At 66.5% G+C, this 52,844-nt stretch carries 45 protein-coding genes and 1 pseudogene; 34 read left to right on the forward strand and 12 right to left on the reverse strand.

What is annotated here, in order from left to right; all coding sequences use genetic code 11:
* Positions 1–539: transposase (locus ACK4S9_RS18045; protein WP_409728501.1), on the reverse strand; the 539-nt coding region annotated here is incomplete at its 3' end.
* A gap of 174 nt (positions 540–713) precedes the next feature.
* On the opposite strand from ACK4S9_RS18045, the gene ACK4S9_RS18050 reads away from it, so the two are divergent.
* The 7 genes from ACK4S9_RS18050 (at position 714) to bamC (ending at position 6,000) form a co-directional block, all read left to right on the forward strand.
* A complete protein-coding gene (locus ACK4S9_RS18050) occupies positions 714–956 on the forward strand; it encodes a hypothetical protein (RefSeq protein WP_409728504.1) in 243 nt (80 codons plus the stop codon).
* An 84-nt stretch (positions 957–1,040) separates the two neighbouring features.
* Positions 1,041–1,916, forward strand: coding sequence for a protease HtpX (gene htpX / locus ACK4S9_RS18055; protein ID WP_409728507.1), 876 nt, complete (start codon positions 1,041–1,043; stop codon positions 1,914–1,916).
* A 38-nt stretch (positions 1,917–1,954) separates the two neighbouring features.
* On the forward strand, positions 1,955–2,578 hold the full coding sequence (locus ACK4S9_RS18060; protein WP_409728510.1) for an L-threonylcarbamoyladenylate synthase: 624 nt from the start codon (positions 1,955–1,957) through the stop codon (positions 2,576–2,578).
* Positions 2,579–2,644: 66 nt separating this feature from the next.
* Entirely contained in the window at positions 2,645–3,301 is a 657-nt protein-coding gene (locus ACK4S9_RS18065; RefSeq protein ID WP_409728512.1) for a site-2 protease family protein, read from the forward strand.
* A complete protein-coding gene (locus ACK4S9_RS18070) occupies positions 3,298–3,873 on the forward strand; it encodes a class I SAM-dependent methyltransferase (RefSeq protein ID WP_409728514.1) in 576 nt (191 codons plus the stop codon). The genes ACK4S9_RS18065 and ACK4S9_RS18070 overlap by 4 nt, the downstream gene beginning before the upstream one ends.
* Positions 3,874–3,930: 57 nt before the next feature.
* A complete protein-coding gene (gene dapA, locus ACK4S9_RS18075) occupies positions 3,931–4,812 on the forward strand; it encodes a 4-hydroxy-tetrahydrodipicolinate synthase (RefSeq protein ID WP_409728516.1) in 882 nt (293 codons plus the stop codon).
* A gap of 42 nt (positions 4,813–4,854) precedes the next feature.
* The gene (gene bamC, locus ACK4S9_RS18080) at positions 4,855–6,000 is read left to right on the forward strand and encodes an outer membrane protein assembly factor BamC (RefSeq protein WP_409728519.1); all 1,146 of its coding nucleotides are present in this window, start codon (positions 4,855–4,857) and stop codon (positions 5,998–6,000) included.
* Positions 6,001–6,186: 186 nt separating this feature from the next.
* On the opposite strand, the gene ACK4S9_RS18085 is transcribed toward bamC, so the two are convergent.
* From ACK4S9_RS18085 to ACK4S9_RS18095, 3 genes are all read right to left on the reverse strand, one after another.
* Complete coding sequence (locus ACK4S9_RS18085; protein WP_409728522.1) at positions 6,187–6,456, reverse strand: hypothetical protein; 270 nt, start codon at positions 6,454–6,456, stop codon at positions 6,187–6,189.
* A 268-nt stretch (positions 6,457–6,724) separates the two neighbouring features.
* Positions 6,725–7,213 carry a hypothetical protein gene (locus ACK4S9_RS18090; protein WP_409728525.1) on the reverse strand — a complete coding sequence of 163 codons (489 nt, stop codon included), beginning with the start codon at positions 7,211–7,213 and terminating at the stop codon, positions 6,725–6,727.
* Positions 7,214–7,225: 12 nt separating this feature from the next.
* Positions 7,226–8,347, reverse strand: a complete 1,122-nt coding sequence (locus ACK4S9_RS18095; RefSeq protein WP_409728527.1) for a JmjC domain-containing protein — start codon at positions 8,345–8,347, stop codon at positions 7,226–7,228.
* Positions 8,348–8,424: 77 nt separating this feature from the next.
* On the opposite strand from ACK4S9_RS18095, the gene ACK4S9_RS18100 reads away from it, so the two are divergent.
* A complete protein-coding gene (locus ACK4S9_RS18100; RefSeq protein WP_409728530.1) occupies positions 8,425–8,958 on the forward strand; it encodes a peptidylprolyl isomerase in 534 nt (177 codons plus the stop codon).
* A 161-nt stretch (positions 8,959–9,119) separates the two neighbouring features.
* Here the strand turns inward: ACK4S9_RS18100 and ACK4S9_RS18105 are convergent, their stop codons facing one another.
* On the reverse strand, positions 9,120–10,091 hold the full coding sequence (locus ACK4S9_RS18105; protein WP_409728532.1) for a hypothetical protein: 972 nt from the start codon (positions 10,089–10,091) through the stop codon (positions 9,120–9,122).
* On the reverse strand, positions 10,091–12,754 hold the full coding sequence (gene mutS / locus ACK4S9_RS18110) for a DNA mismatch repair protein MutS (RefSeq protein WP_409728535.1): 2,664 nt from the start codon (positions 12,752–12,754) through the stop codon (positions 10,091–10,093). The genes ACK4S9_RS18105 and mutS overlap by 1 nt, the downstream gene beginning before the upstream one ends.
* 256 nt (positions 12,755–13,010) lie before the next feature.
* Here mutS and ACK4S9_RS18115 point away from each other — a divergent pair, with 256 nt between their 5' ends.
* Entirely contained in the window at positions 13,011–13,724 is a 714-nt protein-coding gene (locus ACK4S9_RS18115; protein WP_409728537.1) for a hypothetical protein, read from the forward strand.
* Positions 13,725–13,742: 18 nt separating this feature from the next.
* On the opposite strand, the gene ACK4S9_RS18120 is transcribed toward ACK4S9_RS18115, so the two are convergent.
* From ACK4S9_RS18120 to cphA (ACK4S9_RS18130), 3 genes are read right to left on the reverse strand one after another with little or no spacing between them, the layout of a single operon-like run.
* Positions 13,743–14,597, reverse strand: coding sequence for a MaoC/PaaZ C-terminal domain-containing protein (locus ACK4S9_RS18120; protein WP_409728540.1), 855 nt, complete (start codon positions 14,595–14,597; stop codon positions 13,743–13,745).
* The gene (gene cphA / locus ACK4S9_RS18125; protein WP_409728543.1) at positions 14,597–17,167 is read right to left on the reverse strand and encodes a cyanophycin synthetase; all 2,571 of its coding nucleotides are present in this window, start codon (positions 17,165–17,167) and stop codon (positions 14,597–14,599) included. The genes ACK4S9_RS18120 and cphA (ACK4S9_RS18125) overlap by 1 nt, the downstream gene beginning before the upstream one ends.
* An 18-nt stretch (positions 17,168–17,185) precedes the next feature.
* On the reverse strand, positions 17,186–19,363 hold the full coding sequence (gene cphA / locus ACK4S9_RS18130; protein WP_409728546.1) for a cyanophycin synthetase: 2,178 nt from the start codon (positions 19,361–19,363) through the stop codon (positions 17,186–17,188).
* A gap of 309 nt (positions 19,364–19,672) precedes the next feature.
* Here cphA (ACK4S9_RS18130) and ACK4S9_RS18135 point away from each other — a divergent pair, with 309 nt between their 5' ends.
* The 24 genes from ACK4S9_RS18135 to ACK4S9_RS18250 all read left to right on the forward strand — a co-directional run bounded on the left by ACK4S9_RS18135 (position 19,673) and on the right by ACK4S9_RS18250 (position 49,701).
* Positions 19,673–21,952 carry an ABC transporter ATP-binding protein gene (locus ACK4S9_RS18135; RefSeq protein WP_409728550.1) on the forward strand — a complete coding sequence of 760 codons (2,280 nt, stop codon included), beginning with the start codon at positions 19,673–19,675 and terminating at the stop codon, positions 21,950–21,952.
* Positions 21,953–22,420, forward strand: a complete 468-nt coding sequence (locus ACK4S9_RS18140) for a DUF1854 domain-containing protein (RefSeq protein WP_409728552.1) — start codon at positions 21,953–21,955, stop codon at positions 22,418–22,420.
* 61 nt (positions 22,421–22,481) lie between these two features.
* The gene (locus tag ACK4S9_RS18145) at positions 22,482–23,549 is read left to right on the forward strand and encodes an SDR family oxidoreductase (protein ID WP_409728555.1); all 1,068 of its coding nucleotides are present in this window, start codon (positions 22,482–22,484) and stop codon (positions 23,547–23,549) included.
* 215 nt (positions 23,550–23,764) lie between these two features.
* A complete protein-coding gene (locus ACK4S9_RS18150) occupies positions 23,765–24,652 on the forward strand; it encodes an alpha/beta fold hydrolase (RefSeq protein WP_409728558.1) in 888 nt (295 codons plus the stop codon).
* Complete coding sequence (locus ACK4S9_RS18155; protein ID WP_409728561.1) at positions 24,639–25,079, forward strand: MarR family winged helix-turn-helix transcriptional regulator; 441 nt, start codon at positions 24,639–24,641, stop codon at positions 25,077–25,079. Before ACK4S9_RS18150 ends, ACK4S9_RS18155 begins: the two co-directional genes overlap by 14 nt.
* Before the next feature lie 96 nt (positions 25,080–25,175).
* Entirely contained in the window at positions 25,176–25,712 is a 537-nt protein-coding gene (locus tag ACK4S9_RS18160; protein WP_409728564.1) for a pyridoxamine 5'-phosphate oxidase family protein, read from the forward strand.
* Between the two features lie 16 nt (positions 25,713–25,728).
* Entirely contained in the window at positions 25,729–26,976 is a 1,248-nt protein-coding gene (locus tag ACK4S9_RS18165; RefSeq protein ID WP_409728566.1) for a glycosyltransferase, read from the forward strand.
* A gap of 76 nt (positions 26,977–27,052) precedes the next feature.
* Positions 27,053–29,638 (forward strand): excinuclease ABC subunit A, encoded by a 2,586-nt coding sequence (locus ACK4S9_RS18170; RefSeq protein ID WP_409728569.1) that lies wholly within the window; start codon positions 27,053–27,055, stop codon positions 29,636–29,638.
* 119 nt (positions 29,639–29,757) lie between these two features.
* On the forward strand, positions 29,758–33,225 hold the full coding sequence (locus ACK4S9_RS18175) for a response regulator (protein WP_409728572.1): 3,468 nt from the start codon (positions 29,758–29,760) through the stop codon (positions 33,223–33,225).
* An 8-nt stretch (positions 33,226–33,233) separates the two neighbouring features.
* Positions 33,234–34,076 carry a CheR family methyltransferase gene (locus ACK4S9_RS18180; protein WP_409728575.1) on the forward strand — a complete coding sequence of 281 codons (843 nt, stop codon included), beginning with the start codon at positions 33,234–33,236 and terminating at the stop codon, positions 34,074–34,076.
* A gap of 2 nt (positions 34,077–34,078) precedes the next feature.
* Positions 34,079–34,690 carry a chemotaxis protein CheB gene (locus ACK4S9_RS18185; RefSeq protein ID WP_409728623.1) on the forward strand — a complete coding sequence of 204 codons (612 nt, stop codon included), beginning with the start codon at positions 34,079–34,081 and terminating at the stop codon, positions 34,688–34,690.
* Entirely contained in the window at positions 34,687–35,901 is a 1,215-nt protein-coding gene (locus ACK4S9_RS18190) for an ATP-binding protein (protein WP_409728579.1), read from the forward strand. The genes ACK4S9_RS18185 and ACK4S9_RS18190 overlap by 4 nt, the downstream gene beginning before the upstream one ends.
* Positions 35,902–36,269: 368 nt before the next feature.
* Positions 36,270–36,833, forward strand: coding sequence for an alkyl hydroperoxide reductase subunit C (gene ahpC, locus ACK4S9_RS18195; protein ID WP_313030832.1), 564 nt, complete (start codon positions 36,270–36,272; stop codon positions 36,831–36,833).
* A gap of 121 nt (positions 36,834–36,954) precedes the next feature.
* A complete protein-coding gene (gene ahpF / locus ACK4S9_RS18200; RefSeq protein WP_409728583.1) occupies positions 36,955–38,538 on the forward strand; it encodes an alkyl hydroperoxide reductase subunit F in 1,584 nt (527 codons plus the stop codon).
* 109 nt (positions 38,539–38,647) lie between these two features.
* Positions 38,648–39,226, forward strand: a complete 579-nt coding sequence (locus ACK4S9_RS18205) for a helix-turn-helix domain-containing protein (protein WP_409728586.1) — start codon at positions 38,648–38,650, stop codon at positions 39,224–39,226.
* Entirely contained in the window at positions 39,223–39,750 is a 528-nt protein-coding gene (locus tag ACK4S9_RS18210) for a GNAT family N-acetyltransferase (protein WP_409728589.1), read from the forward strand. The genes ACK4S9_RS18205 and ACK4S9_RS18210 overlap by 4 nt, the downstream gene beginning before the upstream one ends.
* A gap of 93 nt (positions 39,751–39,843) precedes the next feature.
* Complete coding sequence (locus tag ACK4S9_RS18215; RefSeq protein WP_409728592.1) at positions 39,844–40,236, forward strand: energy transducer TonB; 393 nt, start codon at positions 39,844–39,846, stop codon at positions 40,234–40,236.
* Positions 40,237–40,638: a hypothetical protein gene (locus ACK4S9_RS18220; protein ID WP_409728595.1), complete on the forward strand. Its 402-nt coding sequence runs from the start codon at positions 40,237–40,239 to the stop codon at positions 40,636–40,638.
* Positions 40,639–40,997: 359 nt separating this feature from the next.
* Complete coding sequence (locus tag ACK4S9_RS18225; RefSeq protein WP_409728598.1) at positions 40,998–42,704, forward strand: RecQ family ATP-dependent DNA helicase; 1,707 nt, start codon at positions 40,998–41,000, stop codon at positions 42,702–42,704.
* 27 nt (positions 42,705–42,731) lie between these two features.
* Entirely contained in the window at positions 42,732–43,790 is a 1,059-nt protein-coding gene (locus tag ACK4S9_RS18230) for a ligase-associated DNA damage response exonuclease (RefSeq protein WP_409728601.1), read from the forward strand.
* Positions 43,783–45,417: an ATP-dependent DNA ligase gene (locus ACK4S9_RS18235; RefSeq protein WP_409728604.1), complete on the forward strand. Its 1,635-nt coding sequence runs from the start codon at positions 43,783–43,785 to the stop codon at positions 45,415–45,417. The genes ACK4S9_RS18230 and ACK4S9_RS18235 overlap by 8 nt, the downstream gene beginning before the upstream one ends.
* On the forward strand, positions 45,414–47,885 hold the full coding sequence (locus ACK4S9_RS18240; protein WP_409728607.1) for a ligase-associated DNA damage response DEXH box helicase: 2,472 nt from the start codon (positions 45,414–45,416) through the stop codon (positions 47,883–47,885). The genes ACK4S9_RS18235 and ACK4S9_RS18240 overlap by 4 nt, the downstream gene beginning before the upstream one ends.
* The gene (gene pdeM / locus ACK4S9_RS18245) at positions 47,882–48,532 is read left to right on the forward strand and encodes a ligase-associated DNA damage response endonuclease PdeM (protein ID WP_409728610.1); all 651 of its coding nucleotides are present in this window, start codon (positions 47,882–47,884) and stop codon (positions 48,530–48,532) included. The genes ACK4S9_RS18240 and pdeM overlap by 4 nt, the downstream gene beginning before the upstream one ends.
* Before the next feature lie 86 nt (positions 48,533–48,618).
* Complete coding sequence (locus ACK4S9_RS18250; protein ID WP_409728613.1) at positions 48,619–49,701, forward strand: glycine zipper 2TM domain-containing protein; 1,083 nt, start codon at positions 48,619–48,621, stop codon at positions 49,699–49,701.
* Between the two features lie 229 nt (positions 49,702–49,930).
* On the opposite strand, the gene ACK4S9_RS18255 is transcribed toward ACK4S9_RS18250, so the two are convergent.
* From ACK4S9_RS18255 to ACK4S9_RS18265, 3 genes are all read right to left on the reverse strand, one after another.
* A complete protein-coding gene (locus ACK4S9_RS18255; protein WP_409728626.1) occupies positions 49,931–50,725 on the reverse strand; it encodes a Crp/Fnr family transcriptional regulator in 795 nt (264 codons plus the stop codon).
* A 399-nt stretch (positions 50,726–51,124) separates the two neighbouring features.
* The gene (locus ACK4S9_RS18260; RefSeq protein ID WP_409728617.1) at positions 51,125–51,769 is read right to left on the reverse strand and encodes a response regulator; all 645 of its coding nucleotides are present in this window, start codon (positions 51,767–51,769) and stop codon (positions 51,125–51,127) included.
* 121 nt (positions 51,770–51,890) lie between these two features.
* Positions 51,891–52,358 (reverse strand): universal stress protein, encoded by a 468-nt coding sequence (locus ACK4S9_RS18265; RefSeq protein WP_409728620.1) that lies wholly within the window; start codon positions 52,356–52,358, stop codon positions 51,891–51,893.
* Between the two features lie 390 nt (positions 52,359–52,748).
* On the opposite strand from ACK4S9_RS18265, the pseudogene ACK4S9_RS18270 reads away from it, so the two are divergent.
* Positions 52,749–52,844, forward strand: a pseudogene (locus tag ACK4S9_RS18270) (protein phosphatase CheZ); the annotation flags it as partial.

Consider the following 52,844-nt stretch of genomic DNA (forward strand, 5'->3'; position numbering starts at 1 on the left):
GCCGGACGGTCCAGCTTGCGCGCGCCCTTTTGCGATTCCAGCATGAACATTTCGTCGGCCTCGGCAATGCCGCCCAGGCGTTGTGGCTGGTCCTGCCGGGGACCTTTCAGGAAGCGATGGCGCCAGCGAAAGGCGGTGTTACGGTGCACCCGGACTTTCTTGGCTGCAGCGCGTACCGACGTCGAGTCGAGCACGCTTGCCAGGTAATCGAGCCATTTTTCGCGCATCCGCAGCCGCGCCAGCGGTGTGCCGCTCAGGTCGTTATAGGTGCGACGGCAGGCGCGGCAGCGGTAGCGCTGCAGGCCGTTGGCTTGCCCATGCCGGTAGTAACGTTCGCATGCGCAACTGGGGCAGCGGCGCCGCGTTGCACCGATCTGGCCGATGAGGGCAATCACCTGGTCCAGCCCGGCAGCGGGATGCAGGGCGGCCAGCGTCTGCAGGCGCTGGGGCAGGTTCAGTGCAGATAGTTTGGCAAACCACTTCTTGAAATGCTGTGCGCGCATGGTCGTTCCCGTCTGTGGTGACAGGCGTTTGACCATGGAGCAGCTCAGCAGTTCGGCCCTCATCCATAGTTAAGGTTGACAGCGCCTTTTCTTTGGCGCCGTTAGCGCAAGGGATAGACTGCCGAAACCGGCCAGTGTGGATTTGCGTGACTTTATCGGCCGGATGAGGAGGTATGCTGCTTCCGTTTCGACTTGGCTTTTCCTGCTGATATGACCGATGTGCTTTGGTATGGGGTCTTGGCCCTTGCGCTGGTGGGCACCCTGGCGCTGTACCTGATTTTCCGCTTTCCCGGGCAGCGCTGGCCGCGGCCGCTGGCCGTGACGGCCGCGGGCGCGATCCTTGCGATCTTCCTGGGCGAAGCCGGCGCCGTTCCGGCGATCCTGATAACCGGGGTCGTCCTGACCGCTGGTGCGGCAAGCGAGGCAGCGGGCTCGGATTCCGACAAGACCTGAGGAATGCGCATTCCGTCTTGAATTTGCCGCAACATGTCCCAATCTTGGCAGCCTGACATCATTTTGTTGCCAGGAGGGCTGTCCATGAAACGCATCGTGTTGTTCCTTGCCACCAACCTTGCCGTCGTGCTGGTGGTGTCGCTCGTGCTCAACCTGCTCGGGGTGGGGCGCGCCGTCACGGGGCAGGGGATCGACATCGGCAACCTGGCGGTGTTCTCGCTGGTGGTCGGCTTTACCGGTTCCTTCATTTCGCTCCTGATGAGTAAACCGATGGCCAAGTGGTCGACCGGCGCGCGCGTCATCGAGACCCCCGCCAACGCCACCGAACGCTGGCTGGTCGACACCGTGCGCAGGCTGTCCGAGCGCGCCGGCATCGGCATGCCGGAAGTCGCCGTCTACGAGGGCGAACCGAACGCCTTCGCCACCGGCGCCTTCAAGAATTCCGCGCTGGTGGCCGTGTCCACCGGCCTCTTGGCCAGCATGAACCAGGACGAGGTCGAGGCGGTGCTCGGCCACGAGGTGGCCCACATCGCCAACGGCGACATGGTCACGCTCACCCTGATCCAGGGCGTGGTCAACACCTTCGTCGTGTTCCTGGCGCGCGTCGTCGGCTATTTCGTCGACAAGGTCTTGTTCCGCAGCGAAGACCGCGGCCCCGGCGTCGGCTACATGATCACCGTGTTCGTGTGCGAGATCGCGTTCGGCATCCTGGCCTCGATCATCGTGGCCTGGTTCTCGCGCAAGCGTGAATTCCGCGCCGACGCCGGTTCCGCCAAGCTGTTGGGCAGCCCGGTGCCGATGCAGCATGCGCTGGCCCGTTTGGGCGGCCTGGCGCCGGGCGCGCTGCCGTCGTCGATGGCCGCTTCCGGCATCTCGGGCAGCGGCGGCGGCCTGGGCGCGCTGTTCTCGACCCACCCGCCGATGGAGCAGCGCATCGCGGCGCTGCAGGCGCTGCGCTGACAGGATAAAGAAAGCAAAGAAACCAAAGAAAGGCGACCATGGCCCAGTACTTCCAGATCCACCCCGAGAATCCGCAGCCCCGGCTGCTCAAGCAGGCTGCCCAGATCATCAGCTCCGGCGGCATCGTGGCCGCGCCGACCGACTCTGCCTATGCGCTGGTGTGCCGCCTCGACGACAAGGCCGCGGTCGAGAAGCTGCGCCGCATCCGCGGCGTCGACGACAAGCACCACCTGACGCTCCTGGTGCGCGACCTGTCCGCGATCGCGCACTTCGCGCGCGTCGACAATACCCAGTACCGCCTGCTCAAGGCGACCATGCCGGGGCCGTATACCGTGATCCTGGAAGCGACGCGCGAAGTGCCGCGCCGCCTGTCGCACCCGTCGCGCAAGACCATCGGCGTGCGCGTGCCGGAAAACCACATCATGCTGGCCCTCATCGAGGAGCTGGGCGAGCCCCTGATCGGCACCACCCTGCAGTTGCCGGGCGACGACCACATGCTGTCCGATCCCGACGAAGTGCTCGAGCGGCTCGGCAAGCAGATCGAGCTGGTGATCGACGGCGGCGCCGGCACGCTCGAGGCGACCACGGTCATCGACCTGACCGGCCCCACGCCGGAACTGGTGCGCGAGGGCAGGGGGGATCCGGCGGCGTTCGGGCTCTAGGTCCGACTCCCCGGCCTTCAGCTTCTCCTAACAGCCGGGACGGGCGGACCTGATAAAATCGCGCACATGGATCCTGAACTCATACGTAACATTGCCGTCTACGCGCTGCCCGTCCTCTTTGCGATTACCCTGCACGAAGCCGCCCACGCCTACGTCGCCCGCTATTTCGGCGACAACACCGCCTATGCCGCCGGGCGCATGACCCTGAACCCGCTGGTGCATATCGATATCTTCGGCACCATCGTCATTCCCATCGCCCTGTACCTGACGACCGGTTTCGTGTTCGGCTACGCCAAGCCGGTTCCCGTCGATTTCAATCGCCTGCGCAACCCGAAGCGCGACATGGCCTGGGTGGCGCTGGCCGGCCCCGGCGCCAACTTCATCATGGCCTTCCTGTGGCTGGTGCTGGCGGTGCTGCTGGTCGCCTTCGGCGTGAGCGAGGAGTTCCCGCACAAGGTGGCGCAGGCCGGCCTGTTCGCCAACCTCCTGATGTTCGCCTTCAACCTGCTGCCGATCCCGCCCCTGGACGGCGGCCGCGTGCTCACGAGCATGCTCCCGACCCGCCTGGCCTACCAGTTCGCGCGCATCGAGCCGTACGGCTTCTTCATCGTGCTGGCGCTGATCTTCATGAACCTGCTGGCCTTCTGGGTGATGCCGGTGATGAACCTGGGACGCATCCTGCTGCAGCTGATCGCCTCGCCCCTGACCTTGCTGCTCACATGACCATGACGATCCTGCCGGCCTCGCCCTGGGTCCAGCGATTCGCCTCCCTGGCCAAGGGCGGAGAAGCGCTCGACCTGGCCTGCGGCAGCGGCCGCCACACGCGCCTGCTGGCGGCGCGCGGCATGCAGGTGACGGCACTGGACCGCAATGCGGAACTGCTGGGCCCGCTCGCCGGTCCGAACGTGGCCACGCTGCAGCATGACCTCGAGGCCGAGGGCGCCGTCTGGCCCTTCGCGCCGGGCCGTTTCGCGCTGATCGTCGTCACCAATTACCTGCACCGTCCGCTGTTTGCCGACCTGGCGCGCAGCCTGCGCCCGGACGGCATCCTGATTTACGAAACGTTTGCGCAGGGTAATCAGGTCTACGGCAAGCCCTCGAATCCCGACTTCCTGCTGGCACCCGAAGAACTGCTGGGCCTGGCGCGCGGGAATGGGCTGCAGGTGCTGGCTTACGAGGACGGCCACGTCGATCGGCCGCACCCGGCGCAGGTGCAGCGCCTGTGCGCGGCCGGCCCTGGCTTTGCCAAAACCGAAGCGAAGCTCGACCATTATGTGGATTCGAATGAACCATAGAGGCGGGCGATCCGCTACAATCCAACTTTTATTTACTTTCCGGCACCGTCAACGCATATGATTAAGGGCAGCATCGTAGCAATCGTCACCCCGATGTTCGAGGACGGCAGTCTTGACCGCGACTCTCTGCGCAAGCTGATCGACTGGCACATCGCGGAAGGCACCGACGGCATCGTCATCGTCGGCACCACGGGCGAATCGGCCACCGTCTCCCCCGAGGAGCACGCCGAACTGATCAAGATCGCGGTGGAGCACACCGCCGGCCGCGTCCCGGTGATCGCCGGCGCCGGCGGCAACTCCACCGTGGAGGCCATCGCACTGACCCAGCATGCGAAGGACGTCGGCGCCGACGCCTCGCTGCAGGTGGTCCCCTACTACAACCGCCCGACCCAGGAAGGCATGTACCGCCACTTCAAGGCCATTGCCGAAGCGGTCGACCTGCCGGTCATCCTGTACAACGTCCCGGGCCGCACCGTTGCCGACATGAGCAACGAGACCGTCGCGCGCCTGGCGCCGATCGACAACATCGTCGGCATCAAGGACGCCACCGGCAACATCGGCCGCGGCATCGAGCTGCTGCGCATGGTCGACAAGTCCTTCGGCGTGTACTCGGGCGACGACCCGACCGCGATGGCCCTGATGTTCTGCGGCGCTGCCGGCAACATCTCGGTGACCGCCAACGTGGCGCCGCGCGCGATGCACGAACTGTGCGTGGCCGCGATGGCCGGCGACGTGGCGCGCGCGGTCGAGATCAACAACCGCGTGCTCGACCTGCACGCCAAGCTGTTCGTCGAGCCCAACCCGGTGCCGGTCAAGTGGGCGCTGGCCGAGATGGGCAAGATCCCGTCCGGCCTGCGCCTGCCGCTAGCGCCGCTGGGCTCGTCCTTCCACGATACCGTGCGTGGCGCACTGGCCCAGGCGGGCCTTCTTCCTGCCTGAACCCGCAAGGGTTCCGGTTCCTAGTACCTGATATCGAACGACATGACAAATCGCACTACTAAGACTACCGGCGCCGCGCGCGCGCTGACGCTGACCGCGATCGCGCTGAGCCTCGCCGGCTGCACCACCATCTTCGAATCGGACAAGGTCGACTACCGTGGCGCCAAGAAGGCCGCCAACCTGGAAGTTCCGCCGGACCTGACCGCGCTGCAGCGCGACAACCGCTACGCCGTCCCGGACGGCAAGGGCGTGGCGACGGCATCCGGTTTCCAGCAGCAGATGGGCGCGCAGGGTGCGATGGCGCCGATGGGCGGTTCGCTGCAGCCGATCGGCCCGGTCTCGACCGACGCCGTGAGCGTGCAGCGCAACGGCGACCAGCGCTGGCTGGTGGTCAAGCAGACCCCGGAGCAGTTGTGGCCGCAGCTGCGCCAGTTCTGGGAGAACCAGGGCTTCGCGATCGAGACCGAATCGGCCACGACCGGCACCATGGAAACCAACTGGGTGGAGAATCGTTCGAAGATCCCGCAGGACTTCATCCGCCGCTCGATCGGCAAGGTGTTCGACAGCGCCTACTCGACCGGCGAGCGTGACAAGTTCCGCACCCGCCTGGAGCGCCTGCCGGACGGCTCGACCGAGATCTGGATCAGCCACCGCGGCGCCGAAGAAGTGCTGCAGGGCGCGCAGAAGGAAACCACGATCTGGACCGTGCGTCCGAACGATCCTGGCCTGGAAGCCCAGTTCCTGGGTCGCCTGGTGGCCCAGCTCACCGGCGTCAAGGAAACCAAGCCGGCCGAGACCATGGTCGCCAATGCGCCGGTGGCGCCGCAGCAGGCCACCTTGGTCGGCAACGCCGTGGAAGTAAACGAAGGCTTCGACCGCGCATGGCGCCGCGTCGGCCTGGCGCTCGACCGCGTCGGTTTCACCGTCGAGGACCGCGACCGCGTGCAAGGCGTGTACTTCGTACGCTACGTCGATCCGGATGCGGCCAGCAAGGACGGCTTCTTCAAGCGGCTGTTCACCTTCGGCGGCGACGACAAGGCCAAGGAAGCCCAGCGCTACCGCGTGATCGTCAAGGCCGAGCAGGGCGCTTCGACCAGCCAAGTGAGCGTGCAGACCAATGACGGCAAGCCGGAAACTGGTGAAACCGGCGCGAAGATCCTGAAGCTGCTGGCGGACGAGCTGAAGTAATCAAGGAAGTTGACGATGTCGTCGAAACCGGCCTGGATGGCCGGTTTTTTTATGCGCGGGTGCTTTGCTGTGGAATGCGATCCCGGCGGAAGGCCGGGACCTGGTTTTGCACGCGAACCGGCAATGCGGATGGTACAGGCGAAAAAAAACCGGCCCGCAGGCCGGTCTTGCATCAGATCGCGCTGATTACTTGGTTGCAGCAGCGTCAGCAGCTTGCGAAGCAGCCTGCGAAGCAGCAGCAGCAGCGTCAGCGGCGGTCGAAGCGGCGTCAGCAGCGACGGCAGCAGCGTCAGCCGGAGCAGCGGTGGTTGCGTCGGTAGCGGCCGGGGTAGCAGCTGCGTCGGTAGCAGCAGGTGCTTCAACAGCAGCCGGAGCGGCCGGAGCAGCTTCTTCTTTCTTGCTGCAAGCAGCCAGAGCAACAGCCATCAGGGAAACGATCAGCAGGGATTTTTTCATGATTTTCCTTAATATTTCAAAAGTAAGTACTGCTTGTTTGAATAATAATTACCGGTAATTATTGCTCAGAGGAATTCTCGTGCTTTCAACAAAAGCAAACCTGCCATATTGGCAACGGAACCTTCCTGACCTGATATTATAGCCAAATTTACTGAATCGCAATAGCGAACTCATTCCTTGGCGAAAGTATTTTGCGGTTCAACAAGCTTCATATTGTTACAAGATGAAACGGCAAGCCCATCAACTGGTAACAACACCCCTATAACGCTTATAGGCCGGTTGAGGTTGACTGAAGAACAGGAAAAGATTCGTCCCAGATCGCCTCGAAGCGCTGGCGCGGCAGCTCCGCCGCTTGCGCGACTGCGAAGCAGGCTTCGCCCCGCATGTGCGCACTATGGAAGCGACGCACCACGTGCAACTCGTCGGCGATGCAGAAGGAATCGGTGAGCTGGCGCAGGCCTTGCGGCGTGCGGCGGCAGTCGAGCAGGTGGCCGTAGTCGCGCAGCAGGCGCAGGAAGCGCGGGTAGTGGCGCTCGACGTAATCGGGCGAGTGCAGCGCCAGGCGCAACACGCCGCCGCGCCTGAAAAATTCGCGCAGGCTCGCCTCGACGTCGGCGGCGCCCAGCGGGAAGGCGGCGAAGTCCGGATCGAACAGGTCGAGGCGGGTGCGGGCGGCAGCCAGACAGGCGCGCAACTGCGTCTCGAATTGCGCCCGGGTGTCGAAACGGATCGTTCCTTCCCTTGTCGGTTCCTGCATGGCGCCCCCTGGTCAGCCCAGTTCCACCCAGCCGTCCTGGTACCAGGTATACAGGGCTTCGAGCACGTCGTCGGTGGCGCTTCCCAGCAGCGCGCCATCGATGCGGCGCTCGTTGGCCAGCACGTCCAGCACCACCTTGTCGGCGCGGCCGACGGCGAAGGACTCGCCATTGATGAAGACGCTCTTGCCGCGGTAGAGCATCAGCGTCTTGCTCGACAGTTTCAGGCCCTTCCTGGCCGCGGTCTCCATGAAACGGCCCACCGTCAGCGGCTTGGCCGGGCCGGTGAAGAACACGTTGTGCTTCGGCTCGGACAGGTATTCGCCCAGGAAGATGGTGACGTCTTCCTCGTCCCAGCGCACCTTGTTCAGTTCCTCGGTCACGGTCGCGAGCATGTCGCGCGGGATCTCGGCCGGGTTCTTCGCCAGCGCCAGGTCCGGGTCGGCATAGCGGCCCGGCAGGTCGATCGAGTCGGCCATGAACTGCAGGAAGGCCTCGCCCAGTTCCTGGAAGGAGGGCGAGCGGAAACCGATCGAGTAGGTCATGCATTCGCCCTCGGCCACGCCGTCGTGGGCGTAGTGCGGCGGCAGGTAGAGCATGTCGCCCGGTTCGAGCACGAATTCCTCCTCGGCTTCGAAGTCGGCCAGGATCTTGAGCGGCAGGCCTTCGACCAGGTCAAGGTTCTGCTGGGCGCTGATGCGCCAGCGGCGCTTGCCCTGCGCCTGCAGCAGGAACACGTCGTAGGAATCGAAGTGCGGGCCGACGCCGCCGCCGTCGCTGGCGTAGCTCACCATCAGGTCATCGAGGCGGGCGTCCGGCACGAAGCGGAACTGGCGCAGCAGTTCGTCGGCGCGCTCGTCGTGCAGGTTCACGCCCTGGACCAGCATGGTCCATTCGCGTTCGCTGCGCTCCGGCAGTTCGGTCAGCGGGCCGTGCTGCATGTCCCACTGGCCGCCGCGCAGGGTGACCAGGCGCGATTCGACGTAGTTCTGGCGCGCCAGTTCGGCAAGTTTTGCAAAGCTGAGGAGGGGCTTGAAGCCGGGGATCGCCTGGCGGATCAGCAGCGGTTTCTTGTGCCAGTAATCGCGCAGGAACTGGGCGGGAGTAATATTCCCGAGAAGCTGTAATTTTTTCATGCGCCATTATAACCAGCCTGGCAAGTGCGGCGGCTGGCTAGGGGTATAATCCGGGGCTTACAACGAAAGGATCTGCGATGAAGATTGCCAAGAATACGGTCGTGTCGGTCAACTACAAGCTGTCGGACGCCCAGAACAACCTGATCGAGGAAGGCTCCCAGCCGATGGTGTACCTGCACGGCGGCTACGAAAACACCCTGCCGAAGATCGAAGAAGAGCTCGACGGCAAGGAAGTAGGCTATTCGTCGACGATCCAGGTCGAGCCGGAAGACGCCTTCGGCGACTACGATCCGGAACTGGTGAAGGTCGAAGACCGCAAGCGCCTGCCCGAGCCGCTCGAAGTCGGCATGCAGTTCGAAGGCGTGGCCGAAGGCGTGGACGACGAGCCGACCATCTTCACCGTGACCGACATCGCCGACGACAAGGTGGTGCTGGACGGCAACCATCCGCTGGCCGGCATGGCCCTGCGCTTCGACTTGTCGGTGATCGACGTGCGTGAGGCCAGCCCGGAAGAAGTCGCCCACGGCCACGTGCACGGCGCGCACGGTCACCACCACGAAGAAATCGAAGACAGCGAAGAGGGCGACCACTTCCGCAGCAAGCCGCTGTAATCGATTCGCGCCTGCGGCGCCGGGATGCGCTGCGGGATTCGCGACAGACTTGGGTCCCGGCCTGCGCCGGGATGACGGCTCAACAGATAACGCTGAGAATGGCGTTGGCGAAAGACCGTCGTTCCCGCGCAGGCGGGAACCCAATTTAGCTTGAGCAGCCGCTAGCGCAACGTCTCGCCCAGCGAAAACACATTCTCCCCCTTGCTCGTCACCTGCACCTCCACCGCGTGCGCTCCGACGGACAGGTGACCCAGGTTGGCGCGCCATTCGATCGCCGGCCGCGCTTCCTTCGGCAGTTCCGCGCTGTCCACCACCAGTACCCGCCCCTTGAAACCGGCCGCCCGCTGCTGCAGTTGGCGGCGCGTCGCGGCAAAGCCGTCCTGGCCGCTGGGCGTGCGCTGCAGCAGGGCGCGCAGTCCGTTGGCCGGCTGCAACAGGGGCTGCATGTTCCCTTCCGCGAACAGCACCAGCGCATCGACCTTGTCCTGCTTGGCGATCGCGAACAGGCGGTTGAGCCAGAAGCGGTTGGCCACGGTCCGGTCCTCGTATTCGCTGTTGCGTCCCGCCGCCGCCAGGTAATGATTGTTGGCCGCGGGCAGGTTGATGGTGGCGTACATCACCTTGCCCACCTGCCAGTGGGCGTTCTCGGCATAGCTGCGAAAGCGCGGGCTGCTCGACAGGCGGGTCAAGGGCAGCTTGGCCCTGCCGAGCGACTCCGGCTCGCTGTAGAACAGCTCGCGCAGCCGGTTCAGGCGTTCGATCGCATTGGTACGGCCCGCCGAATTGCGGCAGCCGGTCCAGTCGTCGCCGCTCAAGGACAGGATCACCGGGCGCCTGGCCCTGTCGAACAGGTCGCGCCGCTTCTGGTAGAGGCGGTCGCCGCAGGCTTCTTCGGCGCCCTTGATGCCGGTGACGACCAGGAAGGCCAGGTCGGGGTCCTTGGCCTCGAGCAGGACTTCCTTGAGCGCCGCTTCTCCGCCCTCGGCCGCGCGCTGGCCCGCCACCATGAAACGGTGGGCATCGGGATCCTTGAGCACCTCGGCCGCCTTCTTCCTGTCGCGGGCGAGCGCCGGCGCCGCGGCCACCGCAACCGCAAGCAGGCTCGCGAGGAGGAAGGAACGGCGCGCCGGCATCAGGCGACGAGCCGCTTCAGCTCGTAGAGCCGTTCCAGTGCTTCGCGTGGGCTCAAGGCGTCCGGGTCGATGGCCGCGAGGGCCTGCTGCAATTCGTCGTTCGCGCGGTTCTCCGGGGCCGGGCTGGCCGCCGCGCTGTGCTCCGCTTCCTCGGCGGGGGCCGCGAACAGGTCGAGCTGCGGCGTCGTGTCCAGCGCCTGCGATTCCAGGCGCGCCAGGTGCTTGCGCGCGGCCCGGATCACCGCGGGCGGCACGCCTGCCAGTTGCGCCACCTGCAGGCCGTAGCTTTGCGAGGCGGGGCCGTCCTGCACCGCGTGCAGGAACACGATGCTGTCCTTGTGCTCCACGGCCGACAGGTGCACGTTGACCGCGCTCGGGTGGGTTTCCGGCAGCTGGGTCAGCTCGAAATAGTGGGTCGCGAACAGCGTGAAGCTGCGGCTGGTCTCGATCAGGTGGCGCGCGATCGCCCAGGCCAGCGCCAGGCCGTCGAAGGTGGAGGTGCCGCGGCCGACTTCGTCCATCAGCACCAGCGACTGCTCGGTGGCGCCGTTCAGGATCGCCGCCGACTCGGTCATCTCGACCATGAAGGTGGAGCGCCCGTTGGCCAGGTCGTCGCTGGCGCCGATGCGGGTGAAGATGCGGTCGATCGGGCCGATCGTGGCGCTCGTGGCGGGGACGTAGCTGCCCACGTAGGCCAGCAGCGTGATCAAGGCCACCTGGCGCATGAAGGTCGATTTACCGCCCATGTTCGGGCCGGTGATCAGGAGCATGCGGCGCTCGTTCGCCAGGCGGCAATCGTTGGCGATGAAGCGCTCGATCTGGTTTTCCACCACCGGATGGCGGCCTTCGACGATGGTCAGGCAGGGCTCGTCCACCAACTGGGGCGCGCACCAGTTGTTGCGCACCGCGTGGCTGGTGAGGGCCACCAGGGTGTCGAGCTGGGCCAGGCCGCCGGCGACCGACTGCAGGCAGCCGATGAAGGGCGCCAGCTCGCCCAGCAGGGCGTCGTACAGCATCTTCTCGCGGGCGAGGGCGCGGTCCTGGGCCGACAGCGCCTTGTCCTCGAACGCCTTGAGTTCCGGCGTGATGTAGCGCTCGCAGTTCTTCAGGGTCTGGCGGCGGCGGTAGTCTTCCGGCACCTTGTCGGCCTGGCCGTTGGTGACTTCGATGTAGAAGCCGTGCACCCGGTTGTACTCGACGCGCAGGTTGGCGATGCCGGTGCGGGCACGCTCGCGCGCCTCCAGGTCGACCAGGAACTGGCCGGCGTTCTCGGACAGCGCGCGCAGTTCGTCGAGCTCGGCGTCGAAGCCGCGCGCGAACACGCCGCCGTCGCGCACCATCACGCTGGGCTCTTCCATGATCGCGCGGCTGAGCAGGTCGAGGCAGGCCTCGGGCGGGGCCAGCAGGTCGTGGATTTCGCGCAGCAGGCTGGTGTCGCCCGGGACGAAGCAGCGCGCCACCCCTTCGCGCAGGGCCGGCAGCTGCTTGAGCCCGTCGCGCAGGCAGGACAGGTCGCGCGGGCGCGCCGACAGCAGGGCGATGCGGGTGGTGATGCGTTCGATGTCGGGCACGTTCGACAGCAGGGCCGACAGGCCGTGGGTTGCATCCGCCTGGGCGAGCGCGGCGATCGCCTCGTGGCGCGAGCGCGCCACGCGCTGGTTGCGGCGCGCGTGGTGCAGCCAGTGGCGCAGCATGCGCGAGCCCATCGCGGTGCGGCAGCCGTCCAGCAGCGAGAACAGGGTCGGCGCTTCCTGGCCGCGGATGGTTTCGGTCAGTTCCAGGTTGCGGCGTGTGGCGGCGTCCAGGCCGATGTATTCGTTTTCGGTTTCGCAGGCCAGGCTCTTGACGTGTCCCAGGGACCGACCTTGCGTGGATTGCGCATAGCGCAGCAGCGCGCCGGCCGCGCCAAACGCCGCGCCCATGCCGTCCGCGCCGAAGCCGGTCAGCGTGGCCACGCCCAGCTGCTCGAGCAGGGCGCCGTGGCCCTTGAGGACGTCGAAGTGCCATTCCGGGACGCGGTTGGTATGCGCCACCGGCTCGGACTCGAACAGGTCGGCGCAGTCCGCGCGCAGGATCTCGGCCGGCGCGATGCGCTCGAGTTCATGCGCCAGGCGCGCCTCGACCGTGCGCTGGTCTCCCGAGAATTCCATCAGGCGCAGCACGCCGCTGGCCAGCGACAGCCAGGACAGGCCGACGGTGACGTTCTTGCGCTGCGCGAGGATGCACAGCGCCAGCAGCGGGCGGTCGGCCTTTTCCGGCAGCAGGTCGCTGTCGGTCAGTGTGCCGGGGGTGACCACGCGCACCACCTTGCGCTCCACCGGTCCCTTGGACAGGGCCGGGTCGCCGATCTGCTCGCAGATCGCACAGGATTCGCCGATTTTCACCAGCTTGGCCAGGTAGCCGTCGAGCGAGTGGAAGGGCACGCCGCACATCTTGATCGGCTGGCCGTTCGAGGTGCCGCGCGCGGTCAAGGTGATGCCGAGCAGGCGCGCCGCTTTTTCCGCGTCGTCGTGGAACAACTCGTAGAAATCGCCCATGCGGTAGAACACCAGCATGGTGGGGTAATCGGCCTTGATGCGCAGGTATTGCTGCATCATGGGAGTGACTTTTTCCGTCGTGCCGGTCTTCAGGGCGGCGGCGTTGATTTCGTTGGGAGCGTTCATGTGGTCGTGATTCGGTACGGCAAGACGGGTGTTGGCCCGGGCTCGTCATTTTACCGCGATCGGTCAAGCCGGCGCTGTAAAACGGACATGCCGGCAGCGCGGTGGCGCTTGCCGTGTCTTGCAACGGGTAGGTGCATATATGTACGCATAGTATCGAATGTTGTCAAAACTCTACAATTCTCCGACAAAAACCGCCTAGTTCCAGACATGCCGCAGGCTTATCCTCGCTCACAACCAAACTCGTGGAGGAACGCCGATGACCATCAAAAAAATACTTGTCCTGGGCATGATCAGCTCAGCCTGCCTGCTTGCCGCATGCGGAGGCGACACGCTCGACGAGGCACCGCCACAGATCAGCGCCAGCTTCGCCGATTCGCTCGACGGCTGGGTGGGCGAGTTCGCCGATTACGAGGACGCGACGGCGCCGACCGAGGTCGTGTGGGGGCTGCGTCCGCTGCCGGCGCCCTTGTCGGGCCAGGCCTATTACACGGCCGGGACCAACCGCAGCGACGACCTGTTCATCTATAGCAGGAAGAAGTTCGTCGGCTATGCGCCGTCTTCCTCCTACCTGTTGCGCTTCGAGATCGAGATCGCCAGCAACCAGTCGTCCGGCTGCGTCGGCGTCGGCGGCGCCCCGGGCGAAAGCGTCTACGTGGTCGCGGGCGCGGCGCCGACGGAACCGAAAACCGTCCAGGTCAACGGCGAGTGGAGGGTCAACCTCGACCGCGGCAACCAGGCCACGCCTGGCCCCGCGTCCCAGGTGCTCGGCAACGTCGCCAACGCCGTACCGGACTGCGGCCCCCAGGTCTACCAGGCCAAGGTGCTGAAAAGCACGGCCCCACTGGCGGTCACCAGCAATGCCAACGGCGAGATCTGGGTCTTCTTCGGGATCGATTCCGGCTTCGAGGCGCGCAGCGCCGTGTTCTACAAGTCGATCAAGGTCGCTGTCGAGCCGGCAAGCAAGCCATAACCGGGCTCGCCGCGGCGCTCATGCCAGGCTGCAGTCGCCCGTGACCGCAGGCTTGCCGCCTGCTTCCACCACGAATCCGCCCGCTGCCGGCGCGGCGCGCAGCACGACCGAACTGCCCAGGGGCACCGGCGCGCGGAAGCGGCATTCGATGCGGACGGCATGGCGGCCGCGCTCGTTCTCCAGCGCCGCGCAGCTCGACGCCAGCGTGTGCATGCCATGGATGATCGGCCTGCGCATGCCCATCAGGCGTGCGCTCCAGCCGGCCAGGTGGATCGGATTCCAGTCGCCGGACAGGCGTGCGTAGCGGCGGCCGGCCGCGGCGTCCAGCGTCCAGTGCGCCAGGGCGCGGCCGGACAGCGCGGGGCCGGCTTCCGGCGGCCTGGCGCCGTCCCGTTTGCCGCGCCGGACCAGGTAGGTGCTGGCGCAGCTGAACACCGGCGCACCATGCGCGCTGCCGCTGGTCTCCAGCACGCAGCGCAGGGCGCCGCTGGCGGACGGCGGCAGCAGGCGCAGCACGGTGCGCAGCACCAGCGCCTGGCCAGGCGCGGCCGCGCCGTGCTCCTCGAGTGTGTTCTCCATGTGCACCAATCCAACGATCCGGAACGGAAAGCGCGGATCGAGCATGCTTGCCAGGTGCGCGCGCTGCGCAAGCAGGTACCACCAGGTGAGCGGCACCCGTTCGCCCGCGAAGCCGAAGGCCGTGCGGTAGCGCGCGACCTCGTCCAGCGGCAGGCGGTCGAGCCGGTACTCGGTGACGAGTTCCGGCAGCAGGGCGGGCAGGGGGCGCCGCGGGCGCTTGAACAGCGCCCGCAGCAGCGTGACAGGCCCCATGGCCGGCAGCGCCGGCACGTGGGCGGGTGAAGCAGGGGGCATCAGCCTTCGGCGACGCGTCGCGCGATGTGCGCCAGCGCCGCGTCCACCTGGTCGATCAGGATCAGGCACAGGTCGCCGGCCTGCAGGCGCGACAGCGCGCGGTCGATCGCGACGAATTCGCCGTCGATCTCCTCGACGTGGCTGGCGCGGGTGGCGCCGACCAGGCCGCGGCGCAGGAGCGCCACGACTTCGCCGTCGGCGCGGCCGCGCTGGCACTGGTCCTGGTACAGCAGCACTTCGTCAAACGCCTTGCCGAGGATTTCGGTCTGCTGGGTGATGTCCTGGTCGCGGCGATCGCCGGCGCCGCTGATCACCACCGAGCGGCGCTCGCCCGGCATGCCTTCGACGGCATTGACCAGCGCGGCGATCGCGTCGGGGTTGTGGCCATAGTCGGCGATGACGGTGGCGCCGCGGTAGTCGAACACGTTGAAGCGGCCCGGCGCGTTGTCGCTCTCGCCCACAAACGTCTTCAGGCCGAGGCGAATCTTGTCCCAATCGGTGCCCACGGCCCAGGCCGCGGCCACCGAGGCCAGCACGTTCTCGACCTGGAAGCCGACCGTGCCGCCCCGCGTGATCGGCACCTCGAGCAGCGGCACGCGCTGTTCGAACGTGCCCTGGGCGGCGACCAGCTGGCCGTCCTCCACGAAGACGACGCGGCGGCCCTGGGCGCGGTGCATGGCCATGAGCGGGTGGCCGACATCGAGCGCGAAGAAGGTGACGTCGCCGCGGGTCACTTCGGCCATGGCGGCCACCGCCGGGTCGGCCGCGTTCAGCACGGCCATGCCCCCGGGCGCCACGTTCTGCACGATCACGCGCTTGAGCACCGCCAGGTCTTCCAGCGTGGTGATGTAGTTCAGGCCCAGGTGGTCGCCGGCGCCGATGTTGGTCACCACCGCCACCTGGCAGCGATCGAAAGCGAGACCCTCGCGCAGCAGGCCGCCGCGCGCGGTCTCGAACACGGCGGCGTCGACGTCCGGGTGCAGCAGCACGTTGCGGGCGCTGCGCGGACCCGAGCAGTCGCCGCTGTCGATGCGGCGCCCTTCGATGTAGACGCCGTCGGTGTTGGTCATGCCGGTGCGCAGTCCAGACGCCGTCAACAGGTGCGCGATCAGGCGCACGGTGGTGGTCTTGCCGTTGGTGCCGGTCACGGCGACCACCGGGATGCGGCCGTCGTCGCCGGGCGCGAACAGGGTGTCCATGATGGCTTCGCCGATCGGGCGGGGCTTGCCGAACGAGGGCGACAGGTGCATGCGCAGGCCGGGAGCGGCGTTGACTTCGACGATGCCGCCGTTCTGCTCCTCGATGGGGTGAAGCACGCTGTCGCACACCAGGTCGACGCCGCAGATGTCCAGGCCGACCATGTGGGCGGCGGCGATGCAGCGCTCGGCGACCTCCGGGTGGACGTCGTCGGTCACGTCGGTGGCGGTGCCGCCGGTGGACAGGTTGGCGTTATTGCGCAGCACCACGCGCTGGCCCTTGCCGGGCACCGAGTCGGCGGTCATGCCGTGCTTGGCCAGCGTGGCCAGGGCGATGTCGTCGAAGCGGATCTTGGTCAGCGAGGTGGCATGGCCATCGCCGCGGCGCGGATCCTTGTTGACCTGCTCGACCAGTTCGCGCACGCTGTGCACGCCGTCGCCCACCACCTGGGGCGGATCGCGGCGCGCCGCGGCCACCAGCTTGTCGCCGATGACCAGCACGCGGTAGTCGTGGCCCGGCAGGTAGCGCTCCACCAGGATGTCGTCGCGGAATTCCGAGGCCGCGTGAAAGCCGGCGGTGAGCTGTTCCTTCGTCGTGACGTTGACGGTCACGCCCTTGCCCTGGTTGCCGTCCTTCGGCTTGATCACGACCGGCAGGCCGATTTCGAGCGCGGCGGCCCAGGCGTCTTCCGGGTCGCTCACGCTGCGGCCCATCGGCACGGGCACGCCGGCGGCATCGAGCAGCTTCTTGGTCAGTTCCTTGTCCTGGGCGATGGTCTCGGCGATCGCGCCGGTGGCGTCGATCTCGGCGGCCTGGATGCGGCGCTGGCGGCTGCCCCAGCCGAACTGCACCAGGCTGCCTTCGGTCAGGCGGCGGAAGGGGATGTTGCGGGCGACGGCTGCCTGCACGATTGAACCCGTGGACGGGCCAAGACGCACGTCCTCGTCGACTTCGCGCAGTTTCGCCAGGGCGCCCGGCAGGTCGAAGGCGGTGTCGTTGCGGGCCGCTTCGACCAGTTGCCGGGCCAGTTCGAGGGCCAGGCGGCCGACGTCTTCCTCGCTGTACTCGACCACGACCTGGTAGATGCCGCGCTCGACGGTGGCGGTGGTGCGGCTGAAGGTGACCGGGCAGCCGGCTTCGGCCTGCAGGGCCAGGGCCACGCGTTCGAGCACCTGGGCCAGCGGCACGGTGCCGTCGTGGCCGTAGGGCTGCAGTTCGCCCACCTGCGGAAAGCGCGCGCGCAGGCGCGTCTCGAAGCCTTCCAGCCCGCGGATCGATTCTTCGTCAAGCGTGCAGGAGACGATCGCTTCCACCGAGGTGTGATGGCTCCACAGATTTGGGCCGCGCAGGGCCCGTACACGAGATACTTCCATAAACCTTCAGTCTTCTATTTAGTGGATCGTTTTCTTCGGGGTGGCGTCGAAGGCGCACAGGCCGCCGCAGATGAGGTCGGAGGGCACGCCCAGCGCCCAGGCGGCCGCCACGGCCGCCAGCACGCTGTCCGGGTGCTTCACGGTCGCCGGCGGGATCCTGGACAGGTCGAGCAAGACGTCTTCCGTATCGAAGCCTTCGGCCAGCACGATGCGGTTGTCGCGCACGAACACCACGCGTTCGCCCTGCGCGCGATGGTTCGCGACGACCGGGTTGTTCTCGTCGAGGGCGTAGAAGATCACGCGGCCGTCCGACAGTTCCGCCAGCGCGGCAACCTGTTCGTTGGCCGCGTTCAGCACCGCGGTGCCTTCCGACAGGACCACGTCGACCTGGCTGCGGATCACGTTGCGCAGGGCGTCCTGGTCCTGGATGTGGAAGTCACGCACGTCCGCCAGGCCTTCCATGTCGGTGACGATGCCGACCAGGCAGCGGTCGTAGGGCAGGCCCTCCGCCAGGATCGAGCGCGCGTTCGACTCGAACACGGCGGTCTGCACGGTGCGGTTGATCAGGAGGCGCTGGCCGGCCTCGACACCGGTCGAATCGCGGTTCGAGACCTGGCGCGCGTCGAGGTACAGGCCTTCGCCGTTGGCCACGCCGACGTGCTTGCCGGTGATGTGGACCAGGCAGCCCACCAGGCGCGCGATCAGGCTGGTGCCGAGGGTGCCGGTGACGCCCACCACCGGGATGCGCCCGGTTTCGCCGTCGGCGAACAGGTGCTCGACGATGGCCTTGCCCACGTTGCGCGGCTGGCCGCTGGCCGGCTTGATATGGGCCAGCAGGCCCGGGCTCGAATTGACTTCGATGATGGCGCCGCGCTGTTCTTCCAGAGGACGCGAGATGTCCTCGCATACCAGGTCGATGCCGGCGATGTCCAGGCCGACGATGCGCGCCGCCAGCGCGGCGGCGTGGGCGACCGAAGGGTGGACCAGGTCGGTGACGTCGTCGGCGACGTTGCCGTTCACCTGGATCAGCACTTTCTGCCCAAGCTGCGGCACGGACTCGGGCGTGAGGCCCTGGCGCTGCAGGTCCAGCATGATCTCGCTGTCGTGCGGGTTGACGCGGCCGAGCGGGTGTTCCTCGCTCTCGCCGCGGCGCGGGTCGGTGTTGATCTGGCTGTCGCACAGTTCGACGACGGTTTGCCTGCCGTCGCCGGTCACCCAGAGCGACTCGCCCCTGGCGGCGGCCACCACCTCGCGGCCGACCACCAGCAGGCGGTGCTCGTTGCCGGGGATGAAGCGCTCGACCAGCACCGCCGTGCTGTCGCCGGCTTCCGAGGCGATCGCATAGGCGGCAAGCACCTCGGCCTCGCTCATCAGGTTGAGGGTCACGCCGCGCCCATGGTTGGCGTCGACCGGCTTGACCACGACCGGCAGGCCGATGTCCTGGGCTTCTTCCCAGGCTTCTTCGGCGCTCCGCACCAGGGCGCCTTCCGGCACCGGCACGCCGCAGGAGGCGAGCAGGGTCTTGGTCAGGTCCTTGTCGCTGGCGATGCCTTCGCCGATGGCGCTGGTGCGGTCGGTCTCGGCGGTCCAGATGCGGCGCTGGGCCGCGCCGTGGCCGAGCTGCACCAGGTTGCCTTCGGTGAGGCGGATCGAGGGGATGCGGCGCTCGGTGGCGGCGTCGACGATGTGGGCGGTCGACGGACCCAGGCACCAGCGGTCGACCAGTTCGGTCAGGGCCTGCACCGTGGCGGCCATGTCGAAGGGCGTGTCGTTGATGGCCGCCATGATCAAGCGGTGGCCCGCCTCGAGGGCGGCGCGGCCGACGATCTCGTCGCGGGTGCGGAACGCCATCTTGTAGACGCCGCGCTCTCCGGTCGAGCGGGTCTTGCCGAAGCCGGCCTTCATGCCCGCCATGTTCTGCAGTTCGAGCACGATGTGCTCGAGGATGTGGCCGGCCCAGGTGCCGTCGCGCAGGCGTTCCAGGAAGCCGCCGCGGGTGCCGACACCACAGCGGTGTTCGACCAGGCCCGGCAGCCAGGCGGTCAGGCGTTCAGTAAAGCCGGGCAGTTTGTTCGAGGGGAAGTCTTCGAGTTCCCCAATGTCGAGCCAGGCCTCGATCACCGGTCGGTAGGTCCAGATGTTCGGGCCGCGCAGGTGGGTCACGCGGAGGAACTTGATGTCGTTCTTCTTGTTCATGAAAAAATGTCTGTGCCAGCCGCGCGCTCGCGCGCAAGCCTGGCGTTGTCTTTAATTACCTGCCTGCTGCTACGGTACCCAAAGGCGGTTTCCCGCAGCGCACTTCATGTATACTTGCCGGCCCGAAGCTTCACAGGCGCTTACTTTTCTGCCGGAACGCCGCGTTTTGTCATCCAAAGGATACGCAGAAACGTTAAGCCTGTTTGTGGAACGCTTCACGCAACGGGCACTCCGGCAATCCTGTGCATTGCCAAGCCCCGCCGCTGCTTGTACCCCACCAGAACCAATGCCTGATCTCGGGCGCAAACCATGACAACTCAACAACCCGCTATTCCGTCGTCCCTGGCGGTCTCCGCCAATGTTTTGCCCGAACATTGGCAAAATGACGTTGCGAAACAGCTTGCACCAGGGGAAAACGTTTTAACCGGCGTCGAGGTTGACCTCGATGCGAAATTACATTTCCGGAAGGGCCTGGTGGTGGTCACCAGCCGCCGTTTGCTGGCCAAGGTGCCGGGCGAAGATGCCTGGCGCGACTGGACTTTCCACTCCGGCCTGGCCTTGCGCCACCACGACCATGCCGGTGTCGGCCATCTCGAACTGGTCGATAGCGAAGGCCTGTTGGGCGCCTGGCGCTTCACGCTGGGCCAGAACCTGGGCGCGATCCGGGTCGTCGACCACTTCAATGAACAGCTGAAAAGCGTCGTCTCCGGCGTGCCGGTGACGCCGCCGGAGCAGCACACCTGCCCGAGCTGCAAGGCCCCGCTGGAAGCGGACGACGCCGAGTGCGCGGTGTGCGCCAAGGTGCTGCACACGCCGCCGTCGACCTGGACCCTGTTCCGCCTGTGGCGTTTCGCCCGGCCCTACAAGGGCCAGCTGCTGCTGGGCTTCCTCCTGATGGTGGGCTCGACCGGCGCGCACATGATCCCCCCGTATCTGACCAAGCCGCTGATGGACAACGTCCTGATCCCGTACCAGAACGGCCAAGTCATCGATACTTCGCTCGTCTATGTATATATGGGCGGCCTGTTCGGGGCGGCGCTGCTGGCCTGGGCGCTGGGTTGGGGCAAGACCTACGTGCTGGCGCTGGCGTCGGAGCGCATCAGCGCCGACCTGCGCTCGACCACCTACGAGCACCTGCTTCGCCTGTCGCTGGAATACTTCGGCGGCAAGCGCACCGGCGACCTGATGTCGCGCATCGGCAGCGGCTCGGACCGGATCAGCGTGTTCCTGTCGCTGCACCTGCTCGACTTCCTGTCCGACGTCCTCCTGATCATCATGACGGGCGTGATCCTGTTCAGCATGAATCCCTGGCTGGCGCTGGTGACCCTGGTGCCGCTGCCCTTCATCGCCTGGATGATCCACGTGGTGCGCGACAGGCTGCGCACCGGTTTCGAGAAGATCGACCGCGTGTGGGGCGAGGTGACCAACGTGCTGGCCGATACCATCCCGGGCATCCGCGTGGTCAAGGCCTTTGCCCAGGAAAAGCGCGAAGCGGCGCGCTTCCGCGAAGCGAACAAGCACAACCTGGCCGTCAACGACAAGTTGAACAAGGTCTGGTCGCTGTTCTCGCCGACCGTCTCGCTGCTGACCGAAATGGGGCTGCTGGTGATCTGGATCTTCGGCATCTGGCAAGTCTCGCGCGGCGACATCACGGTCGGCACGCTGACCGCCTTCATCGCCTACAGCGGCCGCTTCTATGTGAAGCTCGACTCGATGAGCCGCATCGTGTCGGTGACCCAGAAATCGGCCTCGGCGGCCAAGCGCATCTTCGACATCCTGGACCATGTGTCGAGCGTGCCGGACCCGGTTAACCCGGTGAAGGTGGATAAGGTCGCGGGCAACATCGAGCTGCGCGAAGTCGGTTTCCGTTACGGCAATCGCGCGGTCAACCGCGGCATCTCGCTCAAGATCCGCGCCGGCGAGATGGTCGGCCTGGTCGGCCATTCGGGTTCGGGCAAGAGCACCCTGGTCAACCTGATCTGCCGCTTCTACGACGTGGCCGAAGGGGCGATCCTGCTCGACGGCACCGACATCCGCTCGTTCGCGGTGGCGGATTACCGCCGCCACATCGGCCTGGTGCTGCAGGAACCCTTCCTGTTCTTCGGGACCATCGCCGAGAACATCGCCTACGGCAAGCCGGGCGCCACGCGCGAAGAGATCATCGCGGCGGCGCGCGCGGCCCACGCCCACGAGTTCATCCTGCGCCTGCCACAGGGCTACGATTCGATGGTGGGGGAGCGCGGCCAGGGCTTGTCGGGCGGCGAGCGCCAGCGTATCTCGATCGCGCGCGCGCTGCTGATCGATCCGCCGATCCTGATCCTGGACGAAGCGACGTCCTCGGTGGACTCGGAAACCGAAAAAGAGATCCAGAAGGCGCTCGACAACCTGGTGCAGGGCCGCACCACGATCGCCATCGCCCACCGCCTGTCCACGCTGCACCGGGCCGACCGCCTGGTGGTGCTGGACCGCGGCGTGGTGGTGGAAGAGGGCAGCCACGACGAGTTGATGGCGCGCGAGGGCGCCTACCACCGCCTCTACGAAGCGCAGGCGCGCAACGTGGATGGGGAACCGGACGACAAGGAAGATTAAATGAGCAGTACTTTCCAACTACGGCGCGACAGCTTCGGCAAGCTGGTATTGACCACGCTCGAGGGCGAGGAGCACGTCGGCGTCATCCCGGTGCGGGCCTTCCCGATCCAGGCGCCGACGCGCGGCATCTCCCTGGTGCGCGAGGGCGGCAAGGAAGTGGCCTGGATCGACGACCTGGCCGGCGTGCCGGAGCAGGTGCGTACGCTGATCCAGGAAGAAATCGAGGGCCGCGAGTTCATTCCCGAGATCCTGAGGATCAAGGACGTGTCGAGCTTTGCCACGCCCTGCACCTGGTTCGTGACGACCGACCGCGGCGACACCGAGTTCGTGCTGAAGGTGGACGAGGACATCCGGCGCATCGGCGACACCTCGCTCTTGATCGCGGATAACCACGGCATCAACTTCCTGGTGCGCGACATGTTCCGCATCGACAAGCACAGCCGCAAGATCCTGGACCGCTTCCTGTAAGGCGCGTCCCATTTGCCATCCGTGCTACCGTTTTCCCTTCGATTCGCCAGGGGAAACGGCAATGCAACGGACAGCACTGGTGGTGGGCGCAAGCGGGATCGGGGGCAGCTATACGGCAAAGGCCCTGGTGGCGGACGGCTGGCAAGTCCTTGGACTGGCGCGCCGTCCCGGTCATGGTATTCCGGGCGTGACGCCGGTCGCGGCCGACCTGCTCGACGAAGCCGGGCTGGCTGCGGCACTCGCCGATGTGTCGCCCACCCACGTCTTCATCACTACCTGGATGCGCCAGGCAACCGAGGCCGAGAACATCCGGGTGAACGCGGCCATGGTGCGCAACCTGCTCTCTAGCCTGTCCGGCAAGAAGACGCTGCGCCATGTCGCCCTGGTCACCGGCCTGAAGCATTATCTCGGCCCCTTCGAAGCCTATGCGGCTTCCGGCACGCTGCCGGACACGCCGCTGCGCGAAAGCCAGCCGCGCCTGCCCGTCGAGAATTTTTATTACGCCCAGGAAGATGAAGTCTACGCTGCGGCCGAGCGCGACCGCTTCACCTGGAGCGTGCACCGCCCGCACACCGTCATCGGCATGGCGGTCGGCAATGCCATGAACCTGGGCACCACCTTGGCCGTGTACGCCACCATCTGCAAGGAAACCGGGCGCCCGTTCCGGTTCCCGGGCTCCGGCGCGCAGTGGAACGGCCTGTCCGACGTCACCGATGCGCGCATGCTCGCCGGACAGCTGGTCTGGGCGGCCAATACCGACGCGGCGCGCAACCAGGCCTTCAACATCGTCAACGGCGACCTGTTCCGCTGGAGCTGGTTGTGGGGCCGCATCGCCGACTGGTTCGGCGTGCAGGCCGCGGGCTTCGACGGCAGCGTCCAGCCGCTCGAAGCGGCGATGGCGAACGATCACGCCTTGTGGCGCGACATCGCCGCGCGCCATGGCCTGGTGGAAGCCGAGCTCGAGCGCCTGGCCTCGCCCTGGCATACCGACCTCGACCTGGGCCGCCCGATCGAGGTGATGACCGACATGGCGCGCAGCCGCAAGCTCGGGTTTGCGGCCTACCAGGCCACCGACGACTCCTTCTTCGACCTGTTCGCCCAGTTGCGCGCGGCCCGCCTGATTCCTTGACGCCTGCTGGCCGTGCTGTGCAATTGGGTCCCGGCCTGCGCCGGGACGACGATCTTCAGGGTCACGATCAGAACAAGGTCAATGTCGTTTCATAGTTTGCTTTAGAACGTCCTCCCGGCGAAGGCCGGGACCCAAGTGCGAGCAGCCGCTTGCAGCGCCAGCTGTCCAATGCTAAAGTCGTTAACACATTAACGAAAATGGGCGATCGCGCTGTCATGCAACCCGAACATATCTCGATCCCGGCCGGCCGGATCCCGGTCGAAGCCAGCTGCTGGTCCGTACCCGGCGCAGCCGCCACCGTCATCCTGCACCCCGCCACCGCGGTCACGCAGGACTATTACGCGCCCTTTGCGGCCTGGCTCGCCGGGCGCGGATTCAACGTCCTCACCTACGACTACCGCGGCACCGGCCGCTCGCGCCCGCACAGCCTGCGCGGCTTCGAGGCGAGCATGAGCGACTGGATCGATCAGGACGTCGCCGCCGCCACCCGCTGGGCCGAAGCGCGCTTCCCCGGTCTGCCGCTGCTGGCGGTCGGGCACAGCGTGGGTGGACACGCGATCGGCCTGTCGCCCGAGACCGCGCGCCTGCGCGCCGCGGTGCTGGTGGCTTCCCACGCCGGCGCCAGCCACACGGTGCGCGGCTTCGGCGAGCGCCTGCGGGTGCGCTTCGTGCTGCGCGTGCTGGCGCCGCTCCTGTGCGCGCTGTTCGGCTACATGCCGGGCCGGCGCATCGGGCTGGGCGAAGACCTGCCGCGCGGCGTCATGCTGCAGTGGGCCGGTTGGACCGCGCTGCCGCGCTACTTCTTCGATGATCCGGCAGTCGACGCCGCGCGCCGCATGGCCCGGGTCGACATTCCCGTGCTGGTGCTGGGCTTCGACGACGATCCCTGGGCCAATCCGGTGGCGGTCGACATGCTGGTGTCGCACCTGGTCAATGCCCGGGTGGAGCGCCGCCACGTTGATCCGCATGTGGCCGGCGTGCCGGCCGTGGGGCACATGGGCTTCTTCCGGCGCCGCTGCGAAGCCGTGCTGTGGCCGCAGGTGGCCGACTGGCTGCATGCCCGGGCGGGGCAGGCGAGGGAGGCCGGACATGCGTCCCGCTAAACCCCGTTTCGTCCAGCTGCTGGGCCGCGCCCAGCGCGCGCTGCAGCGCTGGATCGAGGCGCGTCCCGAATCCTGGGAGGGCATCAGCGCGGCCCAGGTCGGCCTGCTGTTCGTATTGCGATCGCGCGGCGATGCGGCGGTCGGCGAAATCGCCCTTGAGCTCGGCGTGGCGCCGGCGGCCGTCACCAACTTGTCCAAGCGCATGCAGGCGGCCGGCATGGTCGAGCGCGTCGCCGATGCGCGCGATGCGCGCCTGACGCGCCTGCGCATGACGGGCGCCGGCGGCGCGGCCAGCGAACGTGCCGGCGAGGTGCTGGTCGAGCTGAATGCGCGGCTGAGCGAAGGGTTCACGCTTGAAGAACTGCAGACCGTGGCGCGCTGGCTGGCCCAGGCCGCCGCGCTGGAGCCGGGAACGGCGCGGGATTGACCCGGCCGTTCGACAGCCAGTGTACGTGCGCTCACATACCCGCAGGCAGGGCAGGGGTAGAGTCTTCCCATCCGCTCATGCCTACCGGGAGACCCCATGGATTCGATCAACCGCAACCAGCCGGAACAGAACCGCCTCGACCTCGGCGGCCAGCAGGCCGTGCAGCGCCTCAAGGACATGGCCGAGGATGCCGACAGCTGCTTCTTCGTCACCCAGGGCGGCCTCGGGCCGAGCCGGGGCGTGCGCCCGATGAGCGTGCGCGAGGCGGACGACGCCGGCCAGCTCTGGTTCCTGAGCGCCAGCGACAGCCACAAGAACGCCGAGATCGCGGCCAACCCGGCGGTCAAGCTCTACTTCCAGAAAAACGCCCATGCCGGCTTCCTCGAGCTCGACGGCTATGCCGAGGTGATCACCGACCGCCGGCGCATCAAGGACCTGTGGAACTTCATGCTCAAGACCTGGTTCACCGGGGGCGAGGACGATCCGCGCATCACCGCCATCCGCGTGATCCCGCGCCAGGGCTATTACTGGGACAACAAGCACGGCGACGCCGTGGCCGGCGCCAAGGTGGTGGTCGGCGCGGTGCTCGGCAAGACCCTCGACGACTCGATCGAGGGCCGGCTCAGCTTCTGAAAACCGGGCGCCAGCGATGCCGCAACTGCACTTCGTCGTCGTCACCATCGGCTCGGCCGGCGACCTGTTTCCCTTCATGCGCGTGGCGCTGGCGCTGCGCGAGGCGGGATACCGGGTCAGCATGCTCGGTCCGGTGCAGCACGCGCCCTTCGTGGAGCCGACCGGCCTGGCCTTCCAAGGCCTGCCGGCCGAGGAAGCCGTGCTCGATCATCCCGACCTGTGGCATCCAACGCGCGGCCTGGCGGTGGTGTGGCGCGCCACCCGTCCGGCGATGGCGCGGATTCCCGCTTTTGTCGCGGCGCTGCCGGTGGACGAGCGCATCGTGCTGCTGGCCCATCCGCTGGCGCTGCCGGAAGCGGACCTGTGCCGCGCGCGCCGCCCCGGCCTGAAGGTGGTGGCGGCCTACCTGGCGCCGTCCAACCTGCCGACCGTGCACGACCCGCTCATGCTGGGGCCGTATCCGGTACCGCGCTGGGTGCCGCTGGACGCGCGGCGCTGGCTATGGCGCCGCCTCGGCGACGCCCTGATCAACCCGGTGGCGTTGCCAGACGTCAATGCCGCGCGCGCCGCCCACGGCCTGGCGCCGGTGGCCGACCTGGTCGAGCACATCGTGAAGCTGCCGGACCTGTCGCTGACCCTGTTCCCGGAATGGTTCGCGCCCACGCAAGCCGACTGGCCGCAACCCCTGGCGCGCACCGGCTTTCCGCTGTACGACCCGTCGCCCCAGGCCGAACTGTCGCCGGAAGTGGCGCGCTTCCTGGAAGAGGGGGCGAAACCGGTGGTGTTCACGCCCGGCACCGGCAACCGCCAGGCGGCTTGGTACTTCCGCTGCGCACTCGACGCCTGCGCCCGGCGCGGCCTGCGCGCCATCCTCTTGACGCCGCACCGCGGGCAACTGCCGGCCCAGTTGCCGACGCCGGCGCTGTGGCAGGACTACGTGCCGCTGCGCGCCCTGCTGCCGCACGTGGCCGCGCTGGTGCACCACGGCGGCATCGGCACCACGGCCGAAGCCCTGCGCGCCGGCACGCCGCAACTGGTGGTGCCGCTGGCCCACGACCAGTTCGACAATGCGGCGCGGGTGCGGGCGCTGGGTGCCGGCACCAGCCTGCGTGCTGCGCGCCTGAACGCGCGACGGCTCGAGCGGCGGCTCGCGGAGGTCGTTGGCAATGAAGCCGTGATGGAGGCCGCCCGCAGGGCAGCCACCCTGTGCGTTCCCGCCGACTTGGGGCCGCTGTGCGCGCGACTGGCATCGCTTGCCGCCTGAACTGTTGGGAAGCGCACCGACAATCGGTGTTCGCTGGGATGAAATACGGCATCGACCTCACGATGCCGGGGAATCCATGCGCCACAAGCCGACGCATCACAAGCACGACCATTCTTCCGCCGCCGGCGAAAGCCGCGCAGGCTTCGTCCGGGTGCGCGGCGCCCGCGAACACAACCTGAAGAACGTCGACGTCGACATCCCGCGGGGCAGCCTGGTCGTGTTCACCGGCGTGTCCGGTTCGGGCAAGTCCTCGCTCGCCTTCGGCACGCTGTACGCGGAAGCCCAGCGGCGCTACCTGGAATCGGTCTCGCCCTATGCGCGCCGCCTGTTCCACCAGATGCCGGTGCCCGAGGTCGACGAGATCGACGGCCTGCCGCCGGCGGTGGCACTGCAGCAGCAGCGCGGTTCGCCCACCGCGCGCTCGTCCGTCGGCAGCGTGAGCACGCTGTCGAATTCCCTGCGCATGCTGTACTCGCGCGCCGGCGACTACCCGCCCGGACAGGAGCTCCTGTATGCCGAATCCTTTTCGCCGAACACGCCGGAAGGCGCTTGCCCGCAGTGCTCGGGCCTGGGCCGGGTCTACGAAGTGACGGAACAGTCGCTGGTGCCGGATGACTCGCTCACCATCCGCGAGCGCGCGGTGGCGGCCTGGCCGCCGGCCTGGCACGGCCAGAACCTGCGCGACATCCTGGTCACGATGGGCTATGACGTGGACACGCCCTGGCGCGAGCTGCCGAAGAAGGACCGCGACTGGATCCTGTTCACCGACGAGACCCCGACCGTGCCCGTCTACGCCGGCTTGACGCCCAAGGAAACGAAGGCTGCGCTCCGGCGCAAGGATACCCCGAGCTACCAGGGCACCTTTACCGGTGCGCGCCGCTACGTGCTGCAGACCTTCGCGAATACCGAAAGCGCCTCGATGAAGAAGCGCGTGGCGCGCTACATGGTGAGCACGGAATGCCCGCTGTGCCGCGGCAAGCGCCTGCGCCAGGAAGCGCTGTCGGTGAGCTTTGCCGGCATCGACATCATGGAATTGTCGCGCATGCCGCTGGCACGGCTGGCGGAACTGTTGAAACCCTATGCCGCGGGCGAAGCGGCCAGGGACAGGACGCGTGCAAAAGAACACCCCGAACAGCTGATCGTCACCCAGCGCATCGCCCAGGACCTGTGCGCGCGCCTGCGCGTGCTGCTCGACCTGGGCCTGGGCTACCTGGCGCTCGAGCGCAGCACGCCGACCCTGTCGCCGGGCGAACTGCAGCGCCTGCGCCTGGCGACCCAGGTGCGCTCGAACCTGTTCGGCGTGGTCTACGTGCTCGACGAGCCCTCGGCCGGCCTGCACCCGGCCGATACCGAGGCCTTGCTCGATGCGCTGGCCCAGCTGAAAGCGGCCGGCAATTCGCTGTTCGTGGTCGAGCATGCGCTCGACGTGATCCGGCAGGCCGACTGGATCGTCGACGTCGGTCCGCAAGCCGGAGAGAAGGGCGGGCAGGTCTTGTACAGCGGCGTGCCCGGTGGCCTGAAGGACGTGAAGGCGTCGCAGACCCGGCGCTACCTGTTCAACGAAGCGCCTTTGCCAGGGCGCGCGCCGCGCGCGCCTGCCGGCTGGCTGCGCCTGGAGGGCGTGCGCCGCAACAACCTCGACGGCATCAGCGCCGAATTCCCGCTCGGCGTATTGAGCGCGGTGACCGGGGTGTCCGGCTCGGGCAAGTCGAGCCTGGTCAGCCAGGTGCTGGTGGAACTGGCCGGCAGGGCCCTCGGCCAGGCCGCGCCGGATGCCGAAGCGCCCGAGACCGACGAACCCGGCCTGGAGCAGGAGGCCGCGCTGCCGCTCGAAGGGCGCATCGTCGCAGGCATGGACCAGGTCAAGCGCATGGTGCGGGTCGACCAGAAGCCGATCGGCCGCACCCCGCGTTCCAACCTGGCCACCTATACCGGCCTGTTCGACCAGGTGCGCAAGCTGTTCGCGGCCACGCCGGACGCCAGGAAGCGCCGCTATGACGCCGGCCGCTTTTCCTTCAACGTCGCCAAGGGGCGCTGCGAGCACTGCGCCGGCGAGGGCTTCGTCATGGTCGAGCTGCTGTTCCTGCCCAGCGTCTACGCGCCGTGCCCGACCTGCGAAGGCGCGCGCTACAACGCCAAGACCCTGGAGGTGCGCTATCGCGGCAAGAACATCGCCGAGGTGCTGGGCATGACGGTGGGCGAAGCCATTGCCTTCTTCGAGGGCGAGACGCTGGTGGAGCGCTCGCTCGAAGTGCTGCGCGAGGTGGGCCTGGACTACCTGCGCCTGGGCCAGCCGGCGACGGAACTGTCGGGCGGCGAGGCGCAGCGCATCAAGCTGGCGTCCGAGTTGCAGCGCGCCGGCCGCGGCAACACCCTGTACGTGCTGGACGAGCCGACCACCGGCCTGCACCCGGTCGACGCCGACCGCCTGGTGGCGCAGCTGAACCGCCTGGTCGATAGCGGCAACACCGTGATCGTGGTCGAGCACACCATGCGCGTGGTGGCCGGTTGCGACTGGGTGATCGACGTCGGTCCGGGCGCAGGCGACGAGGGCGGCAGGCTGGTATGCGCCGGGCCGCCGGAAGAGGTGGCGCGCTGCAAGGCGAGCCGCACGGCCCCCTACCTGGCCGCCCAGCTGGGCCTGTCCGCCGCGTCGACATAACATTTCACAATAGCAATTGAGATGTCGCGAATACACTCAATTGTGTGACCGAAAATGGGTCCATGCGTTACACTTGGGATATTTTTTTTCCCAACTTTTGCGCATTTCACTCACAACGCATGGCCGGCCCAACCATCGATAATTCACAATTCCGTCGTATCCTGACCCGCAACGTGGCCCTGCCGCTGGGAATGAGCGTCGTCACCGCGTTGGTGTTCGTCGCCATCATCGCTTACCTGATCAATATATTGAACCGGGTCGAGCATTCCGAGCGGGTGATCGGCAACGCCCAGGAAGTCAGCAAGCTGGTCGCCGACATGGAGACCGGCATGCGCGGCTACCTGCTGGCCGGCGACGAGGCTTTCCTGTCGCCTTACCTGCTGGCCCTGCAGCGCGTGCAGAGCGGACTCGGAAGCATGGGCGACATGGTGGCGGACAACCCGTCCCAGGTCGAGCGGATCAAGCGCATCCGGGCCTCGCAAACCCATTGGAAAGCCTTCGCCACCGAGATGATCGAGCGCCGCCGCCGCAACGATCCGAGCTACCTGGACGCCGTGCGCAGCGGCCGCGGCAAGATCCTGACCGACGAGATCCGCCGCTCCTTCGAGGACTTCCTCGAGGTCGAGCGGCGCCTGCTGCGTGAACGCAACGATGAAGCGCGTCGCGTCACCACCTGGTCGGTGGTGATCTTCCTGGCCCTGAGCGTCCTGGCGGGCGTCGGCCTGGCCCTGTTCGGCCGCCGCCAACTGGTTGCCCTGTCGGATTCCTACCAGGAGACGCTCGAGCACGAGGCCGAGCACAATGCCCAGTTGCGCCACCAGGACTGGCTGCGTTCCGGCCAGACCGAACTGGCCACGCTGAGCGCCGGCATCCACTCGCTGGAACCGCTGGCCGACGCCGTGCTCAGCTACGTGACGCGTTACCTGGACGGCGTAGTGGCCGCCATGTACGTGCATGGCGAGGACGGCGTGCTGCGCCGCATCGGCGCCTACGGCTTCGCTTTCGACAAGGCCGACGACGCCCAGGTGATCATGCCCGGCCATTCGCTGGCCAGCCGGGCGGCGCTCGAGAAGCGCCTGCTGGTGCTGCACGACCTGCCGGACGGTTACATCAAGGTGGCATCGAGCCTGGGCGAGACGCCGCCGCGCGAACTCCTGATCGCCCCGGTGCACAACCACGGCAAGATCAAGGGCGTGATCGAGATCGGCTTCCTGCATCCGGTGACGGCGCGCGACCGCGAGTTCATGGAACTGATCGCGCCAAACGTCGGCGCCTCGATGGCGGCGGTGCTGTACCGCCTGCGCCTGCAGCATGCGCTGGAAGAGACCCAGACCCTGAACGAAGAACTGCAGGTCCAGCAGGAAGAGCTGCGCACCGCCAACGAGGAGCTGGAAGAACAGTCGCGCGCGCTGGAAGAATCGCAGACCGCGCTGGAGAACCAGCAGTCCGAGCTGCGCGCCACCAACGACCAGCTGGCCGAGCAGGCGCTCAATCTCGACATGAAGAACGCGGCCCTCACCGGCGCCCAGGAGCAGCTGCGCCAGCGCGCGCTGGACCTGGAGCGCGCCAGCCGCTACAAGTCCGAATTCCTGGCCAATATGTCGCACGAGCTGCGCACACCGCTCAACAGCTCGCTGATCCTGGCCAAGCTGCTGGCCGATAATGCCAACGGCAACCTCAACGAGGAGCAGGTACGTTTCGCCCAGACCATCTACTCGGCCGGCAACGACCTGCTGCACCTGATCAACGACATCCTCGACATCTCGAAGGTCGAGGCGGGCAAGCTCGAGCTGGTGCCGGAAGAAGTGCCGCTGCGCCGCATGGTCGAAGGCCTGGCGCGCACCTTCGAGCCGCTCGCGCGCCAGAAGGCGCTCGAGTTCAGCGTGTCGATCGACCCGAACGTGCCGGCTGCGATCACCACCGACCGCCAGCGCGTCGAGCAGATCCTGAAGAACCTGCTGTCCAACGCGGTGAAGTTCACCGACCGCGGCGCCGTGCGCATGACGGTGGGCGTGACGCCCGAGGGCTGGGTGCAGTTCGGCGTGCGCGATTCCGGCATCGGCATCGCCCAGGACCAGCAGGACAAGATTTTTGATGCCTTCCACCAGGCCGACGGCACCACCAGCCGCCGCTTCGGCGGCACCGGCCTGGGCCTGTCGATTTCGCGCGACCTCACCAACCTGTTGGGGGGCAACTTGACCGTGTCGAGCCAGCCGGGCGAGGGCAGCCTGTTCACCCTGAGCCTGCCGCGCAGCGGCGCGGTGGCGGCCACCCCGCCGGCGGCCCCGGCCCTGCATGCCCCGCAACCGGCCCTGGCGGCCACGCCGGCGCCCACCGCTGCGCCGGCGCCGATCGAACCGATCGCCAGCTTCGCGGACGACCGCGACCTGCCCGCCGCCGGTACCCGTACCGTGCTGGTAATCGAGGACGAACCCGAATTCGCGCGCATCCTGTTCGACCTGGCGCACGAACTCGACTACCGCTGCCTGGTGGCGCTCAGCGCCGGCGAAGGCCTGGCGCTGGCCGCCAGCCAGAAGCCGGACGCGGTGCTGCTCGACATCCGCCTGCCGGACAGCTCCGGCCTGTCGGTGCTGCAGCAGCTGAAGGACAATCCGGCCACCCGCCACATCCCGGTGCACATCGTCTCGAGCATGGAAAACGGCGGCGAGGCCCTGCACCTGGGCGCGATCGGCTATGCACTGAAACCCACCAGCCGCGAGCAGCTGGAAGAGGTGTTCCGCAAGCTGCAGGAAAAATCGAGCCAGAAGATCAAGCGCGTGCTGCTGGTCGAGGACGACGAGCGCCAGCGCGAGAGCGTGGTGCAGCTGATCGCCGACACCGACGTCGAGATCCGGGCGGTGGGCATGGGAGGCGACGCCCTGGCCCTGCTGAAGGAGCAGATTTTCGATTGCATGATCATCGACCTGAAGCTGCCCGACATGCAGGGCGGCGAGCTGCTCGAGCGCATGGCCAGCGAGGAAGTTTGCTCGTTCCCGCCGGTGATCGTGTACACCGGCCGCAACCTGACGCGCGACGAGGAAGCCGAGCTGCTCAAGTATTCGCGCTCGATCATCATCAAGGGCGCCCGTTCGCCCGAGCGCCTGCTGGACGAGGTGACCCTGTTCCTGCACAAGGTCGAAAGCGAGCTATCGTCCGAGCGCCAGACCATGCTCAAGGCCGTGCGCGGGCGCGACCGCGTGTTCGAAGGGCGTACCATCCTGCTGGTGGACGACGACGTGCGCAACGTGTTCGCGCTGACCAGCGCGCTCGAATCGCGCGGCGCCAGGGTCGAGGTGGGCCGCAATGGTTTCGAGGCCATCGACAAGCTCGACCAGGTTCCAGGTATCGACCTGGTCTTGATGGACGTGATGATGCCGGGCATGGACGGGCTGGAAGCGACCCGCCGCATCCGCGCGGACGGGCGCTTCGACCGCCTGCCGATCATCGCCATCACGGCCAAGGCGATGAAGGACGACCAGGAGCAGTGCCTGGCCGCCGGCGCCAACGACTATCTGGCCAAGCCGATCGACCTCTCCCGCCTGTACTCGCTGCTGCGGGTGTGGATGCCGACACTGGAACGCATTTGAGCATGCCAATGAGCCCCATCGATCCGACGCCGCCGGACGACTTCGACATCGAGCTGAAGATGCTCGTGGAAGCCGTCTACCTGAAGTACAACTACGATTTCAGGGACTATACGGGCGCCTCGCAGAAGCGCCGCATCCTGGTGGCCATGCGCGAGATGGAGTGCGACACCGTCTCGAGCCTGCAGGCCAAGGTGATGCACGAGCCGGACGGTTTCGCCCAGTTGCTGCAGTACCTGACGATTCCCGTCAGCGAGATGTTCCGCGACCCGGAATACTGGCTGGCGCTGCGCGAGCACGTGGTGCCTTTCCTGAAGACCTATCCGTCGCTGAAGGTGTGGGTGGCCGGCTGCAGCACCGGCGAAGAGGTGTATTCGCTGGCCATCCTGCTGCAGGAAGAAGGGCTGCTGGACCGCACCATCATCTACGCCACCGATATCAATCCCGAGTCGCTGGAGGCGGCGCGGCGCGGCGTGTTCAACCTCGAACGCATGCGCCTGTACACCGAGAACTACCAGAAGGCCGGCGGCAAGCGCGCCTTTTCCGATTACTACACGGCGGCCTACAGCGGCGCCCTGTTCGACCGCGCCCTGGTCGAGAACGTGACCTTCGCGGACCACAGCCTGGCCACCGATACCGTGTTCTCGGAGACCCATTTCGTCAGCTGCCGCAATGTGCTGATCTATTTCAATCGCAAGCTGCAGGACCGTGTGCTTGGCCTGTTCCACGAATCGCTGTGCTACCGCGGCTTCCTGGGCCTGGGCAGCAAGGAGAGCATCGAGTTCTCCAGCCATGCGGATCGCTTCGACGTGCTGGCCCGGCGCGAACGCATCTACCGCAAGGCTGCCCTGTGAACATGCCGGCGAGCGCCCTGGCGGACCTTGGCGCGGTCCTGCGCGGCCGCCGCGTCGAGCTGGTCGTCATCGGCGGCTCGGCTGGCGGCGTCGATGCGCTGATCAGCCTGCTGCCCGTCATCCCGGCCGGTTTTCGCTCCACCGTGGTGTGCATCCTGCACGTGCCGCCCGACCGCGACAGCCGCCTGGCCGAGCTGTTCGAGCTGCGCGCCGCGCTGCCGGTGCGCGAGGCGCGTGACAAGGAGCCGCTGGAACCCGGCGTGATCTATTTTGCCGGTTCGGGCTATCATCTGTCGGTCGAGCGCGACCGCTGCTTCTCGCTGAGCTGCGAGCCGCCGGTGCAGTTCGCGCGCCCGGCGATCGACGTGCTGATGGAGTCCGCCGCCGACGCCTATGGCCCGGCGCTTGCCGGCATCCTGCTGACCGGCGCCAACCATGACGGCGCCGAGGGCATGCGCCGCATCCGCGAGCGCGGCGGCCTGACCGTCGTGCAGGACCCCGGCGAAGCGCAGGCCAGTGCCATGCCGGTCGAGGCGATCCGGCGCTGCGCGCCCCATCTCGTGCTGCCGCTGTCCGGTATCCGGACACTGCTTCCCATGCTGAGGAACCTATGAGCCCGCAAGACCCTAGCAAACTTCTGATCGTCGACGACCTGCCGGAGAACCTGCGCGCCCTCGACGCCCTGATCCGCGGCGAAGGACGCCTCGTCTACCAGGCCTCCTCGGGCGAGGAAGCGCTGGCGCTGATGCTCGAGCACGACTTCGCGCTGGCCATCCTCGACGTCCAGATGCCGGGCATGGACGGCTTCGAACTGGCCGAAATGATGCGCTCCACCTCCCGCACCCGCGCCATCCCGATCGTGTTCGTGTCCGCCGCCGGCCGCGAGCTGAATTACGCCTTCAAGGGCTACGAGACGGGCGCCGTCGACTTTCTCTACAAGCCGCTCGATTCGGACGCGGTGCGCAGCAAGGTCAACGTATTCGTCACGCTCGACCAGCAGCGCCGCCAGATGCAGCGCCAGATGGCCGCGCTCGAGCGCAGCCGCCAGGAACAGGAAACCCTGCTGCGCGAACTGAACCAGACCCAGGAAGAGCTGCAGCGCTCGCTGCGCATGCGCGACGAATTCATGTCGCTGGTGGCGCACGAGCTGCGCACCCCGCTCAACACCCTGTTCCTGGAAGCGCAGATGCGCAGCCTGCAGCTCAAGCGCGGCACGCTGGCCACCATCAAGCCCGACCAGTTCGAGGCCATGATCAAGCGCGACGAGCGCCAGATCAAGGCCATGATCCGCCTGATCGACGACATGCTCGACGTCTCGCGCATGCGCAGCGGCCAGCTGTCGATCCGCCCGGCCCAGGTCCAGCTGATGGACCTGCTCGAGCGCGTCGTCAGCGACCTGTCGCTGCAGGCCGCGGCCACCGGCTGCAAGCTGTCCCTGCAGCCGCACCCGCCGGTGGAGGGCTGCTGGGACGAGTTCCGCATCGAGCAGGTGGTGGTCAATCTCCTGACCAATGCGCTGCGCTACGGCGGCGGCCAGCCGGTCGAGGTGAGCGTGCAGTACGTTGACGATACGGTGCGCATCGACGTGCGCGACGAGGGCAAGGGCATCGCCCCGAGCGACCTGGAACGCATCTTCGAGCCCTACGAGCGCGGCGCGCGCAACGGCGAGCCCAAGGGCCTGGGGCTGGGACTGTACATCTCGCGCCAGCTGGCGATCTCGCACGGCGGCGAATTGCGCGTGACCAGCAAGCCGGGGGAGGGCTCGACCTTCAGCTTGATTCTGCCGACCTGCGAGCAGACGGTCGACACGGCCACCACGGCTTGAAGTCTTCCATACCGTAGGGTGGACGGCTTTGCCGTCCGCGCGTTCAACAATCTCATGATCAGCCGAAACGCGATTCATCGGGGAGTTGAACGCGCGGACGGGGACCCGTCCACCCTGCAAAATCATCCTGTCACACAGCACGCGTATCCTGCTCAATCGAAGCACGGGTTGCACGCCACTGTCATTTCGTCCACACTCACGAATTGGGCCGGCTTGCCGGCTCGATGAGTCCCTTCAAAGGGAGAGCAATACTTGCTCGATAGTTAAAATCAATCGGCAGTATCGCATCAATCAATTTCACAAAAGACGCTCAGGTCGGTACACTGGCGTCTATCAAATCTTTTAACCACCCGAAAACAGGAGATTACATGTCCCTCATCAACACCCAGATCAAGCCGTTCAAAGCCACTGCTTACCACAACGGCAAGTTCATCGATCTGACGGAAGAGAACTTCAAGGGCACCTGGTCGATCCTGATGTTCTACCCGGCCGACTTCACCTTCGTCTGCCCGACCGAACTGGAAGACCTGGCTGCTTTCCAGCCTGAATTCGAGAAGATGGGCGTGAACGTGTACGGCGTGTCGACCGACAGCCACTTCGCCCACAAGGCATGGCACGACACTTCGGACGCCATCAAGAAAGTGAACTACCCGCTGATCGGCGACCCGACCGGCACCCTGTCGCGCAACTTCGAAGTCATGATCGAAGAAGAAGGCATGGCACTGCGCGGCACCTTCGTGATCAACCCGGAAGGCCAGATCAAGGTCATGGAAGTGCACGACAACGGCATCGGCCGCGACGCTTCGGAACTGATGCGCAAGGTCAAGGCTGCCCAGTACGTCGCTTCGCACCCGGGCGAAGTGTGCCCGGCCAAGTGGACCGAAGGCGCCGAAACCCTGACCCCGTCGCTGGACCTGGTCGGCAAGATCTAAGCTGGTAGCAAGGTAGTACTGTCCCGGGCCGCCCTGGCGGCCCGGTGCATTTCTGGGGCCCGATTCGGGGCCCAGGCACCACCATATATTGAACAACAACGTCATAGTCGAGGAAAACATCATGCTGGACGCAACCCTCAAGAAGCAGTTGCAAGCCTATCTGGAAAAAGTGGTGCAGCCGATTGAGCTCGTTGCATCGCTGGATGATTCGCCGAAAGCGCGCGAAATGGATGAACTGCTCCGCGAAATCGCCGCGTTGAGCGACAAGATCACCGTGCGCAACGACGGCACCAATGCCCGCAAGCCCTCGTTCTCGATCAAGCGGGTCGGCACCGACGTCGCCGTGGATTTCGCCGGCATCCCGCTCGGCCACGAATTCAGCTCGCTGGTGCTGGCGCTGCTGCAGGTGGGCGGCCACCCGATCAAGCTGGACCAGGCCGTCATCGACCAGATCAAGAACCTGGACGGCGACTACGTATTCGAAACCTTCATTTCGCTGAGCTGCCATAACTGCCCGGAAGTGGTGCAGGCCCTCAACGCGATGTCGGTCATCAACCCGCGCATCAAGGTCGTCGCCATCGACGGCGGCGTGTTCAAGAGCGAAGTCGAAGCGCGCCAGATCATGGCGGTACCGATGATGTTCCTGAACGGCCAGCACTTCGGCCAGGGCCGCACCAGCGTGGAAGAGATCCTGTCGAAGATCGACACCGGCGCCGGCGCCCGCAAGGCCGCTGAGCTCAACAAGAAAGACCCGTTCGACGTCCTGATCGTCGGCGGCGGTCCGGCCGGCGCGGCCGCGGCGATCTACGCCGCCCGCAAGGGCATCCGTACCGGCGTGCTGGCCGACCGTTTCGGCGGCCAGGTGCTGGACACGCTCGCCATCGAGAACTTCGTCTCGATGAAGGAAACCGACGGCCCGAAATTCGCCGTCGCCCTGGAAGAGCACGTCAAGCACTATGACGTCGACATCATGAACACCCAGCGCGCCAACAAGCTGGTCGAGGGCAAGATGATCGAAGTGCACACCGAGACCGGCGCCGTGCTCAAGTCGAAGTCGGTGATCATCGCCACCGGCGCGCGCTGGCGCGAGATCAACGTGCCGGGCGAGCGCGAGTACCGCAACAAGGGCGTGGCCTACTGCCCGCACTGCGACGGCCCGCTGTTCAAGGGCAAGCGCGTGGCCGTGATCGGTGGCGGCAACTCGGGCGTCGAAGCGGCGATCGACCTGGCGGGCATCGTCAAGGAAGTGACCCTGATCGAGTTCGGCGCCGAACTGCGCGCCGACGCGGTCCTGCAGCGCAAGCTGTACTCGCTGAAAAACGTCACCGTGATCAAGTCGGCCCAGACCACCGAGATCCACGGCGACGGCAAGATCGTCAACGGCCTGTCGTACAAGGACCGCAACAGCGGCGACCTGAAACGCGTGGATCTGGAAGGCGTGTTCGTGCAGATCGGCCTGGTGCCGAACGCCGAATGGCTGAAGGGCACGCTGGACCTGTCGGCGCACGGCGAGATCGAAGTCGACGCCAAGGGCCAGACCTCGATTCCCGGCGTGTATGCGGCCGGCGACGTCACCACGGTGCCGTTCAAGCAGATCGTGATCGCGGTGGGCGAGGGCGCCAAGGCCTCGCTGGCGGCCTTCGACTACCTGATGCGCCTGCCGGTGGAAGAAGAAAGCACTGCCGAGCAAGCCAAGGCGGCCTGATCGCCCGACGCGTCGCGACACTGAAAACGCCATTCCCATTACTGGGATGGCGTTTTTTTTTGGCGCGCCATCCAGTTTACTGGATAAATAAATCCACTATAATGGATGCATGGACATCAACGAACTGATCGCCCGCCGCGTGCGGAGCTTGCGCGAGAAGCGCGGCTTGTCACTGGCTACCCTTGCCGAGCTGAGCGGGGTAGGCCGCTCGACCATTTCCCTGATCGAGCGCGGCGAGAGCAGCGCCACCGCCACCGTGCTCGACAAGCTGGCCGGCGCCCTCGGCGTTCCGCTGGCTGCGCTGTTCGAGCAGGGCGGCGATGCCGACGCCGAGCCTTCGCCGCTGGCGCGCGCCGCCGATCAGCCGGTATGGACCGATCCGGTCAGCGGCTACCTGCGCCGCCACCTGTCGCCTGCGGCGCCGTCGCCGATCCAGCTGGTCGAGGTGGTGTTTCCGCCCGGCCAGCGGGTGGCTTTCGATACCTCTCCCCGCGACGCCGACATCCGGCAGCAGGTGTGGATGATCGAAGGCGAGATGGAGATCAGCCTCGGCGACGCCCGCTGGCGCCTGGCGGCGGGCGACTGCCTGGCCATGCGCGTGGACCGGCCGACCAGCTTCCACAACCCCGGCACCAAGGCGGCGCGCTACCTGGTGGCGCTGGTGTCCTCGAACCGGAGGGTGCCGTGAGCGGCGCCCTCACCGTGCGGCGCCTCGGCGCCGAAGAAGCCGTCGCCGCCATCGAGGCGCTGGCCGACGTGCTGGTCGATTGCGTCGAAGGTGGCGCCTCCGTGAGCTTCATGCTGCCGCTGGCGCGCGACAAGGCGCTGGCCTTCTGGCGCGGCGTGGCCGATGGGGTCGCGCGCGGCGAGCGCGCTTTATTGGTGGCCGAAGACGGCGCGGGAAATATCGTCGGCACCGTGCAGCTGGTCACGGCAATGCCGGACAACCAGCCGCACCGCGCCGACGTCGCCAAGATGCTGGTGCACCGCCGCGCGCGCCGCGCCGGCGTCGGGACGCAGTTGCTGGCGGCGCTCGATGCGCTGGCAAGGGAGGAAGGGAAAACCGTGCTGGTGCTCGATACGGTCACGGGCGGCGACGCCGAGCGCCTGTACGAGCGGGCCGGATGGCAGCGTGCCGGGGTGGTGCCGAAGTATGCGCTCATGCCCGACGGTGCATTTTGCGCGACGAGCTTCTTTTACAAGCATCTGTGAACCGGCGCCGTGACCCGTGATAATTGAGGAGAATCTGTTTACGAGATTCTTGTAAGCTGGCCGCTTGTCCATCATGACCGGGTCGAGCCTGCAATGAAAATCATGAACTTGACAGCTGTTTCAGCTGTCGCTGTGCTGGTACTGATGGGATCGGCCAGCGTCCACGCTGGCGACAAGCTCGTGCCGATCAAGGCAAGCGCCGGTTCTCCAGGCATGCTCAGGACCGAGACCTGCGCCCGTCCCGCCTATCCTGAGCAGGACCTCGAGCAACAACATCGGGGAACGGTGACGGTGCGCTTCCTGCTCGGTGTCGACGGCGTCGTCAAGCGCTCGCTCATCCACACGTCGTCGGGGTATCCATCACTCGACGAGGCGGCGCGGCTGGCAATGTCCAAATGCCGTTTCAATCCTCCGATGGTCGACGGTAAGCCGGTCGAGGGCTGGACCGCGATCCAGTATGTCTGGGAACCGTTGGCGGAACACTGAATGTCGAGGAAGCCTGCATTCCTGGTCTTGCTGCTCAGCGCGTGCGCATCGGGTCCGAGCGCCGTCAACGACTATGCGGGCCTGGGAAGCCACCAGGTGGCGGGAACGCTCCGCAGCGCCCTGTTCCTGGGAGAGCAAGTCGTGAACCGCTCCCTGGGCAAACTGGTGAATACAAAAGACATCCTGGATGAGGATGACCCAAGGCCCGGATTACGCAGCATGGGTTTCGATTGCGATCCGATTCGCGCGGCGTCCTGCACCTACGCGGGAAGCGCAAGGTCCGAGCTGAGCAGCCCGGACCGGGCCGAGCGCCTGCGCTTGAAGACCTTCGTCCATGTCGAGGTCATGCTCGACAGCCGGCCATTCAAGGTCGTCAGCAGCATCAGGAGAGAAACCTTCTGAAGCGCTCGGGGCATTGACAATCAGTGCAAAGCGAACAGCAGTGCCCCGGTCAGCGCCTCGGTCTCGAGCAGCAGCCAGGTCGCCGCACTGGCCAGTGCCAGGTGGACTGCGGTCCAGGTCATTGGATGATGGCGTGCCATGGTGAGACTCCCTGATGGTTGGATGCGTGGTGAGGATGGTGTCATCTTAGTCACTCGTCTCAGCCGTAACCATCGGCAAAACCTCCGTGGGTTTGTAGGAATAAAGCTTGTGACATTGTCACGATGAATGTCGGTCGCTGCAAAAGTTGAGTTCCTACGGGTCAGGTAGCTTGCGTCCTATAGGTGCGCGCATGCGGCGGGCATAGAGTAGGGGCCATCATGACCCGACACGAACCCACACTCCTGCACCGCGGCCTGCTCGCCGTGCGCCGTAACTCCATCCGCCGCCTGCTGCGTTCCACCTTCGGAATCGAGCAGTTGCGCGACGGCCAGCAACGCGTGATCGACAGCGTCCTCGACGGCAAGGACACGCTGGCGATCATGCCTACCGGCGGCGGCAAGTCGCTGTGCTACCAGATCCCCGCCAAGATGCTCGAGGGGATCACGATCGTCGTCTCGCCCCTGATTTCCCTGATGAAGGACCAGCTCGAAAAGCTCGAAGAGCTGGGCATCCGTTCGGTGCAGGTCAACAGCAGCCTGAACGCCGAGGAAGAAGCGGCGGCCATCGAGGCGATCGAGAACGAAGCCTGCGAGATCGTGTTCTGCACGCCGGAACGCCTGGTCTCGCCCGAATTCATCGCCGTGCTCCAGCAGGTCACGCTCGACATCGTCGTGGTCGACGAGGCCCATTGCATCTCGCAATGGGGGCACGACTTCCGCCCCGCCTACATCGGCCTGTCCGCCGCCCTCGACGCCCTCGGCAAGCCGCCGGTGCTGGCACTGACGGCGACCGCGACCGAGGAGGTCATGGCCGACATCGGCAAGCAGCTCGGCCGCAAGCTGAACGTCATCAACACCGGCATCTACCGGCCCAACCTGCACTACGGCGTGGTGCAGGTGACCAATCCCCAGGAAAAGCTGACCCAGGCCCTGAGGCTGGTCCAGGAGACCGAGGGCGTCGGCATCGTCTATGCCGCCACCGTCAAGCTGGCCGAGGAAATGCTGGCCGTGCTGGAGGAAGCCGGCGAGTCGGTCACGATCTATCACGGCAAGCTCACCGCTAGCGAGCGCAAGCTGAACCAGGACCTGTTCATGGACGGCGAGCGGCGCGTGATGGTTGCCACCAACGCCTTCGGCATGGGCATCGACAAGAGCGATACCCGCTTCGTGATCCACCTGCAGATTCCCGCCAACCTCGAATCCTATTACCAGGAGTCGGGCCGCGCCGGGCGCGACGGGCTGGACGCCAAGTGCACGCTGCTGTTCCTGCAGGACGACAAGCGCATCCAGCAGTTTTTCCTGGTCAAGCATTACCCGGCCGCGGCCGAATTGCAGACGGTCTACACCGTCGTGCGCGAGCTGGCGCAAGAGGGAGCGGTCACCACCGAGCGGCTCGAGACCGCGCTGGAAGAGGCGGGCGAGGCCAAGCTCAAGGTCTGCATCAAATTGTTGAAGGACGGCAAGCTGCTGCGCCAGAACCGCAAGCTCGAATACATCCCGACCAATAAGGAGCCTGACCCGCAAGTGTTCGGGAAACTGGCTGAGGTCTATGTCCAGAAGGCTGAACGGGACCGCGAAGCGCTCGATCAGATGGTAGGCTATGCGGTAAGCGGCTTCTGTCGCTGGAAGCTCTTGCTGGACTACTTCGACGACGAGGTCGAGGGTTTCGAGAAGTGCTGCAAGTGCGATAACTGCCTGAACCCGCCGGCCCTGGCGCTCGACGAGATCGAGATCCGCGACGACGAGTTCGACCGTGAACCCACGCCCGAGCCTACTGGACCGAAGTTCGAAGTCGGCAGCCGCGCCAAGGCGCCCAAGTATGGCGAGGGCGTGATCGTCGCTCTCGCAGGTAGCCAGGTGACACTGGAATTTCCTGACCAGGAAGAACCGCGTACTTTCCTGGCCGAGTTTCTCGAGCCGGCTTGAGCCGGGCATTTTATGTGAAAGGACCGCATGGGGGACATGGTCGTCGTCCGCAAGGAAGGACTGTATTGCGTACCCGGAGGCTTCTACATCGATCCCTGGCGCCCCGTGGACCGGGCCGTGATCACGCACGCCCACGGCGACCATGCGCGCTACGGCCACGGCCACTACCTGGCGGCGGCGCCGGGCGTGAACGTCTTGCGGTCGCGCCTGGGCGACATCCACGTGCAGGGCCTGGAATACGGCGAAAGCATTACCCATAACGGCGTCACCATCTCGCTGCACCCGGCCGGCCATGTGCTGGGATCAAGCCAGATCCGCATGGAGTGCGGCGGCGAAGTCTGGGTCGCTTCGGGCGACTACAAGGTGGAGCCCGACAAGACCTGCGCCCCTTTCGAACCGGTGCGCTGCGACACCTTCATTACCGAGTCCACCTTCGGCCTGCCGATCTACCGCTGGGACCCCGAGCAGCAGGTCATCGACGAGATGAATGCCTGGTGGCGCCGCAATGCCGAGCAGGGGCGCTGCAGCGTGGTGTTCGCCTACGCCTTCGGGAAGGCCCAGCGCATCCTGTCGCGCCTGGACGCGTCCATCGGGCCGATCGTCTGCCACGGCGCGGTCGAGCCGCTCAACCGGGTCTATCGCGCCGGCGGGGTCGAACTTCCGGAAACCGTCGTGGTCAGCGAGATCGACAAGGCGGCCTTGCGCCGCGCGATCGTGATCGCACCGCCGTCCGCCAGCGGCTCGCCCTGGATGAAGCGCTTCGGCGACTACAGCGATTCCTTCGCCAGCGGCTGGATGCTGCTGCGCGGGGCGCGGCGGCGGCGCGGCGTCGACCGCGGCTTCGTGTTGTCCGACCATGCCGACTGGCCCGGCCTGATGAGCGCCATCAAGGCGACCGGGGCCGAGAAGGTCATCGTCACCCACGGTTCGATCCCGACCATGGTGCGCTGGCTGTGTCAGAACGGGCTGGACGCCAAGGGTTTCGATACCGAATATGGCGACGAGGAAGAGGACGAGGCGATTCCTCCTGCCGGCGCCGCGGCGAACAAGGCCCCGAAGGAGGAGCAAGGAGAGCCCGATGCGTGAATTCGCCCGCCTCTACGCCGAACTCGACGAAACCACCTCCACCACCCGCAAGCTCGACGCCCTGCAATCCTATTTCTCGCACGCCGCCCCGGAAAACGCGGCCTGGGCGGTGTACTTCCTCGCCGGCGGCAAGCCCCGGCAAGCCGTGCCAACGAAATTGCTGCGCCAGTACGCGATCGAATACGCCGGCCTGGACGAGTGGCTGTTCGACGAGTCCTACCATGCGGTGGGCGACATGGCCGAGACCATCGCCCACATCCTGCCGCCCCCGAGCCGGCGTAGCGACCTCGGGCTGGCCGAGTGGATGGAGCAGAGGATCGGTCCCTTGCGCGGCGCCGACCCCGGCACGATCCGGGAGGCCCTGTTCGCGGCCTGGGACGAACTCGACTGGCGCGAGCGCTTCCTGTTCGTGAAACTCATCGGCGGCGGTTTCCGGGTGGGCGTGTCGCGCCTGCTCGTCACGCGCGCGCTGGCGGCGATCGCCGCCGTCGACAGCAAGCTGATCGCCCAACGCCTGATGGGCTGGACCGACAACTCGGTCAGGCCCACCGCCACCAGCTTCCTGCAGCTGATCGCCGAACAGTCCGATGAAGAACACAAGCTGCGCGGCGGCCAGCCCTATCCCTTCTTCCTGGCCCACCAGCTGCAGGGCGAGCCCGCCGCGCTGGGCGAAGTCGACGACTGGCAGGTCGAGTGGAAGTACGACGGCATCCGCGCCCAGTTGGTGCGCCGCGGCGGCCAGAACTACCTGTGGTCGCGTGGCGAAGACCTGATCACCGAACGTTTTCCGGAACTGGCGAACGTGCGCATCCCGGAGGGCACGGTGCTCGATGGCGAGGTCTTGATCTGGCAGCCCGGCGTCGACGCCCCGGCGCCGTTTGCCGACCTGCAGAAGCGCATCGGCCGCAAGACCTTGAGCGCCAAGCTGCTGAACGAGCTGCCGGCGGTGCTGTGCTGCTACGACCTGCTCGAATTCGGCGGCGTCGACCTGCGCGCGCTGCCCCAGCACGAGCGCCGCGCGCTGATGGAAACCGAGGTGGCGGCGATCGACCTGCCCCAGTTGCGCCTCTCGCCCGTGATCCGGTCCGGCAGCTGGGACGCATTGGCGAAGCTGCGCGCCGAATCGCGCGAGCGCGGCGTCGAGGGCATGATGCTCAAGGCGAGGAGCGCCCAGTACGGCGTGGGCCGCACCAAGGACGTCGGCACCTGGTGGAAGTGGAAGATCGATCCCTACACGGTGGACGCCGTGCTGATCTATGCCCAGGCCGGCAGCGGGCGCCGCGCTTCGCTCTACACCGACTACACCTTCGCCGTGTGGGACGGGGAGGGCGAGGAGCGCCGGCTGGTCCCCTTTGCCAAGGCCTATTCCGGGCTCACCGACGCCGAGATCCAGCAGGTCGACAACACGGTGCGCAAGACCACCATCGAGAAATTCGGGCCGGTGCGTTCGGTGAAGCCGACCATGGTGTTCGAGATCGGCTTCGAAGGCATCGCCCTGTCGACCCGCCACAAGGCCGGCATCGCGGTGCGTTTCCCGCGCATCCTGCGGCGCCGCCTCGACAAGCCGGTGGAAGAGGCGGACAGCCTCGATACCCTGAAAGGCCTGCTGGCCGCGGCCACGCCATGAGCGCCAATCCGGGCAATCCCGTCACCGAGCGCATCGACGCCTGGTTCGCCGCGCGCGGCTGGACCGTGTTCCCTTTCCAGCGCAAGGTGTGGAAGGCCGCCTTGAAAGGCCAGTCCGGCCTGCTGCACGCGAACACCGGCGCCGGCAAGACCTTCGCCGTCTGGTTCGCCGCCCTGCAGCGCGCCGGGCTCAAGACCGGACGCCACACGGCCGGCCTGCGCGTGCTGTGGATCACCCCGATGCGCGCCCTGGCCGCCGACACCATGCGCGCGCTGGAAGAGTCGGCAGCCCAGCTCATGCCCGAATGGCAGGTGGGCGCGCGCACCGGCGACACCGGCTCCGCCGAGCGCGCGCGCCAGTCGCGCAAGATGCCGGCCGCGCTGGTGACCACGCCCGAGAGCCTGTCGCTGATGCTCAGCCACGCCCAGGCCGCCGAGCAGTTCAGGCAGCTGGACATGATCGTCATCGACGAATGGCACGAACTGATGGGCAGCAAGCGCGGCGTGCAGGTGCAGCTGGCGCTGGCGCGCCTGCGCCGCTGGCGCCCGGAGCTTCTGGTGTGGGGCGTGTCCGCCACCATGGGCAACCTGGACCTGGCGCGCCAGGTACTGCTTGGTGGTGATGATGGGGTGCTGGTCGAGGGCGACCTGCGCAAGAGAATCGAGGTCGACTGCCTGATCCCCGAGAACGTGGCGCGCTTCCCCTGGGGCGGCCACATGGGATTGCAGATGCTCGGTCCGGTGATCCGCGAGATCGAGCAGCACGAGGCGACCCTGGTGTTCACCAATACCCGCGCCCAGTCCGAGATCTGGTACCAGAACATCATCGACGAGCGCCCCGACTGGGCCGGCCTGGTCGCGCTGCACCACGGCTCGCTCGACCGCGAAGTGCGCGAATGGGTCGAGATGGGACTCAAGAAAGGCCAGCTCAAGGCCGTGATCTGCACCGCCAGCCTCGACCTGGGCGTGGACTTCCTGCCGGTCGAGCGCGTGCTGCAGGTGGGCAGCGCCAAGGGCATCGCGCGCCTGCTGCAGCGCGCCGGGCGCAGCGGCCATGCGCCGGGGCGCGTCTCGCGCGTGACCCTGGTGCCGACCAACAGCCTGGAACTGCTGGAGGCGGCCGGCGCCAAGAAGGCGGTGGCGGCGCGCCGCATCGAAGGGCGCTACGTGCCCAACAAACCGTTCGACGTGCTGGTGCAGCACCTGGTCACGGTGGCGCTGGGCGGTGGATTCCGTTCCGGGGAGCTGTACCGGGAAGTCGGGCGCGCTTGGTCTTACCGCAACCTGGACGAGGAAGAATGGCAGTGGGCGCTCGACTTCGTCGCGCGCGGCGGCCAGAGCCTGCTGGCCTATCCGGAATACCGGCGCGTGCTGCCGGACGAGGAGGGCGTCTACCGGGTGCCGGACACGGCGATCGGGCGGCGCCACCGCATGGGCATCGGCACCATCGTGTCCGACTCGACCGTCTCGGTGAAGTACATGAGCGGGGGGCGCATCGGCAGCGTCGAGGAATCCTTCATCTCGCGCCTGAAGCCCGGCGACCATTTCCTGTTCGGCGGGCGCATCCTGGAATTCGTGCGCGTGCACGAGATGACGGCTTTCGTGAAGCGCGCCACCAGCAACCGCGGCGCGATTGCGCGCTGGCAGGGCGCCAAGATGCCGATGTCGTCCGAACTGGCGCATGCGGCGCTGGAAGAGCTGCGCCTGGCCTCAAGCGGCATCTACGACAGCCCCGAGATGGAAGCGCTGCGGCCGCTCATCGAGATCCAGTGCCGCTGGTCGGCGCTGCCGACCAGCGAGACCCTCGTCATCGAGAGCATGAAGAGCCGCGAAGGCTGGCACCTGTTCGTCTATCCCTTCGCCGGGCGCTCGGTGCACATGGGCCTGGCCTCGCTGTTCGCCTACCGGATCGGCCGCATGCAGCCGGCGACCTTCTCGATTGCGATCAACGACTACGGTTTCGAGCTGCTCACGGCCGAGCCGGTCGACTGGGGGCGTATCTTTGCCGCGGAAATGGGCCTGGATGTGGACCTGTTCAGCCTGGAGTGCCTGCTGGAAGACGTGCTGGGCAGCCTGAACGCCACCCAGCTGTCGCAGCAGCGCTTCCGCGAAGTGGCGCGCATCGCCGGGCTGGTGTTTCAGGGTTATCCCGGCCAGCCCAAATCGAACCGCCAGCTGCAGGCCTCCTCGTCCCTGTTCTTCGAAGTCTTCCGCAAGCACGATGCGGGCAACCTGCTGCTGACCCAGGCGCAGCGCGAAGTGCTGGAGCAGGAGCTGGAACTGACGCGCTTGCGCGAGACGCTGGTCGAACTGCACGGGCGCCGCGTCGCCTATCGCGAGGTCAAGCGCGCCACCCCCTTCGGCTTCGCGCTGATGGTCGAGCGCTTCCGCGAGAAGGTCAGCACCGAGAAGCTGTCCGACCGCGTCGCCCGTATGGTGCGCGAACTCGAAAAGGCGGCAGCGGCATGAGCAGCGTCGCGATCCGTGTCGCCGGCGAGACGGTGCTGCTGCTGCCCGAGAAGGCGCTGTACTGGCCGAGCGAGAAGATGCTGGTCATCGCCGACATCCACTTCGGCAAGGCGGCGGCCTTCCGCGCGCTCGGCGTGCCGGTGCCGCGCGGGACCACCACCGAGAACTTGCAAGGGCTCGACGCCCTGGTCGATGCGCACGGGGCGCGCCACATCGTCTTCCTGGGCGACTTCCTGCATGCGCGCGCGGCCCATGCCAGCGCCACCCAGCAGGCCATGCTGGCCTGGCGCGAACGCCGCCGGGGGCTGGCGCTCACGCTGGTGCGCGGCAACCACGACCGCCATGCGGGCGCCCCGGCCGCCGTGCTCGGCATCGACCTGGTGGACGAGCCGCATGCGCTCGGCCCGTTTGCTTTCTGCCACCATCCGGATCTCGCTACCGCGGGCTATGCCCTGGCCGGCCACATCCACCCGGTCTACGTGCTGGCGACCCGCTTCGATGCGCTGCGCCTGCCGTGCTTCGTGGTGGGGCAGGAGCGCATGATCCTGCCGTCCTTCGGCGCCTTCACCGGCGGCCATGCGATCCGCCCCGAGCCGGGCGACAGCATCTACGTCACGTCGGGCGAGGCCGTCCACTGCGTTCGATAGCGTACCGACCCCTTGTCGTGCCGGGACGACAATTCTTGGTAGCTAGAGACTGATCCGGGTATCGACATCGACAAGGGGGAGAAGCCATGGTTTTCCGCAAGCTGCTGCAAGCCGCGTTCGCCGCTGTAATCGGACTCGGACCGGTCCTGACGGGCAGTCTCGCTGCCCAGGCCCAGCAATACCAGAACCGCGCCTACGGGCCGGTGATCAACGGATTCAACGTGGAAGAAGTGCGCCGCCTGACGCCCGGCGTCGAGCTGCATTTCGACCTGTACGGGAGCCCGGGCGGCACCGCGACCCTGCGCATCGACGGCGCCACCCGCAACCTGAACCTGACCGAAGTCGAGCCGGGCCAGTACACCGGCACGTATACCATCGGCACCCACGACCGCATCCGCCCGGAAAGCGGCGTCACGGCCAACCTGCGCCTGGGCAACCAGGTCGCCACCAGCCTGCTGAGCGAGTCGCTGCTACAGCCGAATGCGCCGCGCCAGCAGCGCGGCCAACTGGCCAGTAATCTGGTAATCGAGCGCTTCAACGTGCAGGGGAGTCCAGACCTGAGCCCGGGCAATGAATTGCGCTTTACCGTGTTCGGCACGCCGGGCGGCCGTGCGGAAGTGGCGATCGCCGGCGCGCGCGGCGTATTCTTCCTGCCGGAAGTCCGGCCGGGTGAGTACGACGGCGTGTATACCATCCGCAACGCCGACCGCATCGCCCCGGACAGCCGCGTGACCGCCACCATCCGCGCCAATGGCCGCACCACCACCTCGGTGCTGGGCCGCCCGCTGCTGGCGGGGACGCGCGTCAGCGAGCCGCGCCAGGCGCGCTACTGCACCAACTGCGCGACCGTCGAGGCGGTGAACGTGATCGAAGTGTCGGGTAACGGTAACTACCTGGGCACGGCGGGCGGCGCCGTCATCGGCGGCCTGCTCGGCAGCCAGGTCGGTAGCGGCAGCGGCCGCACCGCCGCGACCGTGGCCGGCGCGGTGGCTGGCGGCCTGGCGGGACGCAATGTCCAGCGCAACATGAACCGTGACCAGCGTTACGAGGTCGTGGTGCGCTATGCGACCAGCGGCGCCACCCAGACCCTGCAGTTCGAGAACGATCCGGGTTTCCGCCAGGGCGACCGGGTGCGGGTGAATAACGGGGTGTTGTCGCGCGACCAGTAAGGCCAGAACACTTCTATATGTAGGGTGGGCGGGGGAAAACAGTCCAGTGGACTGTTTTCCCGCCCACGCGTTCAAACCGAGCGAGATCAGCTCGTGGATTATTTCATCCGTTAGCTATCACCGCGTGGGCGGCGAAGCCGCCCACCCTACGAAAAAGCCACACCACATATAGAACTAAGGCCGGAGCCCTCGCAGGCACCGGCCTTGTTGTTTTTCAGCTAAGAACTGTTCAGGCCGTGGCCAGCACCTGGTCGTCACCCGGCTGCTCGCTCTCGGCCTTCTGCTTGGCGCCGCCCTTGGTGCGCGAGCGCGAGGGGGGCAGGCGGCGCAGGGTCTTGAGCGCCTCGGCGTCCTTGATGCCGATGGTGCGCTGGTCGACCGTGATCAGGCCGATCTCGTTGAAGGCCGACAGGGTGCGGCTGACCGTTTCCAGCGTCAGGCCGAGGTAGCTGCCGATCTCGTGGCGGGTCATGCGCAGGTTGAACAGCTTGCTCGAGTAGCCCATCGCGGCGAAGCGGTCGGCCAGCGAGACCAGGAAGCGGGCCACGTGCGCTTCGGCGGACAGGGCGCCGAGCATGCCGATCATGGTCTGCTCGCGCACCAGTTCGCGGCTCATGACGCCGTACATCATGTTCTCGAGTTCGGCGTGGACGCGGCCGAGGGCGGTGAGCTTCTTGAACGGTAGCAGGATCAGGTCGCAGTCGGACAGGGCCACCGCTTCCGAGGCGTAGTGGCGGGTGTGGATGCCGTCCACGCCCAGCATGTCGCCCTTCATCGGGAAGCTCAGCACCTGTTCGTTGCCGAACTCGTCGATGAGCACGGTTTTCAGGAAGCCGGAGTTGACGATGTACAGGGTGTCGAAGGCCTGGCCGATGGTGTGGACCCGCTGGCCGGTCTTGAACTGGACATGCTGGAACAGCAGTTCTTCGGAAGTCACCGAGACGCTGGCCGGGATGCGGAGCAGGTCGCAGACTTCCTTGAGGTTGGACCAGAGGCGTCCCTGGCGCTGGCGGCCGGCTTCCATGGGGGTATGCAGGGTCGGCTGGGTGACGTTGCGTTGTTCTGACGTTGGCTGGGACTGCATGCTCATCTCCAGGTGAAAGACTCAGGGTTTCGGCGACCACGGGGCGGAGCAGGCAACCGTTACAGGCTGGCTCACGCTGGGACTTGGATCGCAAGCAAGTCGAAACGCTGAATTCAGTATGCCAACACGAGTCCGGCACGGATATCAGCGATGGCTGAATATGTAGGTAGGAAGGCTGACAGGTTTGTAGGAATATTCCGACCCGCGGGTGTCGGCTACAGAGGAAGGGCGGGGAGATCGGTGCTGGGGAAACAGCAGGGTGGGGGGAGAGCTGGTGCCCCCCGGGCGAGGGGAAGCGGCGGCACAAAACCGCCGCCAGTGTGTCTAAATCTTCTTGGACTAGGCTTTCATCGGCGACAGCAGCCGGTGCGCCACCGCGTACTGCACCATTTCGGACAGGGAGTTCATGCCCATCTTCTGCATGATGCGGGTCTTGTGGGTGCTGACCGTCTTGACCGACAGGTGCAGGCTGTTGGCGATCTCGGTGATCGATTTGCCGCCGACGAGGTGCGAAAACACCTCGAATTCGCGGTCGGACAGCTGTTTATGCAACAATTGCTCGTTCGGCGCCATGATGTTGAGCGCCAGCTGCTCGGCCACTTCGGTACTGATATAAGGACGTCCCGAGGCCACCTTGCGAATGGCGCCGACCAGCTGGGTGCCCGCGCTCTCCTTGGTGAGGTAGCCCTGGGCGCCGGCGCGGATCGCCCGCACCGCGTACTGCTCCTCTTCGTGCATCGTGAGGATCAGGATCGCCAGCTTGGGCGCCTCGCTGCGCACCTGGCGGATCAGGTCGACCCCGCTGCGGCCCGGCATCGACAGGTCGAGCAGCAGCAGGTCGAAGCCGCCCTGGCGCACCTGGGCCAGCACCTCGAAGCCGTTGGTCGCTTCGCCGGCAATCTCGATATCCGGCGCGCCATCGAGGATGCGCTTGAGTCCTTCGCGCATGATCGTGTGGTCGTCGGCAATGACGATGCGAATCATAAAACCATCCTTCTCGGTGAAAGCAGCGATGACCTGGGGGAGCACTGATCCAGTGCTTCCCAAAGCAGGCTAACACAGGACGGCGCCGGCATTTGTCGTACTTTCTTCACGCCGGCCGTCCTCAGGCAGGCGCCGGTTCGCTGATCAGGCGGTGCACCAGCACCGGCTTGGTCGTGTGCGACAGTACCTTGTTGGTGACGCTGCCGAGCAACAGCTGGCCCCAGCCGCTGCGGCCGTGCGATCCCATGAAGATCAGGTCGCAGCCTTCCTGCTCGGCGACGTCGACGATCTTCAGGGCCGCGGTATCGGAAAACGCGGTCAGGCAGCTGTGCTTCAGGCCGGCGCCGGCGCAGGAGCGCATGATTCTTCCCATGTACTCCTCGCCCATGCGCCGCATCTGCGCGATGTATTCTTCTTCGCTCGGGTAGGAGGGGGGAATGATTTCCACGTACACGGGATACTGGTAATCGGGGGCGACGAACAGGGCCAGCACCTCGGCGCCCATTTGTTGCGCGAATTTGACGCCGGCGCAGGCCGTATGCTGCGACACGGCCGAGCCGTCGGTGGTGATCAGGATTTTGCGGTACATGATGACTCCTCCAATGGCCACGCCATTCTGGCGTGTAGCGGGCGCGGCGGCGATTGCAAGAACGCAAACTGTTGAGCTCGATCAAACTTCGGGTGCTTATTCCGCAGCAAGCACGACAGCATGATAAGAAAGACCGTCGAGTTACGAAAAACAACACCTCCTTGTGTAAACATTCAGGAACCGTGCGATTTAATTGTCGCGGAATTAAGTTTCGCTGTCCATTTTGTTGCGTCTCTGTCGCCGAGATTTACCTGTGGCAACTACGCTGCTACACTCGCATGCAGATTTCGATCCATTGCGCGCTGCCGTTTACGCGCGCCCAAATGGATGCAGTAACGACCGAATACACCGCTTGATTGCGCACTTATACACCATGGAGAAGCAGGGATTATGACCGACGCCGCTGACGATTTCGACGCACTATTCGAGGAAGTGGCGGCGCAGCGCGCCAGCGCTCCCGCCGCCACCCCGGCGCCGGCGGCCGAG

The organism is Massilia sp. (assembly GCF_046293535.1).
Taxonomy (GTDB): Bacteria; Pseudomonadota; Gammaproteobacteria; order Burkholderiales; family Burkholderiaceae_D; genus Telluria.

Bases quoted from the DNA above. Each gene is read 5' to 3' on its own strand.
- mutS (WP_409728535.1), bottom strand. From the start codon at position 12,754: ATGAACGCTCCCAACGAAATCAACGCCGCCGCCCTGAAGACCGGCACG.
- ACK4S9_RS18215 (WP_409728592.1), top strand. From the start codon at position 39,844: ATGAAAATCATGAACTTGACAGCTGTTTCAGCTGTCGCTGTGCTGGTA.
- ACK4S9_RS18235 (WP_409728604.1), top strand. From the start codon at position 43,783: ATGCGTGAATTCGCCCGCCTCTACGCCGAACTCGACGAAACCACCTCC.
- ACK4S9_RS18070 (WP_409728514.1), top strand. From the start codon at position 3,298: ATGACCATGACGATCCTGCCGGCCTCGCCCTGGGTCCAGCGATTCGCC.
- ACK4S9_RS18135 (WP_409728550.1), top strand. From the start codon at position 19,673: ATGACAACTCAACAACCCGCTATTCCGTCGTCCCTGGCGGTCTCCGCC.
- ACK4S9_RS18225 (WP_409728598.1), top strand. From the start codon at position 40,998: ATGACCCGACACGAACCCACACTCCTGCACCGCGGCCTGCTCGCCGTG.
- ACK4S9_RS18095 (WP_409728527.1), bottom strand. From the start codon at position 8,347: ATGAAAAAATTACAGCTTCTCGGGAATATTACTCCCGCCCAGTTCCTG.
- bamC (WP_409728519.1), top strand. From the start codon at position 4,855: ATGACAAATCGCACTACTAAGACTACCGGCGCCGCGCGCGCGCTGACG.
- ACK4S9_RS18145 (WP_409728555.1), top strand. From the start codon at position 22,482: ATGCAACGGACAGCACTGGTGGTGGGCGCAAGCGGGATCGGGGGCAGC.
- ACK4S9_RS18050 (WP_409728504.1), top strand. From the start codon at position 714: ATGACCGATGTGCTTTGGTATGGGGTCTTGGCCCTTGCGCTGGTGGGC.
- ACK4S9_RS18120 (WP_409728540.1), bottom strand. From the start codon at position 14,597: ATGCCCCCTGCTTCACCCGCCCACGTGCCGGCGCTGCCGGCCATGGGG.
- cphA (WP_409728546.1), bottom strand. From the start codon at position 19,363: ATGAACAAGAAGAACGACATCAAGTTCCTCCGCGTGACCCACCTGCGC.
- dapA (WP_409728516.1), top strand. From the start codon at position 3,931: ATGATTAAGGGCAGCATCGTAGCAATCGTCACCCCGATGTTCGAGGAC.
- ACK4S9_RS18085 (WP_409728522.1), bottom strand. From the start codon at position 6,456: ATGAAAAAATCCCTGCTGATCGTTTCCCTGATGGCTGTTGCTCTGGCT.
- ACK4S9_RS18090 (WP_409728525.1), bottom strand. From the start codon at position 7,213: ATGCAGGAACCGACAAGGGAAGGAACGATCCGTTTCGACACCCGGGCG.
- ACK4S9_RS18140 (WP_409728552.1), top strand. From the start codon at position 21,953: ATGAGCAGTACTTTCCAACTACGGCGCGACAGCTTCGGCAAGCTGGTA.
- ACK4S9_RS18205 (WP_409728586.1), top strand. From the start codon at position 38,648: ATGGACATCAACGAACTGATCGCCCGCCGCGTGCGGAGCTTGCGCGAG.
- ACK4S9_RS18150 (WP_409728558.1), top strand. From the start codon at position 23,765: ATGCAACCCGAACATATCTCGATCCCGGCCGGCCGGATCCCGGTCGAA.
- ACK4S9_RS18185 (WP_409728623.1), top strand. From the start codon at position 34,079: ATGCCGGCGAGCGCCCTGGCGGACCTTGGCGCGGTCCTGCGCGGCCGC.
- ACK4S9_RS18190 (WP_409728579.1), top strand. From the start codon at position 34,687: ATGAGCCCGCAAGACCCTAGCAAACTTCTGATCGTCGACGACCTGCCG.
- ACK4S9_RS18100 (WP_409728530.1), top strand. From the start codon at position 8,425: ATGAAGATTGCCAAGAATACGGTCGTGTCGGTCAACTACAAGCTGTCG.
- ACK4S9_RS18155 (WP_409728561.1), top strand. From the start codon at position 24,639: ATGCGTCCCGCTAAACCCCGTTTCGTCCAGCTGCTGGGCCGCGCCCAG.
- ACK4S9_RS18260 (WP_409728617.1), bottom strand. From the start codon at position 51,769: ATGATTCGCATCGTCATTGCCGACGACCACACGATCATGCGCGAAGGA.
- ACK4S9_RS18240 (WP_409728607.1), top strand. From the start codon at position 45,414: ATGAGCGCCAATCCGGGCAATCCCGTCACCGAGCGCATCGACGCCTGG.
- ACK4S9_RS18065 (WP_409728512.1), top strand. From the start codon at position 2,645: ATGGATCCTGAACTCATACGTAACATTGCCGTCTACGCGCTGCCCGTC.
- pdeM (WP_409728610.1), top strand. From the start codon at position 47,882: ATGAGCAGCGTCGCGATCCGTGTCGCCGGCGAGACGGTGCTGCTGCTG.
- ACK4S9_RS18160 (WP_409728564.1), top strand. From the start codon at position 25,176: ATGGATTCGATCAACCGCAACCAGCCGGAACAGAACCGCCTCGACCTC.
- ACK4S9_RS18170 (WP_409728569.1), top strand. From the start codon at position 27,053: ATGCGCCACAAGCCGACGCATCACAAGCACGACCATTCTTCCGCCGCC.
- ACK4S9_RS18175 (WP_409728572.1), top strand. From the start codon at position 29,758: ATGGCCGGCCCAACCATCGATAATTCACAATTCCGTCGTATCCTGACC.
- ahpC (WP_313030832.1), top strand. From the start codon at position 36,270: ATGTCCCTCATCAACACCCAGATCAAGCCGTTCAAAGCCACTGCTTAC.
- cphA (WP_409728543.1), bottom strand. From the start codon at position 17,167: ATGGAAGTATCTCGTGTACGGGCCCTGCGCGGCCCAAATCTGTGGAGC.
- ACK4S9_RS18060 (WP_409728510.1), top strand. From the start codon at position 1,955: ATGGCCCAGTACTTCCAGATCCACCCCGAGAATCCGCAGCCCCGGCTG.
- ACK4S9_RS18165 (WP_409728566.1), top strand. From the start codon at position 25,729: ATGCCGCAACTGCACTTCGTCGTCGTCACCATCGGCTCGGCCGGCGAC.
- htpX (WP_409728507.1), top strand. From the start codon at position 1,041: ATGAAACGCATCGTGTTGTTCCTTGCCACCAACCTTGCCGTCGTGCTG.
- ACK4S9_RS18255 (WP_409728626.1), bottom strand. From the start codon at position 50,725: ATGGAAGCCGGCCGCCAGCGCCAGGGACGCCTCTGGTCCAACCTCAAG.
- ACK4S9_RS18115 (WP_409728537.1), top strand. From the start codon at position 13,011: ATGACCATCAAAAAAATACTTGTCCTGGGCATGATCAGCTCAGCCTGC.
- ACK4S9_RS18230 (WP_409728601.1), top strand. From the start codon at position 42,732: ATGGGGGACATGGTCGTCGTCCGCAAGGAAGGACTGTATTGCGTACCC.
- ACK4S9_RS18265 (WP_409728620.1), bottom strand. From the start codon at position 52,358: ATGTACCGCAAAATCCTGATCACCACCGACGGCTCGGCCGTGTCGCAG.
- ACK4S9_RS18105 (WP_409728532.1), bottom strand. From the start codon at position 10,091: ATGCCGGCGCGCCGTTCCTTCCTCCTCGCGAGCCTGCTTGCGGTTGCG.
- ahpF (WP_409728583.1), top strand. From the start codon at position 36,955: ATGCTGGACGCAACCCTCAAGAAGCAGTTGCAAGCCTATCTGGAAAAA.
- ACK4S9_RS18180 (WP_409728575.1), top strand. From the start codon at position 33,234: ATGAGCCCCATCGATCCGACGCCGCCGGACGACTTCGACATCGAGCTG.
- ACK4S9_RS18250 (WP_409728613.1), top strand. From the start codon at position 48,619: ATGGTTTTCCGCAAGCTGCTGCAAGCCGCGTTCGCCGCTGTAATCGGA.
- ACK4S9_RS18220 (WP_409728595.1), top strand. From the start codon at position 40,237: ATGTCGAGGAAGCCTGCATTCCTGGTCTTGCTGCTCAGCGCGTGCGCA.